Source organism: Streptomyces sp. NPDC006435 (assembly GCF_040612315.1).
GTDB lineage: Bacteria > Actinomycetota > Actinomycetes > Streptomycetales > Streptomycetaceae > Streptomyces.
In genome coordinates this window covers 1-56,907 of sequence record NZ_JBEXPY010000004.1, presented here as the reverse complement: position 1 = coordinate 56,907, position 56,907 = coordinate 1, and the positions used below count along the sequence as shown (strand labels likewise).

The 56,907-nt window shown below is 71.4% G+C and carries 49 protein-coding genes and 1 pseudogene (1 of these 50 only partly in view); 28 read left to right on the top strand and 22 right to left on the bottom strand.

Annotation, left to right across the window (positions count from 1 at the left end; genetic code table 11):
- The 3 genes in view from ABZZ04_RS06270 to ABZZ04_RS06260 are tightly spaced (at most 56 nt apart) and all read left to right on the top strand, a layout consistent with a single transcriptional unit that may run on beyond the window.
- Positions 1 to 878: the 3' portion of a hypothetical protein gene (locus tag ABZZ04_RS06270; protein ID WP_356931016.1), read on the top strand. 166 nt of this gene lie to the left of the window's left edge; only the last 878 of its 1,044 coding nucleotides appear in the window; the start codon falls outside the window, past its left edge; its stop codon occupies positions 876 to 878.
- 56 nt (positions 879 to 934) lie between these two features.
- On the top strand, positions 935 to 2,047 hold the full coding sequence (locus ABZZ04_RS06265) for a hypothetical protein (RefSeq protein ID WP_356931265.1): 1,113 nt from the start codon (positions 935 to 937) through the stop codon (positions 2,045 to 2,047).
- Positions 2,048 to 2,082: 35 nt separating this feature from the next.
- Positions 2,083 to 3,480 (top strand): hypothetical protein, encoded by a 1,398-nt coding sequence (locus tag ABZZ04_RS06260; RefSeq protein ID WP_356931264.1) that lies wholly within the window; start codon positions 2,083 to 2,085, stop codon positions 3,478 to 3,480.
- Between the two features lie 150 nt (positions 3,481 to 3,630).
- Here ABZZ04_RS06260 and ABZZ04_RS06255 read toward each other — a convergent pair whose 3' ends face one another.
- Positions 3,631 to 5,121 carry an oligopeptide:H+ symporter gene (locus ABZZ04_RS06255; protein WP_356931015.1) on the bottom strand — a complete coding sequence of 497 codons (1,491 nt, stop codon included), beginning with the start codon at positions 5,119 to 5,121 and terminating at the stop codon, positions 3,631 to 3,633.
- Between the two features lie 493 nt (positions 5,122 to 5,614).
- Between ABZZ04_RS06255 and ABZZ04_RS06250 the strand changes: the two genes are divergently transcribed.
- Entirely contained in the window at positions 5,615 to 6,292 is a 678-nt protein-coding gene (locus ABZZ04_RS06250; RefSeq protein WP_148838303.1) for a response regulator transcription factor, read from the top strand.
- Positions 6,293 to 6,342: 50 nt separating this feature from the next.
- Positions 6,343 to 7,608 (top strand): ATP-binding protein, encoded by a 1,266-nt coding sequence (locus tag ABZZ04_RS06245; protein ID WP_356931014.1) that lies wholly within the window; start codon positions 6,343 to 6,345, stop codon positions 7,606 to 7,608.
- 355 nt (positions 7,609 to 7,963) lie between these two features.
- Here the strand turns inward: ABZZ04_RS06245 and ABZZ04_RS06240 are convergent.
- Positions 7,964 to 8,395 (bottom strand): annotated as a pseudogene (locus ABZZ04_RS06240) (GtrA family protein); the annotation flags it as partial.
- A gap of 73 nt (positions 8,396 to 8,468) precedes the next feature.
- Here ABZZ04_RS06240 and ABZZ04_RS06235 point away from each other — a divergent pair.
- The 3 genes from ABZZ04_RS06235 to ABZZ04_RS06225 are packed head-to-tail and all read left to right on the top strand — an operon-like array spanning position 8,469 to position 11,460.
- Entirely contained in the window at positions 8,469 to 9,725 is a 1,257-nt protein-coding gene (locus ABZZ04_RS06235) for a 5-(carboxyamino)imidazole ribonucleotide synthase (protein WP_356931013.1), read from the top strand.
- Positions 9,722 to 10,261: a 5-(carboxyamino)imidazole ribonucleotide mutase gene (gene purE, locus ABZZ04_RS06230; protein WP_356931012.1), complete on the top strand. Its 540-nt coding sequence runs from the start codon at positions 9,722 to 9,724 to the stop codon at positions 10,259 to 10,261. The genes ABZZ04_RS06235 and purE overlap by 4 nt, the downstream gene beginning before the upstream one ends.
- 5 nt (positions 10,262 to 10,266) lie before the next feature.
- On the top strand, positions 10,267 to 11,460 hold the full coding sequence (locus tag ABZZ04_RS06225) for a dipeptidase (RefSeq protein WP_356931011.1): 1,194 nt from the start codon (positions 10,267 to 10,269) through the stop codon (positions 11,458 to 11,460).
- Between the two features lie 93 nt (positions 11,461 to 11,553).
- Here the strand turns inward: ABZZ04_RS06225 and ABZZ04_RS06220 are convergent, their stop codons facing one another.
- Positions 11,554 to 11,916 (bottom strand): VOC family protein, encoded by a 363-nt coding sequence (locus ABZZ04_RS06220; RefSeq protein WP_356931010.1) that lies wholly within the window; start codon positions 11,914 to 11,916, stop codon positions 11,554 to 11,556.
- A gap of 95 nt (positions 11,917 to 12,011) precedes the next feature.
- On the opposite strand from ABZZ04_RS06220, the gene ABZZ04_RS06215 reads away from it, so the two are divergent.
- Together ABZZ04_RS06215 and ABZZ04_RS06210 are read left to right on the top strand one after the other, a co-directional pair.
- A complete protein-coding gene (locus ABZZ04_RS06215) occupies positions 12,012 to 12,521 on the top strand; it encodes a CGNR zinc finger domain-containing protein (RefSeq protein ID WP_356931009.1) in 510 nt (169 codons plus the stop codon).
- Between the two features lie 79 nt (positions 12,522 to 12,600).
- Positions 12,601 to 13,905, top strand: coding sequence for a Na/Pi symporter (locus ABZZ04_RS06210; RefSeq protein ID WP_356931008.1), 1,305 nt, complete (start codon positions 12,601 to 12,603; stop codon positions 13,903 to 13,905).
- A gap of 84 nt (positions 13,906 to 13,989) precedes the next feature.
- On the opposite strand, the gene ABZZ04_RS06205 is transcribed toward ABZZ04_RS06210, so the two are convergent.
- Positions 13,990 to 15,333: a UDP-glucose/GDP-mannose dehydrogenase family protein gene (locus ABZZ04_RS06205; RefSeq protein WP_356931007.1), complete on the bottom strand. Its 1,344-nt coding sequence runs from the start codon at positions 15,331 to 15,333 to the stop codon at positions 13,990 to 13,992.
- A 199-nt stretch (positions 15,334 to 15,532) separates the two neighbouring features.
- On the opposite strand from ABZZ04_RS06205, the gene ABZZ04_RS06200 reads away from it, so the two are divergent.
- A complete protein-coding gene (locus tag ABZZ04_RS06200) occupies positions 15,533 to 16,690 on the top strand; it encodes an acyl-CoA dehydrogenase (RefSeq protein ID WP_148838296.1) in 1,158 nt (385 codons plus the stop codon).
- 201 nt (positions 16,691 to 16,891) lie between these two features.
- Here the strand turns inward: ABZZ04_RS06200 and ABZZ04_RS06195 are convergent, their stop codons facing one another.
- The 8 genes from ABZZ04_RS06195 to ABZZ04_RS06160 form a co-directional block, all read right to left on the bottom strand.
- Positions 16,892 to 17,320 carry a hypothetical protein gene (locus tag ABZZ04_RS06195; RefSeq protein ID WP_356931006.1) on the bottom strand — a complete coding sequence of 143 codons (429 nt, stop codon included), beginning with the start codon at positions 17,318 to 17,320 and terminating at the stop codon, positions 16,892 to 16,894.
- Between the two features lie 111 nt (positions 17,321 to 17,431).
- Positions 17,432 to 17,872: a hypothetical protein gene (locus ABZZ04_RS06190; RefSeq protein ID WP_356931005.1), complete on the bottom strand. Its 441-nt coding sequence runs from the start codon at positions 17,870 to 17,872 to the stop codon at positions 17,432 to 17,434.
- 758 nt (positions 17,873 to 18,630) lie between these two features.
- Positions 18,631 to 19,461 carry a helix-turn-helix transcriptional regulator gene (locus ABZZ04_RS06185; protein ID WP_356931004.1) on the bottom strand — a complete coding sequence of 277 codons (831 nt, stop codon included), beginning with the start codon at positions 19,459 to 19,461 and terminating at the stop codon, positions 18,631 to 18,633.
- Entirely contained in the window at positions 19,458 to 19,979 is a 522-nt protein-coding gene (locus ABZZ04_RS06180; protein WP_356931003.1) for a DUF6879 family protein, read from the bottom strand. Before ABZZ04_RS06180 ends, ABZZ04_RS06185 begins: the two co-directional genes overlap by 4 nt.
- The gene (locus ABZZ04_RS06175) at positions 19,963 to 20,172 is read right to left on the bottom strand and encodes a hypothetical protein (protein WP_356931002.1); all 210 of its coding nucleotides are present in this window, start codon (positions 20,170 to 20,172) and stop codon (positions 19,963 to 19,965) included. The genes ABZZ04_RS06180 and ABZZ04_RS06175 overlap by 17 nt, the downstream gene beginning before the upstream one ends.
- Positions 20,173 to 20,595: 423 nt before the next feature.
- A complete protein-coding gene (locus ABZZ04_RS06170; protein ID WP_356931001.1) occupies positions 20,596 to 21,480 on the bottom strand; it encodes a hypothetical protein in 885 nt (294 codons plus the stop codon).
- A 33-nt stretch (positions 21,481 to 21,513) separates the two neighbouring features.
- Complete coding sequence (locus ABZZ04_RS06165; protein WP_356931000.1) at positions 21,514 to 22,419, bottom strand: helix-turn-helix domain-containing protein; 906 nt, start codon at positions 22,417 to 22,419, stop codon at positions 21,514 to 21,516.
- Positions 22,420 to 22,625: 206 nt separating this feature from the next.
- The gene (locus ABZZ04_RS06160; RefSeq protein ID WP_356930999.1) at positions 22,626 to 23,117 is read right to left on the bottom strand and encodes an ATP-binding protein; all 492 of its coding nucleotides are present in this window, start codon (positions 23,115 to 23,117) and stop codon (positions 22,626 to 22,628) included.
- Between the two features lie 165 nt (positions 23,118 to 23,282).
- Between ABZZ04_RS06160 and ABZZ04_RS06155 the strand changes: the two genes are divergently transcribed.
- The 3 genes from ABZZ04_RS06155 (at position 23,283) to ABZZ04_RS06145 (ending at position 25,534) form a co-directional block, all read left to right on the top strand.
- On the top strand, positions 23,283 to 24,161 hold the full coding sequence (locus tag ABZZ04_RS06155) for a helix-turn-helix transcriptional regulator (protein ID WP_356930998.1): 879 nt from the start codon (positions 23,283 to 23,285) through the stop codon (positions 24,159 to 24,161).
- Positions 24,158 to 24,370, top strand: a complete 213-nt coding sequence (locus tag ABZZ04_RS06150; RefSeq protein WP_356930997.1) for a DUF397 domain-containing protein — start codon at positions 24,158 to 24,160, stop codon at positions 24,368 to 24,370. Before ABZZ04_RS06155 ends, ABZZ04_RS06150 begins: the two co-directional genes overlap by 4 nt.
- Positions 24,371 to 24,523: 153 nt before the next feature.
- A complete protein-coding gene (locus ABZZ04_RS06145; RefSeq protein WP_356930996.1) occupies positions 24,524 to 25,534 on the top strand; it encodes a DUF5954 family protein in 1,011 nt (336 codons plus the stop codon).
- 116 nt (positions 25,535 to 25,650) lie between these two features.
- Here the strand turns inward: ABZZ04_RS06145 and ABZZ04_RS06140 are convergent, their stop codons facing one another.
- A complete protein-coding gene (locus tag ABZZ04_RS06140; protein ID WP_356930995.1) occupies positions 25,651 to 26,961 on the bottom strand; it encodes an LCP family protein in 1,311 nt (436 codons plus the stop codon).
- 119 nt (positions 26,962 to 27,080) lie between these two features.
- Between ABZZ04_RS06140 and ABZZ04_RS06135 the strand changes: the two genes are divergently transcribed.
- A complete protein-coding gene (locus tag ABZZ04_RS06135; RefSeq protein ID WP_356930994.1) occupies positions 27,081 to 27,629 on the top strand; it encodes an acyl-CoA thioesterase in 549 nt (182 codons plus the stop codon).
- Between the two features lie 60 nt (positions 27,630 to 27,689).
- Here the strand turns inward: ABZZ04_RS06135 and ABZZ04_RS06130 are convergent, their stop codons facing one another.
- The 5 genes from ABZZ04_RS06130 to ABZZ04_RS06110 all read right to left on the bottom strand — a co-directional run bounded on the left by ABZZ04_RS06130 (position 27,690) and on the right by ABZZ04_RS06110 (position 35,431).
- On the bottom strand, positions 27,690 to 29,117 hold the full coding sequence (locus tag ABZZ04_RS06130; protein ID WP_356930993.1) for an LCP family protein: 1,428 nt from the start codon (positions 29,115 to 29,117) through the stop codon (positions 27,690 to 27,692).
- Between the two features lie 323 nt (positions 29,118 to 29,440).
- Positions 29,441 to 31,111 carry an LCP family protein gene (locus ABZZ04_RS06125; protein ID WP_356930992.1) on the bottom strand — a complete coding sequence of 557 codons (1,671 nt, stop codon included), beginning with the start codon at positions 31,109 to 31,111 and terminating at the stop codon, positions 29,441 to 29,443.
- A gap of 49 nt (positions 31,112 to 31,160) precedes the next feature.
- Complete coding sequence (locus tag ABZZ04_RS06120; protein WP_356930991.1) at positions 31,161 to 32,996, bottom strand: LCP family protein; 1,836 nt, start codon at positions 32,994 to 32,996, stop codon at positions 31,161 to 31,163.
- A gap of 223 nt (positions 32,997 to 33,219) precedes the next feature.
- Entirely contained in the window at positions 33,220 to 34,497 is a 1,278-nt protein-coding gene (locus ABZZ04_RS06115; protein ID WP_356930990.1) for an LCP family protein, read from the bottom strand.
- A gap of 181 nt (positions 34,498 to 34,678) precedes the next feature.
- Positions 34,679 to 35,431: a TIGR03089 family protein gene (locus ABZZ04_RS06110; protein WP_356930989.1), complete on the bottom strand. Its 753-nt coding sequence runs from the start codon at positions 35,429 to 35,431 to the stop codon at positions 34,679 to 34,681.
- Positions 35,432 to 35,568: 137 nt separating this feature from the next.
- Between ABZZ04_RS06110 and ABZZ04_RS06105 the strand changes: the two genes are divergently transcribed.
- From ABZZ04_RS06105 to ABZZ04_RS06095, 3 genes are all read left to right on the top strand, one after another.
- Positions 35,569 to 37,221, top strand: coding sequence for a peptidoglycan recognition protein (locus ABZZ04_RS06105; RefSeq protein WP_356930988.1), 1,653 nt, complete (start codon positions 35,569 to 35,571; stop codon positions 37,219 to 37,221).
- Positions 37,222 to 37,340: 119 nt separating this feature from the next.
- Entirely contained in the window at positions 37,341 to 38,432 is a 1,092-nt protein-coding gene (locus tag ABZZ04_RS06100) for an NDP-sugar synthase (RefSeq protein WP_356930987.1), read from the top strand.
- A gap of 140 nt (positions 38,433 to 38,572) precedes the next feature.
- Entirely contained in the window at positions 38,573 to 39,637 is a 1,065-nt protein-coding gene (locus ABZZ04_RS06095) for a DNA-3-methyladenine glycosylase 2 family protein (protein ID WP_356930986.1), read from the top strand.
- Between the two features lie 93 nt (positions 39,638 to 39,730).
- Here the strand turns inward: ABZZ04_RS06095 and ABZZ04_RS06090 are convergent, their stop codons facing one another.
- The 3 genes from ABZZ04_RS06090 to ABZZ04_RS06080 form a co-directional block, all read right to left on the bottom strand.
- Positions 39,731 to 41,095 carry a coenzyme F420-0:L-glutamate ligase gene (locus tag ABZZ04_RS06090; RefSeq protein WP_356930985.1) on the bottom strand — a complete coding sequence of 455 codons (1,365 nt, stop codon included), beginning with the start codon at positions 41,093 to 41,095 and terminating at the stop codon, positions 39,731 to 39,733.
- Complete coding sequence (cofD, locus tag ABZZ04_RS06085) at positions 41,092 to 42,048, bottom strand: 2-phospho-L-lactate transferase (RefSeq protein WP_356930984.1); 957 nt, start codon at positions 42,046 to 42,048, stop codon at positions 41,092 to 41,094. Before cofD ends, ABZZ04_RS06090 begins: the two co-directional genes overlap by 4 nt.
- A 130-nt stretch (positions 42,049 to 42,178) precedes the next feature.
- The gene (locus ABZZ04_RS06080; protein WP_356930983.1) at positions 42,179 to 42,679 is read right to left on the bottom strand and encodes a cupin domain-containing protein; all 501 of its coding nucleotides are present in this window, start codon (positions 42,677 to 42,679) and stop codon (positions 42,179 to 42,181) included.
- Between the two features lie 726 nt (positions 42,680 to 43,405).
- Here ABZZ04_RS06080 and ABZZ04_RS06075 point away from each other — a divergent pair.
- The 3 genes from ABZZ04_RS06075 (at position 43,406) to ABZZ04_RS06065 (ending at position 49,687) form a co-directional block, all read left to right on the top strand.
- Positions 43,406 to 43,669, top strand: coding sequence for a WhiB family transcriptional regulator (locus ABZZ04_RS06075; RefSeq protein ID WP_030927001.1), 264 nt, complete (start codon positions 43,406 to 43,408; stop codon positions 43,667 to 43,669).
- A gap of 610 nt (positions 43,670 to 44,279) precedes the next feature.
- Entirely contained in the window at positions 44,280 to 48,131 is a 3,852-nt protein-coding gene (locus ABZZ04_RS06070) for a glycosyltransferase (RefSeq protein WP_356930982.1), read from the top strand.
- The gene (locus ABZZ04_RS06065; protein ID WP_356930981.1) at positions 48,128 to 49,687 is read left to right on the top strand and encodes a DUF5719 family protein; all 1,560 of its coding nucleotides are present in this window, start codon (positions 48,128 to 48,130) and stop codon (positions 49,685 to 49,687) included. Before ABZZ04_RS06070 ends, ABZZ04_RS06065 begins: the two co-directional genes overlap by 4 nt.
- A gap of 97 nt (positions 49,688 to 49,784) precedes the next feature.
- Here ABZZ04_RS06065 and ABZZ04_RS06060 read toward each other — a convergent pair whose 3' ends face one another.
- Complete coding sequence (locus ABZZ04_RS06060; protein WP_356930980.1) at positions 49,785 to 50,231, bottom strand: metallopeptidase family protein; 447 nt, start codon at positions 50,229 to 50,231, stop codon at positions 49,785 to 49,787.
- 322 nt (positions 50,232 to 50,553) lie between these two features.
- On the opposite strand from ABZZ04_RS06060, the gene ABZZ04_RS06055 reads away from it, so the two are divergent.
- The 7 genes from ABZZ04_RS06055 to ABZZ04_RS06025 all read left to right on the top strand — a co-directional run.
- Positions 50,554 to 50,931, top strand: a complete 378-nt coding sequence (locus ABZZ04_RS06055) for a DUF3499 domain-containing protein (RefSeq protein WP_356930979.1) — start codon at positions 50,554 to 50,556, stop codon at positions 50,929 to 50,931.
- 141 nt (positions 50,932 to 51,072) lie between these two features.
- A complete protein-coding gene (locus ABZZ04_RS06050; protein WP_356930978.1) occupies positions 51,073 to 52,455 on the top strand; it encodes a phosphomannomutase/phosphoglucomutase in 1,383 nt (460 codons plus the stop codon).
- A 125-nt stretch (positions 52,456 to 52,580) separates the two neighbouring features.
- On the top strand, positions 52,581 to 52,763 hold the full coding sequence (locus ABZZ04_RS06045; protein WP_283851902.1) for a Trm112 family protein: 183 nt from the start codon (positions 52,581 to 52,583) through the stop codon (positions 52,761 to 52,763).
- Positions 52,764 to 52,886: 123 nt separating this feature from the next.
- Positions 52,887 to 54,023, top strand: coding sequence for an SIS domain-containing protein (locus tag ABZZ04_RS06040; protein WP_356930977.1), 1,137 nt, complete (start codon positions 52,887 to 52,889; stop codon positions 54,021 to 54,023).
- A 119-nt stretch (positions 54,024 to 54,142) separates the two neighbouring features.
- Complete coding sequence (gene manA, locus ABZZ04_RS06035) at positions 54,143 to 55,324, top strand: mannose-6-phosphate isomerase, class I (protein ID WP_356930976.1); 1,182 nt, start codon at positions 54,143 to 54,145, stop codon at positions 55,322 to 55,324.
- Between the two features lie 91 nt (positions 55,325 to 55,415).
- Positions 55,416 to 56,402 carry a cation diffusion facilitator family transporter gene (locus tag ABZZ04_RS06030; RefSeq protein WP_356930975.1) on the top strand — a complete coding sequence of 329 codons (987 nt, stop codon included), beginning with the start codon at positions 55,416 to 55,418 and terminating at the stop codon, positions 56,400 to 56,402.
- Between the two features lie 354 nt (positions 56,403 to 56,756).
- The coding region (locus ABZZ04_RS06025; protein WP_356931263.1) for an adenosylhomocysteinase at positions 56,757 to 56,907 on the top strand (151 nt) is incomplete at its 3' end.

Here is a 56,907-nt window from a genome sequence, read left to right as displayed (position 1 = left end):
GCAGACCGTACTTCTACCTGGAGGGGGCGCCCGGCAGCGTTCTGCAGGACCGGCTCTCCGTCACCAACCCCGGCCGGTCCCCGATCACCGTGCGTCTGCGCGGCACGGACGGGCCCGGGGCGGGGACCGCGCCGCGGCCGGGCACGGAGGGCGCGCCCGGCACCGGCCCCGGGGCCTGGCTGCGGGCCGCCGCCACCGAGGTGACCGTGCCCGCCCGCACCCGCGCCGACGTGCCGTTCACCGTCACGGTCCCGGCCGGGGCGGTGCCCGGCGACCGCTCCGGCGCGATCGTCGTACGAGGCGGCGCCCGCTCGGTCGAGGTGGACCTCCGGCTGCGGATCGGCGGACCGGCCGTGTCCGCGCTCACCGTCGAGGACGTCACCGTGTCCGGCCGGACCATCCGCTACACGCTGGTCAACCGGGGCAACACGGTCCTCGCCCCGGAAGTCGCCGTCCGGGCCGACGGGCTGTTCGGGACGCTGCTGCGGCGCGAGGCCCGCGCCCTGCCGGTGCGCCTGCTGCCCGGACAGCGCCTCGGGCTCACCGAGCCGTGGCGGGACACCCCCGCGCTGGACTCGACGACCGTACGGCTGCGCGTCACCGCGGCGGGCGACGCGCACGGCGAGGCGACCGCCCACGCGGTCTTCGTCCCGTGGGCGCCGCTGACCGGCGGCGCGCTGTTCCTCCTGGCCGCCGTCGCCACCGGCGCGTACGCGTACCGGCGCCGGCGCCCGCGCGGCCGGCCGGTGGACGACGGGCGACCGGCGGGCGAGGACCGGCCGGTGGACGGCGGACGGCTGCCGGGCGGCGACCGGTCCGAGCGGGACCAGCGGCACTCCGGGACGAGGCATTCGGTGCAGGCGGGAGCGGAATCGTGACTGGACAGGCCGGACCGGCGGCACTCCGGAGAGGCGGCCGGCGACGGACCGCGGCGCTGCTCGTCGCACTGCTGCCCGTGCTTCTGCCCGCCCTCCTGCTGCTCCCCGCGACCGGGGCCGGAGCGGGCACCAGGGCGGCAGCGGACACCGGGGCGGGGGCGAAGGCGGCGACGGCGGCGGACGCGAAGCCCGTGGTTACGCTCTCCGCACGGCAGGCGGGCAAGGGTGGCGGGATCACCGTGAAGGGCCGCGGCTGGCGCCCGAACGCGTTGCTGATGATGCTGATCTGCGGCCGGTCCACCCCGGACCGCGGCGTGATCGGCGGCACCAACTCCTGCGCCAACGCCGACGGCCGGGCCGTCACCACCGACGCGAAGGGCGGCTTCCGCAAGAAGCTGCCGGTCGCCGAACCGCCCGTGCCCTGCCCCTGCGTGGTGCACGTCGCCACCGTCACCGGCGAACGGGCCGACGCCGACGCCGTGTTCGTCGTCGCGGGCCACCCGACCGCCCCGCTGCCGAAGGAGGGCACGGGCGGCAGGCTCGCGGTGCTCGCCACCGCGCGGCTGGAGGGCGACAGCGGAATCCTCACCTGGTTCGGGGCCCCGCCCGCCCGGCGCCTCGTCCTCACCGTGGGCAACCTCGGTTCCGCCCCGGTCGAGGACCCGGTCTTCGAGATCGGCACCGCGCACGGCGTCTTCGCACCGCAGTGGGAGGAACGGCCCTGGCGCGGCACCATCGCCTCCGGCCGCAAGGCCCGGATCGAGCTGCCGGTCGAGCTGGCCGCGGGCGCCCACGGCGACTACCAGATCTCGCTCAGGTACGGCGGCAAGGTGCTGGTCGAGCAGCCGTGGGGGGTCGGCCGCCCCTGGGGGGTCACGCTCTTCTGGGTGCTGCTGTGCCTGGTGGTGCCGGCCGCCGTGTTCCGGATCGGCATGGCGGTCGTCGACAAGGTGCGCCCCCGCTCCGCGCGCGCTCCGGCCCGTTCCCCGGCCCGCTCCCCGCGCGCTCCGGCCCGCGCCGGACGCCGCCGTCCGCGTCCGGCCGCCGCGACCACGAACCCCCCGGCCGGGTCCGCCGACGACCCGGCCGCCACCACGGCCGCGCTGCCGTGGTTCACCCCCGATTCCGCACCGTCAGGGAACAGACCGACGACGAAGGGACAGTCGTGAGTACGCAACGGAGGACGGTCGCGGCGGGAGTCGCGATGATGCTCGGCGGGGCGGGCCTGCTGCTGGCCGCCACCCCGGCCCAGGCCGCCGACATCTCGTACAGCACCGAGTGCATACCCCCGCCCATCTCCGGGCTGCCGCCCGTGCAGGGCACCACCGTGGTGCAGCTGACCGCACCGGCGGAGGCCGAGGTCGGGGACACCGTGGAGGTGGTGTGGAAGACGGTCCAGGCCGCTTCCAAGAACCCCGACATGCTCGACCTGGGCAAGGACACGGTCAAGCCGACCGGCACGATCAAGCTGGGCGGCGCGGCCACGGGCACCCTGCGGATGGAAGGACCGCGGCAGAACCCGCCGATCCCGAAGAACAGCGACATGCTGCTGTCCGACATGAAGGGCACGCTGAAGCTGGAGAAGGCCGGTGAGATCACGCTGACGCCGGACGCGTACGACATCAATGTCTCCAAGCCGATCTCCACGGACACCAAGTGCAGCCCGAAGGCGGCCGTGCAGCCGGGGGCGACCATCAAGGTCACCGACGGCGGCTCGACGACCACGGGCGGCACCAGCTCCGGCACGACCAGCGGCACGACGAGTGGCACGAGCGGTGGCACCAGCTCCGGTTCCACCGCCGCGGGCGGTACGACCTCCGGCACCACCTCGGGCTCCGGCGGCAGCACGTCGGCCTCCGGAGGGACCACGTCCGGAACGACGTCCGGAACCACGTCGGGCACCACGTCAGGTTCCACGTCCGGTTCCGGCGGGGGCGACGGGCAGACCGACTTCCCGGGCAAGGAGGTCTCCGCCAACTTCACCTGCACGTCCCCCGGCCCGGCCGACATCGCCTCCAAGGTGACGATCAATGCCAAGAAGAGCGGCGGCAGCTACGCGCTCACGGTCAAGACGGCCAAGGGCGTGATGGACAGCCCGGCCGCCCTGCCCGCCGGTGCGCTCAAGCCGTCCATGGACATCACCCTGGGCGGCGCCGACAAGGGATCGGTGAAGGTCACCGGACCGGCCAACACCGAACCGCTGGAGCAGGGCAAGCCGGTCGACCTGTCCGACATGACCGGCACCTACAAGCCGGGCGCGTCCGGCAAGTCCACGCTCAGCCCCGGCACCCTGACGATCGACGTCACCCTGGGCGCCTCGAAGATCAGCATCCCCTGCAAGATCAAGGGCACGGTGAGCCCGTCGCTGGAGCTCGACACCACCGCCCAGGAGGGCGGCGCGTCCGGCTCCGCCACCTCGGGCTCGGCCGGGGCCACCGGCTCCGCGTCCGGCTCCGCGGCCTCCGGCGGCGGACTGGCCGACACCGGGGCCGGGGACCACGGCACCCTGCGCGCCCTCGGCCTGGTCGCGGGCACGGCGATCCTGCTCGGCGGCGCCGTGTTCACCTTCACCCCCTGGCGCAGGCTGCGCGGCACCGCCTGAGCCGTACCCGTGGCCGTGCGGGAAGCACCCGTACGGGAGCACCCGGGGCCGTCGCACCGCCGGCGCGGCGGCCCCGGAACGCACCGTGCCCGCGCCGTCCGGATCCTCCGGACGGCGCGGGCACGGTGCGTGCGACGCGGGGGAGGTGCGTCAGCGCACGTCACCCATGAGCTGGGTGACCTTCTTGCGGTACATCCAGATCGCGAACGCCGCGACGACCGCGAGCGCCGCCTCCATGGCCACGATCCCCGTCCTGTTCAGGTCGACACCCGCCAGCGACAGCAGGCTGGTGGTGCAGTCGCCCGCGGTGACCGCGAGGAACCAGACACCCATCATCTGGCTGCCGTACTTCGCCGGAGCCATCTTCGTGGTGACCGACAGGCCGACCGGGGAGAGGCAGAGCTCACCGACGGTCTGCAGGAAGTAGATCGACACCAGCCACATCGGGCTGACCTTGTCGCCGTCCGACGCCATGGTCAGCGGCATCATGAAGACGAAGAAGGAGACACCGACGAGGAAGAGGCCCGAGCCGAACTTGACGACCGTGCTCGGCTCCTTGCCGCGCCGGTTCAGCGCCAGCCAGATCCAGGCGACGACCGGGGCCAGCGCCATGATGAAGACCGGGTTGATCGTCTGGTACCAGGAGGTCGGGAAGTCCAGGCCCAGCACGCTGTTGGTGGTGGAGGACTCACCGAAGAGCGACAGCGTGGAGCCGCCCTGGTCGTAGATCATCCAGAACACGGCGGCGGCCACGAAGAACCAGATGTAGCCGGACATCTTCGACTGCTCGGCCTTCGACAGGTCCCGGTCCCGCTTGATCCGGGTCAGCACCGCGATCGGGATGATCAGACCGGCGACGGTGATCGGGACGAGCGCCCAGTTCAGGGTGTAGACGTCGGTGGCGACGAGCACGCCGTAGAAGACGACGGCGACGATCAGCCAGATCAGACCCTTGCGCAGGGTGGAGCGGCGCTCCTCGGCCGACAGCGGCTTCGGGACGACGCTGCTGCGCGCGCTGAGGTGGCGGGTGCCGATGAGGAACTGGGCCAGACCCAGCGCCATGCCGACCGCCGCGAGGGCGAAGCCGAGGTGCCAGTTCACCTTCTCGCCGACGGTGCCGATGATCAGCGGCGCGGCGAAGGCACCGAGGTTGATGCCCATGTAGAAGACGGTGAAGCCACCGTCGCGGCGCGGGTCCTCCGGACCGTCGTAGAGGTGGCCGACCATCGTCGAGATGTTGGCCTTCAGCAGCCCCGAGCCGAGCGCGACGAGCGCCAGACCGGCGAAGAAGGTGCCGGAACCGGGCAGCGCGAGCGTCAGGTGGCCCAGCATGATGACCGAGGCCGAGACGGTGACCGTCTTGCGCGGCCCCCACACCCGGTCGCCGAACCATCCGCCGGGCATGGCGAGCAGGTACACCATCGCCAGGTAGATGGAGTAGATCGAGGTGGCCGTGGCCGCGTTCATGTCCAGGCCGGAGCCGGACACCAGGTAGAGCGGAAGCAGGGCCCGCATGCCGTAGAAGCTGAAGCGCTCCCACATCTCGGTCATGAAGAGAGTGGCCAGGCCGCGGGGGTGGCCGAAGAAGGTCTTCTCGGATCCAGAAGTACTGGCCGGGTCCTTCGTCAGGCTGGACGCCATGGTCGATCCTTGTGTGCTCGGGACGCGACGCCTTGTGAGCGTGGTGCGCCCGGTGGGGGGAGGCCGGCACCGGCACGGACACGTCCCGCTCCCCGACGCCCCGGAGGAGATTTCGTCCCGACCGCCGTACTCGTCGAGGAGCCGGCGGAGCGACGGGGACCGACCGTGCAGGGATCCACGCCCGGTGCGCATCCTCGCGCTCCGGGCCCGGCCGCAGGTCATTCACTGACATTCACGACTGGCGGGTACCAGCCGGCAAAACAAAAGAGACCCTCGGCGCTAAAAGCTGCCCAAGGGTCCTTGAGTGGTGCAACAGGCGTCGAGCAACCATACGACATGACAGAGCCCGAAATGAACGGACTTGAGAGATGGATCACAGGTCCCGGTGGAGTCGTGTCCACGCATTCGAAGGTTTCCCTCCCCTTATTTCGCAGACCCGCAGGGCTTTTGGATCACCTCCCGGCATCCGCCCCGCGCGGACTACCATCACTGCATGACCCGTGTACTGCTCGCCGAGGACGACGCGTCCATCTCGGAGCCGCTGGCCCGCGCACTGCGTCGGGAGGGTTACGAGGTCGAGGTCCGCGAGGACGGTCCGACCGCGCTCGACGCCGGCCTCCAGGGATCGATCGACCTGGTCGTGCTCGACCTGGGCCTGCCCGGGATGGACGGGCTCGAAGTGGCCCGCAGACTCCGCGCCGAGGGCCACACCGTCCCGATCCTGGTGCTGACCGCCCGCGCCGACGAGGTGGACACCGTCGTCGGCCTGGACGCGGGCGCCGACGACTACGTCACCAAGCCCTTCCGGCTGGCCGAACTCCTGGCCCGGGTCCGGGCCCTGCTGCGCCGCGGCGCCACCGAGCCCGCCCCGCAGCCCGCGACGCACGGCGTCAGGATCGACGTCGAGTCGCACCGGGCCTGGATGGGCGACGAGGAACTCCAGCTCACCGCGAAGGAGTTCGACCTGCTCCGGGTCCTGGTGCGCGACGCCGGCCGGGTCGTCACCCGCGACCAGCTGATGCGCGAGGTCTGGGACACCACCTGGTGGTCGTCGACCAAGACCCTCGACATGCACATCTCCTGGCTCCGCAAGAAGCTCGGCGACGACGCAGCCAACCCGCGGTACATCGCGACCGTGCGGGGCGTCGGCTTCCGCTTCGAGAAGAGCTGACGTCCCGGGCAGCACCGGAGCCCGGGAAGGACCGACGAGCAGAAGCAACCATGCGCCGCAGACTGATCAACTCCACGCTCGCCGTGGTGCTCGTGGTGATCGCCGTCTTCGGCGTCTCCCTCGTCATCGTCGAGACCCGCACCATCAGCAACAGCGCCCAGGAGAGCGTCGACTCCGAGGCGCTGCGGCTCATCAGCGTCGTCGAGAGCCGGCTCGTGGAGGACGAGCGGCTCACCCCCGGCCTGCTCTCCCAGCAGATCGACAGCAAGCGCTACGCGCTGGTCAAGGTGCCCGGCCGGCCCGCGATCGAGGTCGGCGAGCGCCCCACCGGCAGTGTGATCCGCGGCACGGCCGAGGGGGAGCACGGCGAGCGGGTCACCGTCGAGGAGTCCAGTTCCGCGGTCACCCGCGAGGTCGGCCGCACCCTGATGATCATCGGCGCGGTGGCCCTGCTGGCCATCGTCTCCGCCGTGCTCCTGGCGGTGCGCCAGGCCAACAGGCTGACCCTGCCGCTGACCGACCTCGCCGAGACCGCCGAGCGCCTGGGCTCGGGCGACCCGAGGCCCCGCCACAAGCGGTACGGGGTGCCGGAGCTGGACCGGGTCGCCGACGTCCTGGACGCCTCCGCCGAACGGATCGCCCGGATGCTGACCGCGGAACGCCGACTGGCGGCCGACGCCTCGCACCAGCTCCGCACGCCGCTGACCGCGCTCTCCATGCGGATCGAGGAGATCTCCGTCACCGACGACCCGGACACGGTGAAGGAGGAGGCGAACATCGCGCTCACCCAGGTCGAGCGGCTCACCGACGTGGTGGAGCGGCTGCTGACCAACGCCCGCGACCCGCGCACCGGCTCCGCCGTCGTCTTCGACCTCGGCGAGGTGGTCAAGCAGCAGATCGAGGAGTGGCGTCCGGCCTACCGGAGCGCGGGCCGCGCCATCGTCTGCTCCGGCAAGCAGGGGCTGCGGGCCGTCGGCACCCCGGGCGCGGTCGCCCAGGTGTTGGCCGCACTGATCGAGAACTCGCTGATGCACGGCGGCGGCACGGTCGCGCTGCGCACCCGGGTCACCGGCAACCAGGCGGTCATCGAGGTCACGGACGAGGGCCCCGGCGTTCCCGCCGATCTCGGCGCCCGGATCTTCGAGCGGACGATCAGCGGCCGCAACTCCACGGGCATCGGCCTCGCCGTCGCCCGGGACCTCGCGGAGGCGGACGGCGGCCGTCTCGAACTGCTCCAGCAGCAGCCGCCGGTCTTCGCCCTGTTCCTCAGCCGGGTGGCCCGGGAGCGGGAGGAACCGGAACGCCCGGTGCGCTGACCGGCGGCCGGGGCGTACTGACAGCCGGGGGCGTGCGTACCGGCTGCCGGCGTACCGGGCACCACCGCCCCGTACCGGGCACCGGCTACCGGCGTGCCGAATCCGCCCCGACCCGCGGCAGCCGCTCAGTGCGGCGCTGCTTCAGGAGCCCCTCGGCGACCCTGACGGGCGGCCCGTCCGGGGAGTCCGCGGCGGCATCGGCCACGGTATCGGTCACGGTGTCGGCCGGGGCATCGGTCGCGGCATCGGCCACGGCGTCGGTCGCGGTGTCGGCCGGGGCATCGGTCGCGGCATCGGCCACGGCGTCGGTCGCGGTGTCGGCCGGGGTCGCCTCGTCGGGCCGGGGCCTCGTCTCGGGCAGTGCCTTGAAGACCCACGTCCGGTAGGACCAGAAGCGGAACATCGTCGCGATGCCGATCCCGAGGATCTTGAAGACATTGCTCTGGACCGGGCTGTTCCAGCCGAAGCCGTACGTCGCCGCGTACAGCACACCGGACTCGATCACCGCGCCCACCGCGCTGAACAGCAGGAACAGCGTCAGCTCCCGGGTGCGCCCGCTCTTGTCGCGGTCCCGGTACGTCCAGTAGCGGAAGCCGAGGTAGTTGCCGAAGACGGCGATCAGGGTCGCCAGCAGACCGGCCCGGACCGTCGGGATGTCCGTGTACCGCCAGAGCAGGTTGGACGCCCCGATGTTGACCACCAGGCCGACCCCGCCGACCACGCCGAACTTGGCGATCTCCCGGGCCAGCAGATCCAGCCTGGCCCGCAGTGCGCCCCGTTCGCCCATGGTGATCGCTCAGCCCGTCCGTCGATTACGTCAACCCGGTCATGCTAACCAGCCCGTCCGCGCCCCGCCCCGGATGCGGGGTCCGGTGTGGCGATGCTGTGACGTGACCGGGCGGCGGACGGACCGGGGCGGAGAGCGTCGTCCGAGGGCGTCGTCGGAGGGTCTCCGGGGCGGCGGATACCCTGGAGGAGTGACGTTTCCGGTAGTCGGCATGGTCGGTGGCGGTCAGCTCGCCCGTATGACCCACGAGGCGGGCATCCCCCTCGGCATCAAGTTCAAGCTCCTCAGCGACACCCCCCAGGACTCGGCGGCCCAGGTGGTGAGCGAAGTCGTCGTCGGCGACTATCGCGACCTGGACACGCTGCGCGCCTTCGCGCACGGTTGTGACGTGATCACCTTCGATCACGAACACGTACCGACCGAGCACCTGCGGGCCCTGGAGGCGGACGGCATCCCCGTGCGCCCGGGACCCGACGCGCTGGTGCACGCCCAGGACAAGGGGGTGATGCGCGCGAAGCTCACCGAGATCGGCGCGCCCTGCCCCCGCCACCGCATCGTGGCGGACCCGGCCGACGTGGCCGCCTTCGCCGAGGAGACCGGCGGTTTCCCCGTCGTCCTCAAGACGGTCCGCGGCGGCTACGACGGCAAGGGCGTCTGGGTGGTCCGCTCCGAGGCGGACGCGGCCGACCCCTTCCGGGCCGGTGTCGCGGTCCTCGCCGAGGAGAAGGTCGACTTCGTACGGGAGCTGGCGGCCAACATCGTCCGCTCGCCGCACGGCCAGGCCGTCGCCTACCCGGTCGTCGAGTCGATCCAGGTCGACGGCGTCTGCGACACGGTCATCGCCCCCGCCCCCGAGCTGGACGAGAGCCTCGCCGGCGAGGCCCAGCAGCTCGCCCTGCGGATCGCCTCCGAACTGGGCGTCGTCGGCCACCTCGCCGTCGAGCTCTTCGAGACCCGTGACGGCCGCATCCTGGTCAACGAACTCGCGATGCGCCCGCACAACTCCGGGCACTGGACCCAGGACGGCGCGATCACCTCCCAGTTCGCCAACCACGTCCGGGCCGTGCTCGACCTGCCGCTCGGCGACCCCCGCCCGCGCGCCACCTGGACGGTCATGTCCAACGTCCTCGGCGGCGACTACCCGGACATGTACCAGGCGTACCTGCACTGCATGGCCCGCGACCCGCAGCTCAAGATCCACATGTACGGCAAGGACGTGAAGCCCGGCCGCAAGGTCGGACACGTCAACACCTACGGCGACGACCTGGCGGACGTGCGGGAGCGCGCCCGGCACGCGGCCGACTACCTGCGAGGAACGATCACCGAATGACCTCCCCCGCCACCGCCGCACCCCTCGTCGGCATCGTCATGGGCTCGGACTCCGACTGGCCCGTCATGGAGGCCGCGGCCAAGGCCCTCGACGAGTTCGAGATCCCCTACGAGGTCGACGTCGTCTCCGCCCACCGCATGCCGCACGAGATGATCGCGTACGGCGAGCAGGCGGCGGAGCGCGGTCTGAAGGCGATCATCGCGGGCGCGGGCGGTGCCGCCCACCTCCCCGGCATGCTCGCCTCCGTGACCCCGCTGCCGGTCATCGGCGTGCCGGTCCCGCTGAAGTACCTGGACGGCATGGACAGCCTGCTGTCCATCGTGCAGATGCCCGCCGGGGTGCCGGTCGCGACCGTCTCGGTCGGCGGCGCGCGCAACGCGGGCCTGCTCGCCGCCCGCATCCTCGCCGCCCACGACGGCGAGCTGCTGGCCCGGATGCGGGAGTTCCAGCAGGAGCTGAACGACCAGGCGACGGAGAAGGGCAAGCGGCTCCGCAGCAAGGTCCAGGGTTCCGACTCCTTCGGCTTCGGGAAGTAGGGGCCGTGGAGCGGTTGGAGCGGGCGAGGGAACTCCTCGCCGAGTACCCGGTCGTCGACGGGCACAACGACCTGCCGTGGGCGCTGCGCGAGCAGGTCGGCTACGACCTCGACGCCCGCGACATAGCCGGCGACCAGTCGGCCCACCTGCACACCGACATACCCAGGCTGCGCGCGGGCGGTGTCGGCGCGCAGTTCTGGTCCGTCTACGTGCGGTCCGACATGGCGGGCGACGAAGCGGTCAGCGCCACCCTGGAGCAGATCGACGTCGTCACCGAGCTCCTCGCCCGGTACCCCGCCGACCTGCGGCGCGCACTCACCGCCGACGACATGGAGGCGGCCCGCGCCGAGGGCCGCATCGCCTCCCTGATGGGCGCCGAGGGCGGCCACTCCATCGACAACTCGCTGGGCACCCTGCGCGCCCTGCACGCACTGGGCGTCCGGTACATGACGCTCACCCACAACGACAACATCGCGTGGGCGGACTCGGCGACCGACGAACCGGGCGTCGGCGGCCTCTCGCCCTTCGGCCACGAGGTCGTACGGGAGATGAACCGCACCGGCATGCTGGTCGACCTCTCCCACGTGGCGGCCACCACGATGCGCGACGCGCTGGACACCTCCACCGCGCCGGTGATCTTCTCGCACTCCTCCTCGCGCGCGATCTGCGACCACCCGCGCAACGTCCCCGACGACGTCCTCGGCCGGCTGCCCGCCAACGGGGGCATCGCCATGGCGACCTTCGTGCCGAAGTTCGTCCTCCCGGAGGCCGTCGCCTGGACCCTGGCCGCAGACGAGAACATGCGCGCCCACGGCCTGCACCACCTGGACACCACCGAGCGGGCCATGCGGATCCACGCCGACTTCGAGGCGGCCCACCCGCGCCCGGTCGCCACCGTGGCGACGATCGCCGACCACCTCGACCACATGCGCGAGGTCGCCGGCATCGACCACATCGGCATCGGCGGCGACTACGACGGCACGGCCTTCCTCCCGGACGGCCTCCAGGACGTCTCCGGCTACCCGAACCTGATCGCGGAGCTCCTCGGCCGCGGCTGGTCCGCCGCCGACCTCGCCAAGCTCACCTGGCGCAACGCGGTACGGGTGCTGCGCGACGCCGAGGACGTGGCGCGCGAGCTGAGTACCCGCCGCGGACCGTCGCACGCCACGATCGAGCAGTTGGACGGCCCGGCCGCCTGACCGGCCCCGGCCACGACGGACGTGTGGGGTGCCCCTCCCGGAGGGGCACCCCACACGTGTTTTCCGGGCCGGGCCCGTACCTGAGCCGGGTCCTCAGTTCAGACACAGACAGAACGGGTGCCCGGCCGGGTCCGCGTACACCCGGAAGCTCCGCTCCCGGTCCGCCGCGTCCAGCACGGTGGCGCCCAGCGCGAGCACCTCCTTCTCCGCAGCGTCCAGATCCGGCACGACCAGGTCCAGATGGAGCTGCTGCGAACCGTCCGGGGCCGGCCACTGCGGCGGTACGTGACCGGGCGCGGCCTGGAACGCGACGACAGTGCCCCCGACCCCGGTCAGCTGCACCCAGTCGTCACCGCCGCGCTCGATCTCCCCGCCGAGCAGTCCGGCGTAGAAATCGGCGAGTGCGGCGGGGGCGGGGCAGTCCAGGACGACGGCACCCAGTGTGGCCAGAGCCATGACGTGTTCCTCCTCGGGACGACATGGTTACCGCTACATCGGTTCAACCGGTAACCGTTACTGCATGCTGCCCTATGACGGGTAACGTCGCAACCATGAGCGAGAAGGAATCCGCGCCCGGTGGACTCGCGCTGATCGAGGCGCTGGTCAACACGCTGGACATCGAGACCGGCGCGGACCGCCTCGACACGGAGGACGGGCGCGCCGCGTTCGGCATCGCCGAGCAGGACGCCGGTGACGCCCGGGAACTGCGCGAGGCGCTGCGCACCGTCTGCCTCGCCCACGCCGGCCACCGCCCGCCGGACGCCGCCGCGCCCCTGCTGGACCGGCTGCTCGCCGGTGCGCCGCTGCGCGTCACCGTGGACGCGGCGGGCGCCGCGGCCCTGCGCCCCGCCACCGAACCCGCCGGGCTGACGGTGCGGGTCGCGGCGGCCATCGCCACCGCTGCGGCCGACGGCACCTGGGCCCGGCTCAAGGCGTGCGAGGCGGAGGACTGCCGGTGGGCGTACTACGACCGCAGCCCGGCGGGGCGCCGCCGCTGGTGCTCCATGTCGGTGTGCGGCGCCCGCGCCAAGATGCGCACCTATCGCGCGAGGCGCGCCTAGGGCTTCTCGCCGCCGCCCGGTGCACACGTACGGTGCCCGGCCCCGCGCGCCCCAGGCCGGGAGCTCGTAGCCTTGATCCATGGCGAAAGCCGCATCCGACAGCGGGCCGGACAGCAGTGGTGAACCGGATGGAAGCCGCGAGAAGGGCGACGTCCCCGGGAGCACCCCTTCCGACGGCCCGGCGCCCACGGCCCCCGCGGCCGGGAGCGGCTCCGGCTCCGGAGCCGCATCCGACACCAGAGCCGGAGCCGTCGAGCTCCCCGTATGGACCAAGACCCTCGGCTGGTGCGGTGTCGCCGGCCTGATCTACCTGCTGATCTGCGCAGTGAGCATCATCAGCCGCGGCTTCGCGGGGCTGGGCGGCGACGCGGCGCACACCATGTTCGCCTTCGCCGAGCACCCGTGGGTCGGGCTGAGCGTCGGCGTTCTCGGCACGGTCCTGATCCAGTCGTCGACCACGACGACGGCCATCGCCGTCACCGCCGTGGGGTCGGGCGCGTTGCCCATCCAGGGCGCGATCCCCATCATCCTGGGCGCGAACGTCGGCACCACCGTGACGACGAGCCTGGTCGCACTGACCTTCATCGGCGACCGCACGGAGTTCCGCAGGGCGCTGGGCGCCTCGACCGTCCATGACTTCTACAACTGGCTCGCGCTGCTGATCTTCTTCCCGATCGAACTGATCTGGCATCCGCTGGAGCACATCAGCGGGGCGCTGACCAACGCGCTGTACGGCACGGACTGGCTGCCGAACCCGGCCCACTTCAACTTCATCCGGGCGGCCACCGGACCGGTGGAACACGGAGTGGTCCACGCGACCTCACAGGTCAGCAGCGCACTCGGTCCGCTGTTCACCATCGTGATCGGCGCCGTGCTGATCCTGGTGGCCGTCCGCTACCTGGGAAAGCTGCTCAAGATGCTCATGGTCGGCAGGGCCCGCGACACCCTGGTCAAGGCCGTCGGCCGCAATCCCTACCTCGCCATGGCGTCGGGCATGGGGGTGACCGTCATCACCCAGTCCTCGACCATCACCACGTCCGTGCTGGTCCCCTTCGCCGGAGCGGGCGTCCTGACACCGGCGCAGGTGTATCCCGTCGTGGTCGGCTCCAACCTCGGCACGACGTTCACGGTGGTCTTCGCGGCGTTCGCGGGGGTCGGACAGGACGCGAGGATCGGCCTGCAGGCGGCCTTCGTGCACCTGATCTACAACCTCTTCGCGATCGTCGCGATCTACGTGATCCCGCTCCTGCGCCCCGTGCCGCTGTTCTGCGCCGAGAGCCTCGCCCGCGTCGCCTCCGAGCACCGGTGGGTACTCGCCGTCTACCTCGGCACCGTCTTCATCGCGCTGCCCGCCCTGGTCATCGTGCTGGTGGGCGTGGTCTGACGCGCGACGCGCGACACCCGGGCCCCGACGGCGGAACCCGCCGGAGCCCGAGGCCACCCGGACCCGGCCGATCCGCCCGGATGCTCAGGCCTTCGGGCGCCCCATGGCCCGGTACGTCCAGCCGGCCCCGCGCCACAGCTCGCCGTCGAGCGCGTTGCGGCCGTCCAGGACGATCCGCCGGGACGCGATCGCGCCGAGCTCCGCCGGGTCCAGCTCGCGGAACTCGCGCCACTCGGTCAGGTGCAGCACCACGTCCGCGCCGCGCACCGCCTCCAGCGCCGACTCCGCGTAACCGAGGGTCGGGAAGAGCCGCCGGGCGTTGTCCATGCCCTTCGGGTCGAAGACGGTGACCTGACCGCCCTGGAGGTGGATCTGCCCGGCCACGTTCAGCGCGGGCGAGTCCCGTACGTCGTCCGAGTCCGGCTTGAACGTCGCGCCCAGCACCGCCACCCGCTTGCCCAGGAAGGAGCCGCCGCCCACGGCCTCACGGGCCAGCTCCACCATGTGGCCGCGGCGCCGCATGTTGATCGAGTCGACCTCGCGGAGGAAGGTCAGCGCCTGGTCCGCGCCGAGCTCACCGGCGCGCGCCATGAAGGCCCGGATGTCCTTGGGCAGGCAGCCGCCGCCGAACCCGATCCCGGCCCGCAGGAACTTCGACCCGATCCGCTCGTCGTGCCCGATCGCCTCGGCCAGCTTCATCACGTCGCCGTCGGAGGCCTCGCAGACCTCGGCCATGGCGTTGATGAACGAGATCTTCGTGGCCAGGAACGAATTGGCCGCGGTCTTCACCAGCTCGGCGGTCGGGAAGTCCGTCACCACGAGCGGCGACCCCTCGGAGATCGGCGTCGCGTACACCTCGCGCAGCAGCTTCTCGGCCCGCTCGCTCGCCACGCCGACGACGATCCGGTCCGGGTGCAGGGTGTCGTTCACGGCGAAGCCCTCGCGCAGGAACTCCGGGTTCCAGGCCAGCTCCGCGTCGGCGCCCACCGGTGCCAGCTCCGTCAGCCGCGCCGAGAGCCGGGCCGCCGAGCCCACCGGGACGGTCGACTTCCCGACGACCAGCGCGGGCCGGGTCAGGTGCGGGGCCAGCGACTCGAACGCGCTGTCCACGTAGCTCATGTCGCAGGCGTACTCGCCGTGCTTCTGCGGAGTGTTCACACAGACGAAGTGGACGTCGCCGAAGGCCGCGACCTCTTCCCACGAGGAGGTGAACCGCAGGCGCCCCGTGGACCCCTCGATGCCCTCGACGTGCCTGGGCAGCAGCTCCTCCAGGCCGGGCTCGTACATCGGTACCCGACCGGCGCCCAGCATCTCGATCTTCTCGGGCACGACGTCGAGGCCGAGCACTTCGAAGCCCAGTTCCGCCATGGCCGCGGCGTGGGTGGCGCCGAGGTAGCCGGTGCCGATCACAGTGATCCTGAGGGCCATGGAACGCTCCTGGGAGATGCGGACAGACGTGCGGTGAACGAGCATAGTCGTGCTCCTGGAGGCCCGGTTTCCGACCGGCTGCGAGGCTTCTGCCACCCCTGTCGTGAAGCTCACGCACGCTCGGCATAGGCCATCGTGGGAGCCTGGATCTAAAATTGGGTTACTTAACGGTAGTTAGCGTCTTTGGGGAGTGAGCGTCTTGGCGGGTTCGACCGATTTCGACCTGTACCGTCCGGCCGAGGAGCACGAGATGCTCCGGGAGACGGTGCGCGCGCTCGCCGAGGCGAAGATCGCCCCGCACGCGGCCGCGGTCGACGAGGAGGCGCGCTTCCCGCAGGAGGCGCTCGACGCCCTGACCGCCGCCGACCTGCACGCGGTGCACGTGCCCGAGCAGTACGGCGGCGCGGGCGCCGACGCCCTCGCCACGGTCATCGTGATCGAGGAGGTGGCGCGGGTCTGCGCGTCCTCCTCCCTGATCCCGGCCGTGAACAAGCTCGGCTCGCTCCCGGTGATCCTCTCCGGCTCCGAGGACCTGAAGAAGAAGTACCTGGGCCCGCTCGCCAAGGGCGACGGCATGTTCTCGTACTGCCTCTCCGAGCCCGACGCGGGCTCCGACGCGGCCGGCATGAAGACCCGCGCCGTGCGCGACGGCGACTTCTGGGTGCTCAACGGCGTGAAGCGCTGGATCACCAACGCGGGCGTCTCCGAGTACTACACGGTCATGGCCGTCACCGACCCGACCAAGCGCTCCAAGGGCATCTCGGCGTTCGTCGTCGAGAAGTCGGACGAGGGCGTCTCCTTCGGCGCCCCGGAGAAGAAGCTCGGCATCAAGGGCTCGCCGACCCGCGAGGTCTACTTCGACAACGTCCGCATCCCCGCCGACCGCATGATCGGCGAGGAGGGCACCGGCTTCGCCACCGCGATGAAGACCCTGGACCACACCCGCATCACCATCGCGGCCCAGGCCCTCGGCATCGCCCAGGGCGCCCTGGACTACGCCAAGGGCTACGTCCAGGAGCGCAAGCAGTTCGGCAAGCCGATCGCCGACTTCCAGGGCATCCAGTTCATGCTCGCCGACATGGCCATGAAGCTGGAGGCGGCCCGCCAGCTCACCTACTCGGCCGCCGCCAAGTCCGAGCGCGTCGACGGCGACCTCACCTTCTTCGGCGCCGCGGCCAAGTGCTTCGCCTCCGACGTCGCGATGGAGATCACCACGGACGCGGTCCAGCTGCTCGGCGGCTACGGCTACACGCGGGACTACCCGGTGGAGCGGATGATGCGCGACGCCAAGATCACCCAGATCTACGAGGGCACGAACCAGGTCCAGCGCATCGTCATGGCGCGGAACCTGCCGTAACAGTTTTGGCAGGTTGATATCCGTCCCTGGTGTTCTGGGAACGGTGATCGGCTTCCGGCCCCGTTTCAGGTCTGTTCTGGCGTCATGCCGAGGAACCCCTGGGCGGAGACTGGGCCAGGAAGCGCCGCTGACCTGCATAAGTGACAAGGCCCCTGGTGCCCCCAGGGGCCTTGTTCAGTTCGGCGGGGCCCTGGGCGGTGGTCAGGAGGTGTAGATCGTGGGGCGCTGCGCCACCTGGTCGGAGGTGAGTCCTTCCACTGTCAGGTTGCCCGTCCAGAGCCAGTCACGGTTGGCGTAGGTCGCATCGAATCGGACGCGCTTGCCGCCGGGTTCGAGTCTCCACCCTCGTTGCTGGAACTGCGCGATGCGGTCGCTGCCGCAGACGAATGCCCGGGTGGCCTGCGTGAGTACCCATTGGGCCAGTTCCTTCTCCCCGGCCGTGGCCCGTTCGCAGGTGCGGGCCATCTGCCACAGCCGCCCCCACTCGATTCCTGGAGTCAGCGGGCCGACGACGGCCACCTCTCCCAGCCGCCGCTGGTCGAGGTGATGCGTCGCGTATCCGAGGACCACGCCGAACACGGCGAACACGGTGACCCTGCTGCTCCCGGTCACATCCTTGTCGGATGCCATGGGCAGTACCTTTGCTCGGGGTGGGCCCCGGGCGCCTGTGACGTGCCCGGGTCCCACTTCGTACGAGATACGAGAGGGGATCACGCCGCGATCCCCGTGCCTGTCAGCGGTTCAGCAGCACGGGCCGTCGCCGCAGCACGCGGGCTGGTTGCACTCGGCCGCGGTGCCCCACAGCCGGGCATCGACGTCGAACCCGGCGGCCTCGATCCGGCCGGTCACCGACACCATCAGTCCGCGCGTGCGCACCTTGGACTTCGGGGCGTGGTGAACGAAGAAGCCGAACTGTTCGTGGCACCAGTCGGCGTACTCCTGGGTGTGGAGCATGAACGTGTGCCAGCCGGGGTCCACCTGCCGGCTGGGCGCCATGTCGTACGCCTTCCGGCTGCCCAGGACGTACACGAACGCGATGGCCTGGTCCATCACACGGTCGGCCACGCACCGCTCAAGGCCGTACTCGTCCGCACAGAACGCGGCGAGCCGGTCGAACAGCCCGGGATCGACGAGGTCCCGCCCGCGCCGCAGGACGGCAGGCGTTTCCAGCACGGTCGTCATCGGGTGACTCCTTCTGTCGATGGGGAGAGACCAGGCAGGGGACGAAGTGGGAAGCGGTGCCCGCCAGTGCCGCCGGACTCGCCGCGAAGGCCGGTCTTCTCCGGCTGCGGCATGTCTTGCTGCTCGCTGTTGCTGCTCACTCGTCCACCCGCAGGACGAGTGCCACGTCCGTGAATCTCCGGGTGAATGTGTCGTGCCCGGTCAGACCGGTGTGGGCCATGCACTGACGGTCCACCTCGGCCACATCGGAACCTTCGGACGCTTTCCAGTCGCATTCGTTCTGTCGGCAGAACGCGGCCACGTTCGCTTGGCCTTCGGGGTGCCTGATGATCCGGTGCTTCACATACCGCAGGACTGTTCTGACGCTCACAGCCCACCCCTACGGCTACGCCTGTTGGCCTCGGCAACCCTGGTGCTCAGTTCCTCTCGCACCGCTTGTGGACGGGCTTGGCGGTCCGGGCACTTCGGGCTGCCGCATTCGCACTTCGGCCAGCGAAAGGGCGAACCGGGGCCAAGGTCCGCTCCCTCCGGCCCGGGGTCGGACTTGCTTACCAGGAGCACACCGTCGACACCGCGCGCTCCGGAGAGACGGGAGAGGAACTGCCGGGCCTCGTTACTGCCCATGTGATTAGCTGCTCGGGTTTCGAACGTCCTGCCGTCTCCCACAATGACCCGCCTTCTTCCGTGAATTCTGGATTCAGCAATGATTCATCGAAGTGCGGGAGTTGCCCACCATTATTCTCGTTCTGGACTAAAAATCACCGGTAAGCTTCTGCCCATTCTTGAAGCAGAACCCTTGCGTCTTGATCGAACTGGGCGCACTCTTCGAAGAGTGAGAACACTGCCCGGTATTCAGAGATGTCGCGGACGTCTCGAAATACCATTCGACCCGTGAAGTTCTCCACCGTGGCCAGTCGGTCGTCATAGATTGTGAAAGTGTTCATGGGGCCGCGAGGTGCGACGGTTCCTGTTGGTATGACGCCGATGTGAACATTTGGCAGGCGGGATAGTGATGCGAGGCGGTCAATCTGCATAGCCATGGCCAGAGCCGGCACGATCGCCCACCTTGCAGCCTGCTCGGTGAGCAGGAAAGTGAAAGACTTCGACGTGTCATAAAGGACCGCTTGACGGTCCAGTTTTCGGGTCACCGTCTTGAAAGGGTCGCCCGGGGTGTGTCCAAGGCTGGCACGAATGAACTCGGGTGTGGCTAGCAGGCCGGTGATCATGGAAGGCAGGAAGTACCTAAGTTCCGTGGCCTCGGCCTCCAGTGAAGCCAGCTCCGACTGCCGCCTCTCCATGCCGCTACGCCAGGAGGATCTCTTGTCCTGCCATTCGGTATTCGCGATGCGCGCTAGAGCTGTGACTTCGGATATCGCTTCAGGCGAGGCATCAAGCGCTCGAAGGATGCGCTCAACATCCACGAGCTTCGGAGTCTTCTTTCCGGTCTCAAACTTACTAATCTGGCTCTGCGACATGTTGCAACGCCGAGCGAGCCGGTCCCCTGTGAGGCCGGCCCGCTTGCGCAGCGCGCGGAGTTTTTCTGCCAGATCAGTCCTGGACTGACCTAGTTGTTCAGGCTCGAATGTCACTCAGATTCTTTCACGTACTCGGCGAACGGAACGGAGCGGGCCAGGGCAACACGCTTCCATTCCAGATATGGGCTGACGTCGCCATCGAACAGTTCGCGGTTAATCTGAGTCCCATCCGATCGGAAGTTGAGGTGGACGATCTTTGATTCATCGAACATCCACCAGTCGGTCTCCGAGAGAGGGAGTCCGTAGTCGCTTTGAGTAACATCCAGAACTCGAATGTTCTCTCCAGCCTCGATGTTTCCAGGGATTCCCCAGGCGAATTGGTACCGCTGGTAGGCCGTCAATGGCTGACGCACGATCCGCACTCGCCCGATGGTGCGCCCCGACGCTATGAAGCCTCGCACGCGCTCATGCCACCGCGCATTGTGGTCAACTGGCTTCGGCTCTCCACGAAGGAAGCGGGCGACGTTTTCGGACTCCTTGGGCATGGTGTAGGCGGGTTGCGCCTCGAACCGCCATGCCTCGCGTTCGTACGCGTCGAACGTCCTCCGCCACTCGTCACCATCCAAGAGCACGTACAGCCTCCCTCAGCACTGCTTCCGGGATCTCCACCAGAGCCTCGCCCTTCGGGGTCTGGAAGGCGTCAGACAGGTCCCCTTGGACAACGAACGAGCCGGACGTCGTCCGGTATACGTTCGGGCAATCGTCGTCGTCACAGTTGGGCCCGTTCAGGCTGCCCGTAAGCCGCGTCAGTTCACTGCGCGCCATGGCGCCCCCTCTCGTCCGGCCCTGGTAGGGCCCCTGCCCGACGACGCTACGGAGAGCGTTGCCCCTCGTCCATGCCGACTCTGGAATATTCCCGATCCGGCATAAACGATCTTGTGAGAAGGTGCAGCCGCCCGCTCCCTCATTGCGGACGCGGTGGCATCCCTGAGCTGACCAGTGGAGGCGACACCTCGCGTACGGATGAGCATGGGGAAATGCTGGGGAGGCACCCCATGAAGAGGGTATCCATGCAGGTCAGGGCGATACATGCGGTAAAGCACCCAGATCTACGAGGGTGCGAACCAGGTCCAGCGCATTGTCATGGCGCGGAACCTGCCGTAACGGTTGCTGTCCCGAACATCCGGCCCCCGATGGCGACCGCCATCGGGGGCCGGATGCGTGTATGGGGCCGCAGGGCCGGGTGGGTCACTCCTCGGCGAAGACTTCGTCGGCGGTGGTGGCCGTGGCGGCGCGGTTGAGCCACTGACGGAGGAGCTGAGGGTCGGTGCAGCTGGTGATCTTCTCGTGGAACTCGTCGGCGGTGGGGATTCCGCGCACCTTGAGAATGAGCAGGATTCCTTCGGCCAGTCCTTCGGCCCGGCCCTCGGCTCGGCCTTCGTCCCGGATTTCTTCCGACATGAAGGACTTGTAGAAAGAGAGGTCCACGGCCACCAGGTTCCTCCACTGTTGTGCGGCCGAGCGGTTGCCCAGGCCCTGTGCGGTGAGTTCGACGATGGGATTGGCGATGGTTTCCGGTGCGTCCCGCAGTGCGGCGGACAGGGTTTTCAGTATGGCACCGACGTCCGGATTGTCGGCGTGTGTGATGGCGGCCAGGGTGGCGAGCGCGAGGTCCTTGCGGGCCTCGGCCACGTCGGTGATGACGGGCATGTTGTGCGGCCCGGCGACGAGGGGGCTCAGGGTGAGTGTCTGCCACCGACGGACCCCGATGGAGACGGGGCGCGCGGCCCATTCGGCGGTGGCGTGGTCCTGGCAGACGACCAGCAGCAGGACGGGCAGGGCATATCTGTTGTGGAGATAGCTGACGTAGTACGGCCAGCTGGCGGTCTTGCGCGGGTCCTTCTTGCCCTGGGCCTCGATGGCGAGGAGAAAGGGCCCCTCGTGCTCCGTCTCGATGCGCAGGAGGGTGTCCACCCGGCGTTCGACGGGACGGGCCTCGGTGAGGTCGGTGGGCAGGGCGACGGCCGAGGTCGGTGGCGGGATGTCGACGCCGAGCACTTCGGAGACGCGGGAGAAGAGGCCGGGGTACTCCTGGAAGATGCGGTGCATTGCCTCGTGGGGCGAGCTGACCATGCAGGTCCGTTCGGGTCGTGGGCGGGGTTCCGGTCAGGCGGCCGTGAGTTGTTCGGTGCGGCAGTCGCGGCAGTGGCTGGGGTGGGGGGAGCGGAAGGCGCGTTCGCAGCCGTCGCAGTTCTGGAGTGGGGGGACGGTGGCCTCGGGGCGGTCGGTGGGGGAGCTGTTCCGGGTTGCCGGGAGTGGTGGTGGGAGGAGCGTCGTGATCCGGTGGCGCAGGAGTCCGGCCGGGTGCTTGAGGGGGCTCGGGAGGTCGGTGGTGAGGGCCTGACGGATGGTTTCGGGGTGGGTCTCGCGTTCGAGCCAGGTGGCCATGCCGGGGGCGAGGGCGCCGATGTCGTGCTCGGAGAGGACGAGCCGGGGCGCGTGGCGGCGCAGGTCGGCCAGGAGCGTGGTGGCCGTGTGCAGCAGTTCCGGGGTGAGGTGTTGTGGCTGGGGGAGCGGGGGTGGCGGGGGCGTCGTGCGTGTGGTGGGGGTGGGGGCAGGGGCGGCAACGGGAGGGGGAGCAGGGGTGGTTGTGCGTGGTGGTGTGGGGGCGGCCGTGGGGCGTCGGCGGGGAGCCGGGGTGGTGGTGGCGGGCTGGTTGTACGAGACGGTGCGGGTGACGATGCGGCCGTCGGCGAGGCGTGAGCGGCTGCGGTGGAGGTAGCCGTGGGCTTCGAGTTCGCGCAGGGCGGCGGCGATGCGGGTCTCGCTCTCGGGGAAGCGTTCGGCGAGGCGCTTGATGCCGATCCTCGCTCCGGCGGGGAGCGACTGGATGTGGGCGGCGAGCCCGATCGCGGTCAGGGAGAGGCCGCGGTGCTGGGCGAGGTGGTTGCCGATGACGGTGAAGCCCGCGGCATGCCGGGAGTTGACGTGGATGACACCGGACGACGGCGTGGCGTCTCCGGGTACGGGGGACGGGGCGCACGGGGGCGCGGTAATCTGCGGGGTATCCATCGGGAAGGGCCTAACTTCCTCGGTGGTCAGGCCCCCGGTTGAGACGGCGAATCTCGGTCGGGGGCCGACGCATGTCTGGAGTTGTCGCGGCGAGCATATGCCGATCAACCCACCCGAAATCCAGCTGAGTTGCCTCATGTCACCTGAGTGGGTGACGGGGGTCGGGTTTGGTTGGGGAGGGTAATTTCCCCAGGTTCTTAAAAGCTTTATGCGTCGTGAGAAACGGGGACGCGGCTCACCGGGTCGTGGATTTCCGCGACCCGGTGGAGCGGTCGCGGTACCAGGTCGAGTTCGGCCCAGACCGTCTTGCGCGGCACGGGTCCGGTGACGGTTCCCCAGCGGTCGGCGAGCGCCGCGACGATCAGCAGCCCGCGCCCGGATTCCGCGTCGGCGTCGGGGGCGGAAGCGGCGGGCAGTTGCTCGCCCCGGGTGTCGGTCACCTCGATCCGCAGGAGCTCGTCGCGGTGGACGGCCAGACCGAGCCGGAAGTCCCGGCCCGGTACGCGGCCGTGGACGGCAGCGTTGGCGGCCAGCTCGGCGACGATGTGCGCGGCCGACTCCACGGGCAGCCCCCAGTCGCTCAGGTGCGCCGTGGTCAGGAGGCGGGCGAGCCTGGCGCCCCGGCGGGTGGGGGAGAGCAGCACCGTGAACTGCCGGGTGGGAGCGGAACGTTCGGTTCGGGTGATGTGTTGGTTCACATCGCTCAGCGTGGCCGGGGCATGCGTAGCGTGAACAGCGACAAGGCCCCTACGTACGGTGATTGTCCCGTGCTTGTCCAGTGCTGTCCCGGCTGTCCGGGGTGACGCGTGGGGGACACCAGGGGTTGGGCCAGGAACGGCAGGCGCGTCGGAAGTGGGGCACGGATGAGCGTGGATGAAGTGGGTGCGGAACGCGGCGACTACGGGGTGGACGAGCCGGGCTGGGACGTCGACCCGGACGACGAGTCGGGAGCGGCCGTGGTCGCGACGGTGGGCCGTCAGATCAAGGCGTGGCGGGAGGCCGCGGGGCTGCGGGCCGGCGAGTTCGGGATCGCGATCGGGTACGGCGAGGACATGGTCTACAAGGTGGAGGGCGGCCGCCGTATCCCCCGGCCGGAACTCCTGGACAAGGCGGACGAGGTGCTCTGCGCGGGCGGGAGGATCGCCGCGATGAAGCAGGACGTGGCGGAGGTCCGGTACCCGAAGAAGATCCGGGACCTGGCGGGGGTGGAGGCGAAAGCGGTCGAGATCGCGGCCTATGTGGGACACGGCCTGCATGGGCTGTTGCAGACTCCGGGGCACGCTCGGGCGTTGTTCGAGGCCCGACAGCCCCCGTACTCGCAGGACGAGGTGGAGCGGATGGTAGCCGGGCGTATGGCACGGCAGTCGATCTTCGAGCGGTCGCCCGCGCCCGCTCTGAGTTTCGTCCAGGAGGAGTCGTCGCTCTGGCGGCCCATCGGGGGCACAATGGAATGGCGGCGGCAGCTCGAACGTCTGTTGGAGATCGGCCAGTTGCGCAACGTCACCCTTCAGGTGATGCCTACACGCCGTGAGGCGCATCCCGGCATGGATGGGGACATCAGTGTGCTGAAGTTCAGGGATGGTTCGGCGGTTGGGTGTTCACACGGGGCGTTCAACGGGCGTCGGGTGACCGACCCGAAGCAGCTACGTATTCTCGAACTGCGGTATGGCACCATCCGGGCCGAGGCTCTCACGCCCCGAGAGACCCTGGCCCTCATCGAGCGAATGCTGGGAGAGACATGATCCGCAGGACTTCCGCACAGGACGTTTCCGAGTCGGCCTGGTTCAAGAGCAGCTACAGCAGCAACGGCAACGAAGGCGACTGCATCGAAGTCGCCGCTTCCCCCGGTGCGGTGCACGTCCGGGACTCCAAGGACGTCCAGGGCCCTCGCCTGGCCTTTGGTCCCGATGCCTGGGCGGGCTTCGTCTCCTACGCCGTCGCCGAGCGCTGATCCCGTACGAGGCCGGGCGTTGACGTCGTACGCGGCCGGGCGCTGATACCGCTCGGCCGTGTGTGCGACTGCGGGCGTCGCCGTCGGCAAGGTTCCGTACCTCCTTCCCGTATTCCCCGTACCCGCCGTCCATGACCTCGGCACACTGGGTGCATGAGCGATCACCCACAGGCACCGCCGGACCACCTCGTCATCAACGTGCGGCGCAGGGACGACCCGGTGTCCCTGGTCACCGAGGCGGACGCGCTCGCCGCGTCCCGGACGTACGCGAAGATCGTGGTCCGGGGGCCGCTCTTCGGCATCGCCGAGCAGTGCCGCGGCGAGCGGCCGCGGTGGCGGATGCTGACCGGTCTGGACACCGGCTATCCGCAGGACGCCCGCGACGAGCTGAACTCCCACCTCTGGTTCAGGGCCAGGGACGAGGCGAAGGATTCCCGCGAGCGGCGCTCCCTGCTGGACGCGGTGGCCCGGCTGGAGACCGAGCCGGTGAACGAGCTGACCGCCGGTGACACGCGCTACCGCGTCGTGCGCGCCGACGAGTTCGCCCGGATCGGCGAGCGGCGCATGGAGCCGCCCAGGCCCACGGACGTCGACTCGGAGGGCTGGGAGGGCCCGGCGAGTACGCCCTCGACGACCGAGGGCTTCGTCATCGACCACGCGGCGGCGGTGGGACTGACGGAGGGGCTGGACCGGATGGGGATGGTGCCGGTCGCGTACACCTCGGAACGCTTCCCGCCCGACGTGCTGGCGGACTCGCAGCGGGCGTTGCGGACCCACCCGGGCCTGGTGCTGTTCCCGGTCGTCTTCCGGGTGATGGAGCGCAATGAGCAGTCCTGGTCGATGGTGTCGGGGCAGCTCTCCACCCCGCAGGAGGCGCGGCGCGCACTGGTCGACCATCTGAGGACGATGCTGCCGCTGACCGAGCGGCTCGACGAGCGGGAGGCCGCCGTGTACGCGCGGGCGGCGGACGCGTTCATGCGGCGGACGCGGCCCAACGAGCTGAGCGTGCGGGGGCGTTGCTTCGAGATCGCCCGGATCGAGCGGATGATGCGCATCGGCCCCGCCGGGCCGGAGACACCGCGGCGCTCGGACGTCGACGACCAGGAACCCTCGAAGATCCATCCCACGATGGACGAGTGGGGCAACATCACCCGCGGTTCGTAGCGGACGAGCCGCGACGGGCGGAGACGGACGGAAGGGCCCGGACGGAGACGGGCGGAGACGGACGGAAGGGCCCGGACGGATTCGTTCGTCCGGGCCCTTCCGCGCGTCAGGTGTCGTCACTTCCCGGTGACGGTGACCTTCTCGTCGTTCTTCAGCTGCTCCACCAACTGCCCGACCTTGGTCTTGTCCCAGACCACGTAGCCGCCGACGATGCCCGACATCGGCATGTTCATCGACTTGCCGTCGCCGCCCGTGACGTCCTTCATGGCGAAGAACATCTGGCTCAGGGACCAGAGCGACATGTCCTTGTCGACGATCAGGGTGTCCAGGCCTGCGCCCATCGTCGGGTAGAGCTTGAACGGGTTGAGGATCGTGGACGGCGTCGCCGTCTGGCTCGCCAGCGCCGCCAGGAACTTCTGCTGGTTCTTCGTGCGGGCCAGGTCCGCCTCGGCGAAGGCGTACCGGGTGCGGACGAAGGCCAGCGACTCCTCGCCGTTCAGCGTCTGCTTGCCCGCCTGGAAGTCGGCGCCGGACTTCTTGTCCTTGAACGCCTTCGGGATGTCCAGCTCCACGCCGCCGATCGCGTCCACGATCTTGGCGAAGCCACCGAAGCCGATCTCGACGTAGTGGTCGATGCGCAGCCCGGTGTTGAACTCGATGGTACGGACGAGGAGTTCGGGGCCGTCCATGGCGTACGCGGCGTTCAGCTTGGTGACCTGGCCGCGACCCGGGTAGAGCTTGCCGGACTCGGATCCCTTGAACGAGGGGATCTCGACCTTCGAGTCACGGGGCAGGGAAATCAGCGTCGGCCCGTTCGATCCGTCGTGCAGGATCATCATCGAGTCGGTGCGGCCGTTGTCTTTCGGGCCGCCCGTGTGGAGCTTCTTCTTGTCCTCGGAGGTCATGCCCTCGCGGCTGTCGGAACCGACGATCAGGTAGTTGGTGCCGTCGCCTTCCTCGGGCCGCTCGATGACCTTGGAGAGGTCCACCTCGCGCTTGAGCTTGGAGTCGGCCCAGAAGTACGTGCCGATGGAGACCACGAGCACCACGACCACCAGGGCCAGCGAGCCTATCTTGATCCGACGGCGCCAGTCGGGCGGCGGGCCCTGGACGCGACCGCCGTCGTTCCGGCCGCCCCCGCCCCCGCCCCCGCCGTTGCCGCCGGCCCGTCGGCCGTCGCCGTAGACCTGTCCCGTGTTGTAACCGCTGTCGTACGCCGCGTTGTCACCGGGGGCGTACTGCGGCGGCTCCGGCCGGCGCTGCCGGGGCGCCGAGCCGCGCGGCGCGTTGCGCGGCTGCGGCGGCACGGAGGGCCGCTGGACATGCCGCATCACGCGGGCGCTCTCGGGTCGGTCGTTGTCGCTGCCCTGTCCGTAGCGATTTCCGCTGCGGTTGTCGTCGGTCCGCCCGTCGGGCCAGTCGCTCATACGGACCAGTGTGCAGGCCGGTGCCGTCCGCCTCACAGGGGGTACGGGAAATCGGGGCGGGCCTGTTGCCAAGCTGATGCATTGCCGCAGGACGCGGGACCCCGCATAAGGTGGACGGTATGACAGATCAGGCCACGCGCCCGGAGGGCGACATACAGGGCAAGCCGACCGCGGCTTCCCGGACCACCCTCAGCCACATCATGACCGGCAACGACACCAACCTGCTGGGCACGGTGCACGGTGGCGTGATCATGAAACTGGTCGACGACGCGGCCGGTGCCGTGGCCGGCCGGCACTCCGGCGGTCCCGCCGTCACCGCCTCGATGGACGAGATGGTCTTCCTGGAGCCGGTCCGCGTGGGTGATCTCGTTCACGTCCGTGCCCAGGTGAACTGGACCGGTCGCTCCTCCATGGAGGTCGGCGTCCGGGTCATGGCCGAGCGGTGGAACGAATCCACCCCCGCCCAGCAGGTCGGCAGCGCCTACCTGGTGTTCGCGGCGGTCGACGCGGACGGCAAGCCGCGCCCCGTACCGCCGGTGATACCGGAGACCGAGCGTGACAAGCGGCGCTACCAGGAGGCGCAGATCCGCCGCACCCACCGCCTCGCCCGGCGCCGCGCGATCAAGGAACTGCGGGAGAAGCGCGCGGCGGACGGCATCGACGACTGAGAGCCGTCGAGGGGCCTCGGGCCGGACGGCGTCGACGACCGGACCCCCGAGGGGGCGCGGTCACGGGCAGGCGACCTCGTCGCCCGTGACCGTGTCGAACTCGCCCCGGTCCGTCTCCTCGGCCCGCACCTTCCGGACCTTCTCGAAGTCCGCGCCCGCCGTCACCCGCAGCGTGGCGCCCTGGCCCGCCACCGCCCGCAGCTCGGCCCCGGGCAGGGCCTCGGCCAGGGACTTCGCGGACCGGTCCCAGCGCGGGTCGTAGGTGATCAGGGTGCGCTTCAGGTCACCCGGGGCTGCATTCGGGGTGTCCGGGGCCGTGCCCTGGGCGGTCGGGGGCGTGCCGGGGGCGGTCGGGGGCGCGTTCAGCGGGGTCCGTGTGGTGTCGAAGCCGGTGGCGTGCAGCGCGTCGTCGACCTTCCGGCCCAGGCCCTCCCTCGCGGTCCCGTTGTAGACCTGGACCCGGATCCGCTGCGGGTCGACGTCGACCTCCACGGCCTTCGGCCGCGCGGGGCGCTTCGGGGCGAGCGGCTCGTCCTCGCGCAGCGCCCGGAAGAGCTTCTCCGACTTCTGCTCGTCCCACTTGACCGTCGAGCCGATGCCCTTGACCGGGTAGGAGACGTTCCCCATCGGGACGGAGGCGAACTCGGACGAGGCGGGGGAGAAGCCGCGCATGGCCTGGCCCAGCTCCAGCATCTGCTCCGTGCCGAAGTCCTTGTCGGCCCGTACCGAGCTCAGCATCGTCGAGGCGACGTCCCGGAACTTCACCGGGTTCAGCAGCACCCCGCTGCCGGTCGCCCGCTCGATCAGCGAGGCGAGGAACTTCTGCTGGCGCTGCATCCGGCCCAGGTCGGCGGCCCCGTCGATGTGCCGGGAGCGCACGTACTGCAGGGCCTGTCCGCCGTTCAGCTCATGGGTGCCCGCGGCCAGGTCGAGACCGGTGTACGGGTCCTTCATCGGCCGGGTGGTGCAGATCTTCACCCCGCCCAGGGTGTCCACCGTCTTCATGAAGCTGGTGAAGTCGACCTCCAGGTAGTGGTCGATCTTGACGCCCGTCATGTGCTCGACGGTCCGCACGGTCAGGCCCGGTCCGCCCTCGGCGTAGGCCGCGTTCAGCTTCACCGGGTGGGCGGTGTGCTGCTCGCCGGTGGTCCGGTCCCGGTGCGCGGGGATCTCGGCGTAGCTGTCGCGGGGCAGCGAGACGACGCTCGCCCGCTCCTTGTCCGCCGACAGGTGCACCAGCATGATCGTGTCGGTGCAGTGGCAGGGCGCGCCGCCCAGCCGGTACAGCTTCCGCTCCTCCGGGGTGATCCGGTCGCGGCCGTCGGTGCCCACGAGCAGCAGGTTCGTGCCGTTGCCCGCGCGGGGCCGGTTCTTCATGTCCTTGAACGGGTCGACCCGGTCGATCCCGGTCTCCAGGTCGGTCACCACCGCGTGGCCGATGCCACCGGCCCCCAGCACCAGCACGGAGAGGCCGGTCACCATCCGCATGCCCCAGCGCGGACGCTCGTCCTGTCTTCTGGAGCGGTGCCGCGGCGGAAGCGCGCGGGAACGCGGCGGACGGGGGGAGCGGGGGGAGCGGTGCGGCGTGGGCACGGGGGGACACCTCCGCGGTGCGAGGGAAACCATTCGCACAGTAGGTCCATATGATCGGATGCCCGGTGCGTGACCCGGCGGGGCGCGTCCGTGTCCCCCATTCGCGGTAACGCGGCGGCCGGATGGTGACGCCCGGCGGGTGAGGTGAGGACCCCGGGTACCCCGAAGGGGCCCTCCGAAGCTTCGGAGGGCCCCTTCGGCGCGTCGTCGTGCGCCCGTTACCAGGTGAAGCCCGGCTGGATGTCCATGCAGGCGCCCTCGTTGTCGCCGTTGAGCGCGCGTGCGCTGTCCGGGGTCTTCTCGTCGGCCTCGTCCGCCTTGTAGTCCCCGTTCTCGCGCCAGTCGGCCCCCACGGTCAGGGTGATGCCCGAGACGTCGGTCGACTTCTTCACCGCCGACATCGGGATGCCGAGCGCCTTGGCCACGGCCTGGGCGTTGCCCTCCATGTCCACGCTGGGGAAGAGGATCTTGGTGCGGGCCGCCGCCTCGGTGTTCTGGGCGTCGACCGTGGCCCGGTCGAAGCCCTTGTCGGCCAGCTGCTGCTTGACCGTCGTGGCCCGGCCCTTGACCGGGTAGTCGAGTCCCACGCGCGTGCCGTTGCGGATGCTGACCGGGATCTCGGCAATCGGTGACGTGGGCTCCTTGACGGTCGGCTTCTTGCGCTTGGAAGCCTTGCCGTCGAGCGGGATGTCGTCGCGGACCATCTGGAAGAGCTGGTCGGCGTCGCCGGCCTTGGGGAGCACCCGCCCGTCGAGCGCGCCCGTGCCGTAGACGTTCGGCATCGTCGTCATGGTGATGCGCTTGGTGGGGGCCTTCTTGAGCTCCTCCGCCAGGTCGTACAGCTTCTTGACGGTGTCGAGGCCCTTGTCGACCGTCAGCGCGTCGGTCGCCGCCTCGGCCAGGTTCATCAGCTTGCCGGGGTCGGTGAGCTTGGTGCCCTTGCGCAGCTCACGGACCATCGAGTTCATGTACATGTGCTGGGCGTGCGTGCGGCCGAGGTCGGTGCCGTCCTCGAAGCCGTAGCGGGTGCGCAGCCACTGGAGGGCCTGCTCGCCCTTGATCTTGGTGGTGCCCTTCTCCAGCTTCAGCCCGGAGCCCTTGCCGTCCCTGGTGCGGGAGTGGACGTTCTCCTTGACGCAGACCGGGACGCCGCCGATCGCGTCGGCCATCGAGACCACACCGGCGAAGTCGATCATCATGAAGTGGTCGATGGTGATGCCGGTCAACTCGTACCAGGTGGCCACGCTGCATCCCGGACCGCCGCGGCCGAGCGTCTCGTTGGTCATCGAGAGACCGGTGGAGGCGGGGTAGACGCGCTTCGTCTCCGGGTCGGTGCACTTGGGGATCTTCAGCATCGTGTCGCGCGGCATGCTGATCACCGACATGTTGCTGCGGTCGGCGGACAGGTGCAGCAGCATCTGCACGTCGGCCAGCGGCGGCGCGTCGAAGGTGTCCTTGGCCCCGCCGAGCTTCTGGTTCTCCTTGGAGTCCCGCGCGTCCGAACCGATGAGCAGGATGTTCAGCGGGGTCTGACCGGCGGCGTTGGCCTTGTGGTCGGCCATCTTCCGGTCGCCGAGTGTCAGATCGGCCTTCTTGATGTTGCTGTTGAGGTGCTCGTAGTAGAGGTATCCGGCCCCCGCGCCGCCGATTATCAGCAGCGCGAGAACGGACGCGCTCCAGCGCAGCACCCGGCGTTTGCCCTTCTTGCCGTGGCGCTTCGGCCCCCCGCGCCGATGACCGCCCGACGAGGACGCCGACCGTCGGCCGCCGCCTTCCGGATTCGCGTCCTGTTCCGACGCGCCCTCGCTCAGCCCGTCCTCCGGGTCGAGTTGACCGGTGTGGCGGACGCGTGATCGTGTCCCCTCCCCGGGCGTGCTGCTCCGTCCCACCGGGACCCCCCTGTTGCTCGGACTCGTGATGTGGCGCGGTGACCCGGTGTCACTTGGCGCACTCTGCCTTGTCGGCGTTTGCCTGCTGGACGTCCGCCGGAACCTTGGTGGGTCCGACGATGGGTGTGCCCGCGCTCTCGAAGTCGTCGCCGAGCGTCAGGACCATCGCCTGAAGCCCCTCGGCGTCCTCGGTGCCCTGCTTCATGGCCGAGCCGGGCAGGCCCATCATGGCGGCCAGGGCGCGTGCCTGGTCCGCCTGGTTCGGTGCGTACTCCAGCGTCGTCTTCGCGGTCTTCGCCGGGGCGTTGGCCTTGTTCGACGACTTGAGCACGCCCTTCTCGTTCTGCAGCCAGACGACCGTCGTCTGCGCGGCCCCGGGGACCTTGCCGCCGTTGTACACGTCCACGCGCACGTCGCCCGCCGCGGCCTTGGGGCCCTTGAGGAGCGCGTCCTGCTTGCTCTTCGCGGCCTTCTTCTGCGACTTCACCTCGGTCAGCGAGGTGTCGTTGCGCATCATGGCGAACAGCGGCTCGGCCTTCGCCTCGTTCAGTACGACGGTGGCCTTGACCTTCTCGGCCGGGTTGTCGAGCACCGGCACCGTGGTGAAGGTGATGTTCTTGGTGTTGACCTTGCTGAGCTCCTGGGCCAGCGAGGCCAGCTTCTTCCCCGTGCCGATGCCGGTGTCGACGGTGAGCGCCTTGGTCGCGGCGTCCGCCAGCTTGTACAGCTTGGTCGGGCTGGTCAGGGTGTCGTCCGACTGCATCTGCCGCATCATCGAGGCGATGAACTGCTGCTGGATCTTGATCCGGTCCAGGTCGCCGCGGTTGCCGAAGCTGTGCCGGGTCCGTACGAACGCCAGGGCGTCCTCGCCCTGGATGCGGTGCTCACCGGCCGGCAGGTTCAGGTGCGAGTCCGGGTCCTTGACCGGCTTGGCCAGGCAGACCTCGACGCCGCCGACCGCCGTGGACAGCTCCTTCACCGCGTTGAAGTCGACCATCATGAAGTGGTCGACCTTCAGACCGGTGATCTGCTTGACCGTGTCCATGGTGCAGCCCGGGTCGCGGCCCTCCTGGCCGAGGCTGTTGTTGAACCGGACGTTCGGGGTGCCCGGGATGGTCTTCTCCGAGCCGTCCTCCTGCTTGCTCCTGCACTCCGGGATGTCGGTGATCAGGTCGCGAGGGATGCTCAGCGCCGTCGCGTTGGTGCGGTCCTCGGAGACGTGGAAGAGGATGTTGGTGTCGGCGTGGCCCACACTGTTCTTGTCGCCGTAGCCCTCGTTGCCCTTGCCGGTGCGTTTGTCGGTCCCGATGATCAGGATGTTGACCGGGGCGTCGTTGTCGAAGACGTTCTTGTTGCCGGACCCGCCCACGTCGACCGTGCTCAGGTTGCCGTTGAAGTGCTGGTACAGCGCGTACCCGGCCGCCGACAGGCCGACGAGCACGAAGGCCATCGCGCCGCCCGTCCACAGCAGCGCCTTCTTGCGGCGGCTCTTGGCGGCCTTGGGCGCCTTGCGGCTGCGGCGGCCCGCGGGCTCCGACCCCGTCGCCGTACCGCCGGACCCGGAACCGTCCTGGCCGCGTCGGCCGTTGGCCGAACGGCGGCTGCGCTGGCCCGGCACCTCGTGGCGCGCGTCCGGCCCGTTGCCGTCCCGGGCCGCGGCGCGGCGCCCGGCCCGGCCGTCCCGGGGGGCGTCGCCGTGCTCCGAATCCCCGTCCCGGACCGGGCCCCTGCTATTGGGGACACGCGGCGCGGAAGTCCGGGAAGAGCTTGCCGAATCCCCTCCGGAATGATTCAGTCGCAGTTCGTAATCACCGGTCTGCGGGTTGAGTACCCACTGGTCCGCGGGATCGATTTCGTCCGCCCGCCCACGACTTTGCGCATCCACGGTCGCTTGAGTCCTCCGTCGGTGCCACGCCAGGCGCCTCCCCCGATCAGGCGCTCGTTCTTTCGCTCCAGAAGTGCGCGGCCTGGCGGCCGGAAGCACCGGATCGCGTCACACTATCGGCCCCGTTCGGCATCGAGCGACGAGCGTGACAAATTCCACGGTCCTTACAACTGGTCATACTGCCCATTACACGCCGATCACCGGCCTCTGCTTGGGAATTGCTTTACTGCTCGCACAGGTCCGCCGCCGCGTTGTTGCCCGAATAGGTCGGTGTGGGGCTCGGTCCGGAAGCCTCCGGAGAACCGGTCGCGGCATTCTTTTTCCGGTTGTTCTTCTCGCCGTCATCCCCGGAGCGGTCCGCGCCGTCCCCGGACGGGTCCGCGCCGTCCTTGAGCTGGTCCGCCGGGACGACGACGACCGGGTCGTCCTCGCGCAGCCGCTTGAAGAGCCGGTCCGCGTCGGGTTGGACGAGTTCGTCCCGGTTCCGGTTGGCGGCGTAAGGCTGCCGGGGCACGGTCAGGAACTGAACCTTGTCGGTCGGTACGTCGCGCATGCCGCGCACCAGCTCGTACAGGTCCTTGAGGCTGTCCAGGCCCGGGTCCGTGGTCAGCGCCTTGGTGGCCGCGTCCAGGACCGGGTAGAGCCGGGTCGGGTTGAGCAGGACGCCGTTGCTCTGCACCTTGTTCACCAGCGCGCCCAGGAACTGCTGCTGGCGGTCCATCCGTTCGGTGTCGCTGCCGTTGCCGATCGACTTGCGGGCCCGTACGTAGCCCAGCGCCTGCTCGCCGTCGAGCGTCTGGCGCCCGGCGGGGAGCTTCAGGTGGGCGTCGGCGTCGTCGACCGGCTTCTTGAGGCAGACCTCCACCCCGTCCACGGCGTCGACCATGTCCTTGAAGCCGTTGAAGTCGACGACCATGTGGTGGTCGATCCTGACCCCGGTCAGCTTCTCGACGGTGCGGACCGTGCAGGCGGTGCCGCCGAGCTCGAAGGCCCAGTTGAACTGCGCGAATTGTTTCTTCGTCGCTTTGCCGTCCGCAGTGTGACAGACCGGGACGTCCACCATCAGATCGCGCGGCAGGGACATCGCGGTGGCGCTCTTCCGGTCCGCCGCCAGGTGCAGCAGGATCGTGGTGTCCGAGCGCTGGCTGCCGCCGTCGTCGCGGCCGTACTCGCGGTTCTCGCCGGCCCGGCTGTCGGAGCCGATGAGCAGGATGTTCTCCGCGTCGTGCACCACGGAGACGGGCCGCTCCCGCTCGTACGCCTTCAGTTCGGCCGCCGCGGAGACGTCCGTCCTGATGTTGCCGTCCAGCTTCCGGTACAGCCACCAGCCGACGCCCGCCGCGACCAGGACGACGAACGAGGCGCCGAGCGCGGTCCAGCGCAGCCAGCGGCGTCGATGTCCGTCGGCGGGCGCCGGGGCGGTGCCGGAGCCGGCCCCCGGCCCGCTGTCGCCCGGGGCCGAGTCGTCGGAGTCGTCCGGCGGTCCGGCGCTTTCGCTCACGTCTGCGTCCATCCTTCACGTTCGGCGGCGCGCTGGGCCGCCGGTCGCAGGAGTAGACGGCTGAACCTCACGCTTGGTTGTGTCCCGGGTGGGCCGTAACGCCGATCATGTACCGGAGTTGGGGTGCGACCCCGGGGACTCGGCCCGGTGTGGGCCGGACGGGTGGCACTCAGGGCACCTGTCATGCCGTCCTGTTGGTGACCCGCTCGCTCTCGACGCGCTTCGCCAGGGCGTCGGCGTCCAGCCGGTCCAGGTTCCGGCACAGGACCACGGAGCCCCCGACGGCCAGCGGTGCGAACAGCCCCGCGCTCAGTCCCTCCCAGCTGTCGTACGCACCCCCGGTGAGCAGCCGCGACCCTGCGGTCAGGCCGAGCCCGGCGGCGTCCTCGCGGGCCCGTGCCACCAGTTGCGCCGACGTCAGCCCGACACCGTCCACCGCCAGTGCGGGGGCGTCCGGGTCCACGGGGGCGAACGGGGCGAACCGGTCGCCCTGTCCCGGCACCTCGACCGCGTAGTCCGCGAAACCCTCCGGCGGCTGCGGGAACCTGCCGCCCAGCGGGCGCAGCGCCAGGGCGATCCGCTCGCCGGAGCAGGCGCGCGCGGCCTCCAGCGTGTCCGGGCCGCTGACGACGAGGCCGGCGGCGGCCGGGTCGCCCTGCACGTCGGCGACCACGCCGACCGAGGAACAGGCGAGCAGCCAGACCGCGGACTGCCAGTGCGCGGGCAGCAGGAGCGCGAGCCGGTCGCCCGGCTCGGCGGCGAGGTCGCCCTGGAGGAGATTGGCGGTCTTGGCCACCCAATTGGCGAAGGTGGCCACCGACAGTTCGACGCGTTCTCCGGTGGCGTCGTCGTAGAAAGTGACCAAGGGGCGGGCCGGGTCCGCGGCGAGCGCGGAACGCAGCAGGTCGGCAGGGGTGCGGTCGGTGGCGTTCATCCGCGCAAGAGTACGCGGCGGAGGTGGGCCGGGCGGGGTGGAAGGGCGCCGGGGACACCGGTTCGGCAGACGGTCCGTCAATTGCGGAGGTATGTCCGGGTAGCCGGAGTTGCAGAATTATGTCCAATATCATTTTTATGCGTGCCTTCCTAGCATCTTCGATCGGTGTCACCTGCGCGGCCGTCCTCGCACTGCCGTCGGCCGCGCCGGCGGGCGCCGCCCCCGACACCCGCACCGTTCCCGCCGCTCCCGCCGGGTCCGCGGCCTCCACCGACCTGCCGGGCTCGACGCAGTCCCTGCCGATGCGGCCCCTGCCGACCGCGTCCGGCCGGGCCGCCGAGAGCTCCGGCCAGGGGCTGACCGAACGTGAGGTCCGGCCCTTCTCCCTGGTCGGCGTCGTCTGGGACGACGTCGACACCGAACTCCACGGCACGGTCCAGGTCCGCACCCGGGCCGCCGGCACCGACCGCTGGTCGGACTGGCAGGACCTGGAGACGCACAACGCGGAGCACGCCGCGGACCCCGGCTCCGCCGAGCGCGATTCGGGCACGGTCCGGGGCGCCACCGCCCCGCTCTGGGTCGGCGACTCCGACGGCGTCGCGGTCCGCGTGGTCCCCGACCCTCCGGACCCGCAGGACCGGACCGGGCACGTGGTGTCGCTGCCCGGCGGGCTGCGGCTCGAACTCGTCGACCCGGGCGAGGACCCGCGACCGCTTTCCACGACGGACGGGGAGACGGGGGACGCGACGGAGCCGGGTGCCGGGGAGGCGGAGGGCGTCGGGAACGTGACCGGGGCCCAGGCCGCGCCGGACGGCCAGGCCATGACGGGGGCCCAGCTCCTGGCGGACATCCGGGCCGAGGCGGACGCCCAGGTCCTGGCGGGCATGCAGGCCGCGACCGGCGCGACCGCCACCCTGCCCGCAGCGGAAACCGGGACCGGGACGGAGACCGGGACCGGGACGGAGACCGGGACCGGGACGGAAGCCGGGACCGGGACGACGGGTGCGGAGACTGCGACGGAAGCCGGGACCGGGACGGAAGCCGGAGCCACGGCGGAAACCGGGGCGGCCGGGACGGACGGCCGCACCACGGCCCTCGAACCGAACGTGCTCCCCGCCCTGAGCCGGGCGGAGACCGAGGCCCAGGCCGGGACGGAGGGCAAGGCGGCGGCCGGTGCCCGCCCGTACATCGGACCCCGGCCGCGCATCGTCACCCGCAAGGGCTGGGGCGCGGACGAGAAGCTCAGGGAACGCGCCTTCGCGTACACCAAGACCGTCAAGGCCGCGTTCGTCCACCACAGCGCCACGGGCAACAACTACAAGTGCTCCCAGGCGCCCTCGGTGCTGCGCGGCATCTACCGCTACCACGTGAAGAGCAGCGGCTGGCGCGACTTCGGCTACAACTTCGCCGTCGACAAGTGCGGAAACATCTACGAGGGACGCGCGGGCGGCGTGACGAAGCCGGTCCTGGGCGCGCACACGCTCGGCTTCAACTCCAACAGCATGGGCATCGCGGTGCTCGGCACCTTCACCAAGTCGAACCCGCCCGCCGCGGCCGTCACCGCCGTCTCGAAGCTCACCGCCTGGAAGCTCGGCCTGTTCGGCGCCAACCCGAAGGGCAAGGTGACCCTGGTCTCGGGCGGCGGCAACAAGTACAAGAAGGGCAGGAAGGTCCAGCTCAACGTCATCTCCGGTCACCGGGACGGCTTCGCAACCGAATGTCCCGGAGCGCGTCTCTACAAGAAGCTCGGCTCGGCCAGGACCAGCTCCGCCCGCCTGCAGGGCCGCTGACCGGAAGCCTGCGGGACCGGCGCGGATCGCTGCGCCTGCCGATCGGGCCGGTTGGACCGGTCTGCATACACTGGCCAGCCGAAACAGGCCAGGTCCCAGCAGGAAGCAGAGTCAGTGCCGTGACAGAGGCAAAAGAAGCGATCCTCCTGGTCGGTGGCAAGGGGACCCGGCTGCGCCCGCTCACGGTGCACACGCCCAAGCCGATGGTTCCGGCGGCGGGCGTCCCGTTCCTCACGCACCAGCTGGCACGGGCCCGCGCCGCCGGTGTCGAGCACATCGTGCTCGCGACGTCGTACCTGGCGGAGGTCTTCGAGCCGTACTTCGGCGACGGCTCGTCGCTCGGCCTGCACATCGAGTACGTCACCGAACGCGAACCGCTCGGCACCGGCGGCGCGATACGCAACGTCGCGTCCCGGCTCGCGGCGGGGCCGGACGAACCGGTCCTCGTCTTCAACGGCGACATCCTCACCGGCCTCGACATCCGGGCGCTGGTCGCCACGCACGCGGACTCCGGCGCGGACGTCTCCCTGCACCTCACCCGGGTCGAGGACCCGCGCGCCTTCGGCCTCGTGCCGACGGACGGGAACGGCAGGGTCACCGCGTTCCTGGAGAAGCCGCAGACGCCCGAGGAGATCGTCACCGACCAGATCAACGCGGGGGCGTACATCTTCCGCAGATCGGTCATCGACACCATCCCGGCCGGCCGCCCCGTCTCCGTCGAGCGCGAGACCTTCCCCGGACTCCTCGCCTCCGGCGCCCACCTCCAGGGCATGGTCGACTCCACGTACTGGCTGGACCTCGGCACCCCGCAGGCATTCGTGCGCGGCTCCGCCGATCTGGTCCTGGGCCGCGCCCCGTCACCGGCGGTGCCCGGCCGGTGCGGCGACCGGCTCGTGCTGCCGACGGCCTCCGTCGCCGACGACGCCAAGCTCGGCGGCGGCACGGTGGTCGGCGAGCGCGCCCGGATCGGCGACGGGGCCCGCATCGACGGCTCCGCGATCCTGGCCGACGCGGTCGTCGAGCCGGGGGCGGTGATCACCGACTCGCTGGTCGGGGCCGGTGCCCGGATCGGCAGCCGTACGGTGCTGGCGGGCGCGGTCGTCGGGGACGGTGCCCGGGTCGGCGCCGACAACGAACTGCGCGACGGCGTACGCGTCTGGTGCGGGGCGGTCCTCCCGGACGCGTCGGTGCGCTTCTCGTCCGACGAGTAGGCGGACCGAGCGCTTCACGGACGGCGCGCTTCACGGACGGCGCGCTTCACTGGCGGAGAGCTTTATGGGCGGCGCGCGGGCCGCGGGTCCGGTGCGGCGCTTACCCTCGACAGGCAGCCCCGACGACCGAGGACCCCATCGTGGCCGGACGATTCGCCCCCCGCAACGCTCCCCGCACGGCCCTCCCGCACCCGGCATCGGTACCGGCTCCGGCATCGGCTTCTGAACCGGCTTCCGCCCCGGCCCCGGCTCCGGATTCCGCTTCGGCTCCTGGAACCGGTGCGCTGACCCGGGAGTGGACCCCGACCGGCCCGCTCGACCTGCGGCTCGTCATCGGCCCACTGCGCAGGGGGCCCGCCGATCCCACGTTCCGGATGACCCGGGACGGCACGGTCTGGCGGGCGAGCCGTACGCCCGCGGGGCCCGGCACCCTCCGCCTCGCCGCCCGGGGCGGCCGGATCGAGGCGGCGGCCTGGGGCCCCGGCGCGCCCTGGCTGCTGGACCGGCTCCCGACGCTGCTGGGCGCGACGGACGACCCGGACGCCTTCCGCCCCCGCCACCGCCTGCTCGCCCTGACCCGGCACAGCCGGCCGGGTCTGCGCCTGGTGCGCACCGGCCTGGTCATGGAGTCGCTGATCCCGTCGATCCTGGAACAGAAGGTCACCACGGACGAGGCCTACCGCGCCTGGCGCCTGCTGGTCCGGGGGCACGGCGCCCCGGCGCCCGGCCCCGCGGACCACGCCCCCTTCGCCGCACTCGGGCTGCACGTCATGCCGGACGCCCGCACCTGGTCCCTGATCCCCTCCTGGGAATGGCACCGGGCGGGTGTCGACGCCAAACGCTCGGCCACGATCCTGCGCGCGGTACGGGTGGCCCGCCGTCTGGAGGAGGCGTCGGCCATGGAACTCCCCGAGGCCACGGCCCGCCTGGAACTGATCCCCGGCATCGGCCCCTGGACCTCGGCCGAGACCCTCCAGCGCTCGAACGGCGCGGCGGACGCGGTCACGGTCGGCGACCTCCACCTCCCCGGCATCGTCGGTCACGCCCTGGCGGGCAACCGGGACGCCGACGACGAGGAGATGCTGAGGCTCCTGGCCCCGTACGAGGGGCAGCGCCACCGCGCCACCCGGCTCGTCCTGCTGTCGGGCCGCACCCCGCCCCGCCGCGCCCCGCGCAGGACCCGCGGCGACATCGCCCGCCTGTAGCGCCGGTGCGACGAGGCGTCCGCCGTACCGGCCGGGAACCGCTCGTCGTACCGATGCGATGTCCGCCGTACCGGCCGGGAGCCCCGTCCCGCCTCACCGCACCGTGACGAAGTCCTCCGCGTCCCGGCCCGCACGGGCCACCGGCGCGACCAGCGGGCGGCCCACCGCGACCGCCCCCAGCGGGTCCCACGACTCCGGCAGGTCCAGCACCTTGCGCACCACGTCCCGGCAGAACATCGTCGAGGACACCCACGCCGACCCCAGCCGCTCACCGGCCAGCGCCACCAGGAAGTTCTGGATGCCGGCCCCCGCGGCGACCACGAACATCTCGCGCTCCGCGCCGTCCCGCCGCTCGTCCCCGTACGTGTGGGAGCCGTCCATCACCAGGCACGGCACCACCAGGTACGGCGCCCGGCGCAGCACGTCACCGCGCCGCACCCGCTTCGCGATCGACTCCTCGCTCTTCCCGTCGCGCCGCAGATCCGCGATCCACGCGTCCCGCATCGCGTCGAGCAGCCGGGTCCGGGACTCCTCTGACTCCAGCAGGACGAACCGCCACGGCGTCGTGTGGTGCGGCGCGGGCGCCGTCACGGCGGCGGCCACGGCCCGCCGCACCGCCCCCGGGTCCACCGGGTCGTCGGCGAACTCGCGCACCGTGCGCCGCAGGGTCACCGCCTCCCGCACCGCCTCCGACGTACCGAGCCGGAACATGTCGTCGGCCGCGCCCCGCACCATCGCCCGGGCGCCGCCCGCCTCGTCCGTCGGGTCCACCACGTGGCCGAGCCCCCGGACCACCGCGACCGGCAGCCCCGCGGCCTTGCCCTTGACCAGGTCGCCGGCCGAGGCCAGTTCGTCGGCGGTGGCCACCACGGTCGCGCTCAGCGGATTGCCGTACGCGTCCGTGCCGCCGCGCAGGTCGTCCAGCACCCGGACCCCGGCCGCCCCGATCGCCACATCGGTCAACCCGCTGCGCCAGGGGCGCCCGAAGGTGTCCGTGACGACGACGCCGACCTCGACGCCGAGGCCGTCCCGCAGCCCGTCCCGGATCGCCCGCGCCGAGGCGTCGGGGTCCTCGGGCAGCAGCAGCACCGTCCCGGCGGGGGTGTTCGAGGCGTCGACCCCGGCCGCGGCCATGACCAGGCCCTGCCGGTTCTCGACGATGCGCAGCGTGCCGCGCCGCGCCACCACCCGTACCGTCTCGGCGTCGATCGCCGCCTCCCGGTCGGTGGCCTCGACGATCCGGCCCTCCGCCTTGGAGACGATCTTCGAGGTGACCAGCAGCACGTCGCCGTCGACCAGCCCCGGCTCGGCCGCGGCGATCAGCTTCGCCAGGTCGTCCCCGGCCCGCACCTCGGGCATCCCGGGCAGCGCCCAGACCCGGTAGGCCGGCGGGGAAGAAGGAGCGGGGGAAGCAGAGGGGGCGAGGACGTCCGCGGGCCCGGGGGAGTCGGCGCTCACGCCCGTACCTCCTCGGCCAGCGCCAGTGCCTGCCGCGCCATCTCCGCCGTCGCGTCGACATCGGTCATCATCAGCGGCACGGCGCGGCACCGGATGCCCGCGGCCTCCACCTCGTCGACCGCCCCGGCGTCCACGGTGTCGACGAGCCAACCGTCGAGCAGCCCGGAGCCGTAGTGCCGGGCCACGGCCGAAGCCGTCGACTCCACGCCCACCGCGGCGAGCACCTTGTCCGCCATGCCGCGCACGGGCGCGTCCCCGACGATGGGGGAGAGGCCGACGACCGGCACCCCGGCCTCCGCGACGGCCTCCCGGATGCCGGGCACGGCGAGGATCGTCCCCACCGACACGACGGGGTTGGACGGCGGGAAGAGGATCACGTCGGCCTCGGCGACGGCCTCCAGCACGCCCGGCGCGGGCTTGGCCTGCTCGGCGCCGACCGGCACGATCGCCTGCGCCTCGACCGAGGCGCGCAGCTTCACCCAGTACTCCTGGAAGTGGATCGCCCGGCGCTCGCCGTCGAGGTCGACCGCGACGTGCGTCTCGACCCGGTCGTCGGACATCGGCAGCAGCCGGACACCGGGCTTCCAGCGCGCGCAGAGCGCCTCGGTGACGGCGCTCAGCGGGTAGCCCGCGCCCAGCATCTGCGTGCGGACGATGTGCGTCGCGAAGTCGCGGTCGCCGAGCCCGAACCACTCGGGCCCCACGCCGTACGCCGCGAGCTCCTCCTTGACGTGGAAGCTCTCGTCCGTACGCCCCCAGCCCTGCTCCTCGTTGATGCCACCGCCGAGGGTGTACATCACGGTGTCGAGGTCGGGGCAGACCTTCAGCCCGAACAGATGGATGTCGTCACCGGTGTTGCCGATCACCGTGATGTCCGCCCCGGGCGCGGCCTGCTTGAGGCCACGCAGGAAACGAGCACCGCCGATACCGCCGGCCAGAACCACAATGCGCATGCGGACAGTCTGTCAGGCGGAGCCTGATCCTTGTGGGGGTGGTGGCGGGCGACGGGTGGGACTGTCGGGCGGAGCCTGATCCTTGTGGGGTGGTGGTGGTGGTGGTGCGTGGTGCATGGGGCGTGGGGCGTCAGGCGGGTACGACGTCCGCGGTCGCCGGGGAGCACTGCGCCGCGTGCATCGGCATCTCGGTCAGCCCGGGGTAGTAGACGTGCAGGCTGACGGCCGGTTCGAGCGAGTCGTTGACCACCTCGTGCACGTAGCCGGGGGCGAAGACCCGCTGCGCGCCGGGTTCCAGGGTCCGGTCGCCGCGGTCGGTGCGCTCGGTCAGCCGGCCCTCCAGGAGGGTCAGCACGCCGGAGGACGGGCCGTGGTCGTGGCGTCCGCTGCCCTGGCCGGGCACCCAGCTGAGCAGCCAGACCTCGTAGCCGGGTCCTGCGTGCAGCCGGTGGTACCAGCGGGTGGTGGCGTCGTACCGGACGAGCGGTTCCCACCGCGCGCGGTCGGCGGCGATGCGGCGGGCGAGCCCGACGAACTCGGCCACGGTGGCGGGGTGCTCGCGGGGCGGCTGGAGGAGGTGCTGGACTTCGAGGATGTCGCCGGCGATCTGCAGGTCGCTGTTGCTGTTCATGGATGAGGTGGTTCCTCGGCATGGGGGGGTGCGTGTGCGGGGTGTCGCGGAGACCGGAGAGCCGCGGCCGTACGGGACGGACGTCCCGCGGAACGCTCTGCGGATCTGCGGAGGAGCTCCGCGCGGAAGAGCTGGATCGAAGAAGCCGGATCAGAGCCGGTGCCCGGGGGGCATCAACAGCTGCGACAGCTGGAACAGCAACAGCGGGCCTGGACAGCGGTGCGGAACCCACGGACGTGGGTGGCGTACATCGCTGCGGTCGCTGGCATGCAGTCAAGGAGACCGGCTCGATGTCGCCGCTGTCAACCCGGTGCCCGGTTTGGCGGCAATGTTTCACCCCATCCGGTCGGACGGTCAGCAGAAAGGTTTATTCAGCCATGGTGGCGGAGATGTGGCGCACCAACCGCTCCCGTAAACGCCGTTGAAGGTCCGTGACCCGGCTGTGATCTTGGTCGCTTCGGTGATCGAATCCGAAACACGGAGATGGCTCCACTCGTCTCACCCAGTGAGAGGCGGGGGCGTGATGAGACCCACGGCATATGTCAGTTTTTTGCTGATTTGCACACTTTCCGCATACGTTTGGTTCCGCAGAGTGAATACCGAGGCCAATAGCAGATCCTCGCTTGACTGGCCTGGAGATACACACTTGTAATTTCACTCGTGTCGTTCGGCCGCGATCAGTAACGGCTGCATCACGGGGACGCAAGAGACAGACGAGGGGCGCACATGACCGAGCTGTTCCAGCAACTGCTGGTCGAGGACGCGGACGAGGAACTCGGCTGGCAGGAGCGCGCACTGTGCGCCCAGACCGATCCCGAGTCCTTCTTCCCCGAGAAGGGCGGATCCACCCGCGAGGCCAAGAAGGTCTGCCTCGCCTGTGAAGTCCGGTCCGAATGCCTTGAGTACGCCCTTTCCAACGACGAACGCTTCGGAATCTGGGGCGGTCTTTCGGAACGTGAGCGACGCCGCCTGAAAAAGGCCGCAGTCTGACCGCGGAACCCCGCGACAGGACGAGACGGAGCCCGCACCGCGACGAGCGGAACGGCGGGACGAGCGGAACGACGGGGCGGGTGGCCCGCCGTCCACCGCACACGGCCCGCCACAGCGGGCGGACCACCCCGCGGACGCGTCGTTCGCGACAATGATCCCCGCGGCCGGTCGGACGCCCGAAACCCGGGCTCCGTGATTCCGCCGAACCCCGAACCCCGGACCGCGAACCCCGAACCGCGAACAGCGACCGGCCATGGCCCGTCGTCTGCACCTTGCCCGCAGGCGACGGGCCGTCGCCGTGCCCGGCTGTCCCCGACCGTCCCGCCCGGCCCGTGCCCGGCCGCTCCCGCCCGGCCTGTCCCCGGCAGCCCCGCCCGGCCGCCGTCCCGCCGTCGGCGCGGGCCGGTAACCGGTGTCGTCGCCGGTGCCGCCACCGGCTCCGCGGCCCTCGGACCGGGCCCCGTTCGAGCGCTCGGCATCGCCGTGGTTATCCGTACCGTTAGTGTGGGGCCCCGTCCGAGACGCGCCAACGCCCTGACGGAGCGCGCGTGTACACCGATGCAGCCCCCGGGGGATTTCCCCCGGATCCGGCCGGAGGGCCCGTACCTCGATGTCCGTGCACAGCCAATCGGCGGCGCCGTACGCGGCCGCCGCCGCCCCCGAGTTCCCCCGGCACGTCGTCACCGCCGTGCTCGTCTCCCACGACGGAGCGCGCTGGCTGCCCGACGCGCTCGCCGGACTGCTCGGGCAGGAACGTCCCGTGCAGAACGTCGTCGCCGCCGACACCGGCAGCGCCGACGACTCCGCGCAACTGGTCACCGAGGCGCTCGGCGCCGAACGCGTCCTGCACCTCGCGCGCCGTACGAGCTTCGGCACCGCCGTCGACGAGGCGGTCCGCACGGCCGGTGCCCTCTCCCCGGACGAGCTGCCGTACCTGAAGCGCCCCAGCGGCTGGGACCCCGTCAGCAGGACCTGGCGCGACGACGCGTACGAGATGCCGGAGCTGCCGCACGGCGAACCGGTGCAGTGGCTCTGGCTGCTCCACGACGACTGCGCCCCCGCCCCCGACGCCCTCGCCGAGATGCTGCGCGTCGTGGACACCGACCCGCACGCCGCGATCGTCGGCCCCAAGCTCCGCGGCTGGTACGACCGCAGGCAGCTGCTGGAGGTCGGCGTCTCCATCGCCAACAGCGGGCGCCGCTGGACCGGGCTCGACCGGCGCGAACAGGACCAGGGCCAGCACGACCAGGTCCGCACCGTGCTCTCCGTCTCCACCGCGGGCATGCTGATCCGCCGTGACGTCTGGGAGGAGCTCGGCGGGTTCGACCGCAGCCTCCCCCTGATGCGCGACGACGTCGACCTGTGCTGGCGCGCGCACGTCGCGGGGCACCGGGTGCTCGTCGCCCCCGACGCCGTCCTCCGGCACGCCGAGGCGTCCGCCCGCGAACGCCGCCCCATCGACTGCGCGGGACGCTCCGTCGCCTCCCCGCACCGCGTCGACAAGGCCGGCGCCGTCTACACGATGCTGGTCAACGCACGCTCCAAGGTCCTGCCCTGGGTGCTGCTCCGGCTCGTCGTCGGCACCCTGCTGCGCACCCTCGCCTACCTCGTCGGCAAGGTGCCCGGCCAGGCCCTCGACGAGGTCGCCGGGCTCTTCGGCACCCTGCTGCGGCCGGGCAGGATCCTCGCGGCCCGGCGCGCCCGCGGCAAGGGCGCCGTCGACCAGGCCGAACTGCGCGGCCTCTTCCCGCCGCCCGGCGCCACCGTCCGGGCCACCGTCGAGCAGGTCGCCGGCAACTTCGGCAGCGGCTCCGACACCGACTCCGGCGGCTCCCGGCACGGCGCCGTGGAGTCCGGCCCCGGCGGCGACGACGCCGACTTCCTGGAGATCGAGCAGTTCGCGCGGCTGAAGCGGATCGGCCGCAAGCCGGGCCCGGTGCTCTTCGCCGTCCTGCTGCTCGTCTCGCTCGTCGCCTGCCGCGGCCTCCTCGGCGGCGGCTCGCTGACCGGCGGCGCGCTGCTGCCCGCCCCCGGCGACGTCTCCGACCTGTGGAGCAAGTACGCGGACGGCTGGCACACGGTCGGCACCGGCGGCACCCAGACCGCACCGCCCTACCTCGCCGTGCTCTCCGCGCTGTCCGCCCTGTTCCTCGGCTCGACCGGCCTCGCGCTCACGCTCCTGCTGGTCTGCTCCGTCCCGCTCGCCGGACTCACCGCGTACTTCGCCTCCCGGCCGCTGCTCGAATCCAGGCTGCTGAGGGCCTGGGCGAGCGTCGCGTACGCCTTCCTGCCCGCCGCGACCGGCGCCCTGGCGACCGGCCGCCTCGGCACCGCCGTACTGGCCGTGTTCCTCCCGCCGATCGCCCGCGCCGCCGTCTCCGCGCACGGCATGCGAGCCTCCGGCAGCGCCCGGGGCAGCTGGCGCGCGACCTGGGCGTACACCCTGCTCATCACCTTCGTGATGGCGTTCACGCCCATCGTCTGGCCGCTCGCCGTCGTCCTCGGCATCGGCGTGCTCGTGCTGCGCCGCGACGACATCACCGCGTACGGCCTGCGCTTCCTCGCCACGATCGGCACCCCGCTGCTCGTGCTCGCGCCCTGGTCGCTCTCGCTGCTCACCAGCCCGTCCCGCTTCTTCGACGAGGCGGGCCTGGACATCGGAGCGGGCTCGGCCTCCGCGCTCGACCTGCTCGCCATCAGCCCCGGCGGTCCCAAGGCCGCGGGCAGCGTGCTGCTGTTCGGCATCGTGCTCGCCGCCCTTGCCGCGCTGCTGCGCGGGGAGCGGCAGTTCGCGGTGCGCACCGCCTGGACGGTCGCGCTCGTCGCGATGGTCTTCGCCGCCCTGGCCAACGGCTCGGGCTGGGCGGGCCCCGCCACCCTCGTGTACGGCATCGCGCTGATCGCCGCCGCGCTGGTCGGCGCGGACGGCGCCCGGGTGCGCGTCGCCGAGCTCAGCTTCGGCTGGCGGCAGCCCGTCGCCGCGCTGATCGCCCTCGCCGCGGGCCTCGCCCCGGCCGTGGCCGCCGTGAGCTGGATGCTCGGCGGCGCCGGGGGCCCGCTGGAGCGCCGCGACCCGGTGCAGGTGCCCGCGTTCGTGGCGGAGGAGAGCACCACCCGCGACCAGCCGCGCACCCTGGTGCTCGGCGGCTCCTCGCCCTCCACCGTCTCGTACACCCTGGTACGCGGCTCCGGGGCGCGCCTCGGGGACGCCGAACTGACCGCGGCGGGTGGCAGCAACAGCCACCTCGACAAGGTCGTCGCCAACCTGGTCGCGGGCTCCGGCGCCGACCAGGGCAGCCAGCTCAGCGGCTTCGCGATCCGGTACGTACTGGTCCGCGACGGCGCCCCGAAGGAGATGAGCCGGGTCCTCGACGCGACCCCGGGCCTCAGCCGGCTGAGCCAGCTGGACGGCAGCGCACTGTGGCGGGTGGAGCGCCAGGTCGCCCGGATCATGATCGTCCCGCCCGGTGCGGGCGGCGAGCAGCTGCCCGTGGGCTCCCTCCCCGTCGAGGCGCACAGCAGGATCCCGGCGGGCGAGTCCGGCCGGGTGCTGCGGATCGCGGACGCCGCCGACTCCGGCTGGCAGGCCACGCTCGACGGCCGGCCGCTGACCCGCAAGACCGTCGACGGCTGGGCCCAGGGCTTCGAGCTGCCCGCCGAGGGCGGCACGCTGGACCTCACGTACGACACCCCGTTCACCCACACCGCCTGGATCTGGGCCCAGTGCACGCTGGCGCTCGTCCTGCTGGTCCTCGCCCTGCCGGGCCGTCGCCGCGAGATCGACGACGACCTGCCCGAGGAGGCCGTGGCGGCCCCGGTGGAACCGGTCACGGGCGAGGGGCGCCGGGCCCGCAGGCTGCGCGCGGCCGCCCAGGCGGAGGCCGAGGCCGGGCCGGACCCGGACGCCGCCCTCGGGCAGGCGCCGGGCGAGCACGTCCCGGCCCAGCGGGCGGAGGAGTACGACCACGCCCCCGACCAGGTCCCCGCCCCCGTTCCCGCACAGCCGCAGCCGCAGCCGCAGCCGCAGCCGGAGCAGGACGGCGACGGCCAGTACGCGGCGGTGCCGCAGCAGCAGTACGGCGAATGGGACGGGCAGCAGTACCAGGACACCGGCTACCAGCAGTACCCGGGCAACGGGTACGACGGGGGCCAGTACCAGAGCGGTCAGTACCAGGAGGGCCAGTACCAGGAAGGCCAGTACCAGGACGGCGGATACGGCACGCACCAGGAGCCCGCCCCCGCCGACCCGTACGGGCAGAACTCCTACGACCCGTACGGCTACGCCCAGCAGCAACAGCAGCAGTACGACCCGCAGACCGGTACGTACGCGCCCCCGGCCCACTACGACCAGGGCGGCGGTGGCCACCCGGCCCCGTACGCCCCGCAGAACCCCGACGAGAACCCCGCCCCGGGCCAGAACCCGTGGCCGACCGGCAACGCATCGCGAGGCGAGTCCGAGTGAAGTCCACCAGCAGCCTGTCCCTCATCGCGGGCACCGTCGCCCTCGCCGCCGTCACCGGGTTCGCCGTGCTCACCGCGCCCGGCGACGGGGACACCGCCGAGGCGGCGACCGCCGCGCGACTGCCGGTGGAACGGTCCACCCTGCTCTGCCCGGCCCCCGGCCTGTCGGAGCTCTCGGAGACCACCTACACCTCCTTCACCCCGGCGGGCGACGGCGCGGGCGAGGCCGGCGCGGCCGAACTGACACCGACCACGACGTCCGAGATCACGGACGACGGAGACGGCGAGGGCGACAAGAAGGACGAGAAGGACAAGAAGAAGGACGACAAGAAGAAGGACGACAAGAAGGCGGATGCGGGGAAGCCGGTCGTCGCCCTCAAGGAGCCCGGCAAACCGGCCGTCGCCGAGGAGTCCGGTGCCGACACCCCGGCCCTGGTCGGCACCGCCACCGGCCGCCTGGCCCCCGGCTGGACCGCCCAGCAGACCACCATGGTCGAGGCGGGCGAGGGCCGCGGCCTGCTCGGCGTCAGCTGCACCGTCCCCGACACGGACTTCTGGTTCCCGGCCGCGAGCACCGCGAAGTCCCGCCAGGACTACGTCCACCTGACCAACCCGGACGACACCGCGGCCGTGGCCGACATCGAGCTCTACGGACCCGAGGGCTCCCTCAAGTCCGAGGTCGGCGAGGGCATCACGGTGCCCGCCCGGTCCAGCGTCCCGGTTCTCATCTCCACGCTCACCAGCGAGGCCGTCGACGACGTGACCGTCCACGTCACCACCCGCACCGGACGCGTCGGGGCCGTCGTCAGGGCCGCGGACGACAAGACCGGCAGCGACTGGCTGGCCGCCTCCACCGCCCCGACGGGCACCCTGGTGATGCCCGGCATCCCCGACGACGCCACCTCGGTGCGCCTCGTGGCCTTCGCGCCCGGCGACGACGACGCCGACCTGAAGGTGAAACTGCTCGGCAAGACCGGCGCGATCACCCCGGCCGGGAACGACGGACTGCACGTCAAGTCGCAGATGACCGCGAGCCTCGACCTGAAGGACCTCACCAAGGGCGAGCCCGGCTCCCTGCTGCTCACCCCGGAGAAGGGCGGGAAGGGCACCCCGATCGTCGCCGCGCTGCGCGTGGTCCGCGGCTCCGGCGACAAGCAGGAGGTCGCCTACATCCCGGCGACGGGCCCGGTGGGCGCGCGGGGCACCGTGGCCGACAACCGCTCCGAGGGCTCGGTGCTCTCGCTGACCGCCCCGGGAGCCGCCGCAACGGTGAAGGTCACCGCGTCGGCGGGCAGCGGGGGCGGCGAAAAGGTCGTCAAGAAGTACACGGTCAAGGGCAGCACGACGCTCGCGGTCGTCCCGTCCGCGCCGTCCGGCCTCAAGGGCGGCTACGCCCTGACGGTGGAGACGGAGTCGGGCGGCCCGGTCCACGCCGCGCGCACCCTCACCGTCACGCAGGGCGGCATCAAGATGTTCACCGTGCAGACCCTGCCGGACGACGGCGGAACGGTCGAGGTGCCCGAGGCCGTCCAGGACCTCTCGGTCCTGCGGGACTAGGGTCCTTCGTCCGGATCGGGCCGGAACGCCGGGTGGGAACGGTGGTGTGCGGACGGGCCGGGAACGGCCGCCCGCACACCACCGTTCCCGTTCCCGCCTACTCCTGCCCGTACCGCGGATCCACGGACTCCGGCGAGAGCCCGAGCAGGTCCGCGACCTGCTCCACCACGACCTCGTGCACCAGCAGGGCGCGCTCGTCGCGGTTCTTGGTGCGGATCTCCACCGGCCGCCGGTAGATGACGATCTGCGCGGGCCGGCCCTTCTCGGCGGACACCGCGTGCCCCAGCGGAACGGTCTCCTCCTGGGCCCCCGGCACGTCGAGCACCATGAAGTCGACGTCCGCCAGCTGGGGCCAGCGCCGCTCCAGCCGCTCCACCGAGTCCTGCACGAGATCGCGGAAGTTCTCCGCCCTGCTGACCGAGAGCGGCACCTGGGGCGGGGCGACGGGCCCGCGCATGCCGCGGCCGTGCCGGTCCCGGCGGCGCGGACGCGGCTCGGACGGGGGAGACGGCGGGGACGGGCGGGGCGGTACAGGACTGTCCATCACTGACGCAGGGTAACGCTCCGGAGGGCGGGTCGGCCGCCGCTCCCTGACGGGTCATCGGCATGTCCAATCCTGAACAATCCGGCCAACCGGGGGCTTGTTTCAGGCCCTGCTGCTGATCGCCGGACTCCTGTCGAATGACAACTTTTGTGCCGAATGGTGACCGGAACCATTGCCGATACGGGCCGTTCCCGGCCACTCCCACGCAGGTCAGAAAGGTCGCCCGGAAGGCGGTTGTGCCGGACGTCACAGCGCGACACGGAGGGGTGACCCGGGGGCGGGTCGTCGCAGCCCGCTCAAGAGTGCGGTACCGTCCAACATCGTGAGCCCTGTACGTCGCTGTTCGCGCACCGCGTGCGGCCGCCCTGCCGTCGCGACACTGACGTACGTCTATGCCGACTCGACTGCGGTCCTCGGCCCGCTCGCCACCTACGCCGAGCCCCACTGCTACGACCTCTGTGCCGAGCACAGCGAGCGGCTGACGGCACCACGCGGCTGGGAAGTCGTCCGGCTCGCCGACCCCTCCGCGCCCTCCCGCCCCAGCGGCGACGACCTCGAAGCGCTCGCCAACGCCGTACGGGAAGCGGCCCGGCCGCAGGACCGCGGGGCCGACGACGGCCGGGGCGGTTCGCAGACGGCCGACCCGATGGAGGTCGCGCGCCGCGGCCACCTGCGGGTGCTGCGCTCCCCGGACTCCTGACCCGGCCGCTGCCGGACCGTTGCCCCCGCCGGACTTCCCGGCCTCTTCGGCTGCGCGCACGCGGTCGGAAGGCCCGACGGCCCGCCCGAGTCGCTGCCGGGTAGTTTGGGCGGTCCGCAGGAATCTCAGGAGGACCGGCCCGTGGCTGCTGATCTGTCGCAGATCGTGAAGGCGTACGACGTGCGCGGAGTGGTGCCCGACCAGTGGGACGAATCGCTCGCCGAACAGTTCGGGGCGGCCTTCGTCGAGGTGACGGACGCGGACGCGATCGTGGTCGGACACGACATGCGGCCCTCCTCGCCCGGCCTCTCGGGAGCCTTCGCACGCGGGGCCGCGGCACGTGGCGCGGACGTCACGCTGATCGGCCTCTGCTCGACCGACCAGCTCTACTTCGCCTCGGGCAGCCTGGGCCTCCCCGGCGCGATGTTCACCGCCTCGCACAACCCGGCGCAGTACAACGGCATCAAGCTCTGCCGGGCGGGCGCCGCACCCGTGGGCCAGGACACCGGCCTCTCGGAGATCCGCGCCCTCGTCGAGAAGTGGGCCGAAACCGGCGCCCCGCGGCCGGCCGGGACCCCCGGCACCGTCACCGGGCGCGAGACGCTCACCGACTACGCCGCCCACCTGCTGTCCCTGGTGGACCTCGGGTCGATCCGCCCGCTGAAGGTCGTCGTCGACGCGGGCAACGGGATGGGCGGCCACACCGTCCCCACCGTCTTCGCGGACCTGCCCGTCGATCTCGTACCGATGTACTTCGAACTCGACGGCACGTTCCCCAACCACGAGGCCAACCCCCTCGACCCGAAGAACCTCGTCGACCTCCGGGCCCGTGTCGTGGCCGAGGGCGCCGACCTCGGCCTCGCCTTCGACGGCGACGCCGACCGCTGCTTCGTCGTCGACGAGCGGGGCGAGGGCGTCTCCCCGTCCGCGATCACGGCCCTGGTGGCGGCCCGGGAACTCGCCCGCAACGGCGGCCGGGGCACCGTCATCCACAACCTGATCACGTCGCTCTCGGTCCCCGAGGTCGTCCGCGAGAACGGCGGCACCCCGGTCCGCACCCGAGTGGGCCACTCCTTCATCAAGGCGGAGATGGCCGAGCACGGCGCGATCTTCGGCGGCGAGCACTCCGCGCACTACTACTTCCGCGACTTCTGGAACGCCGACACGGGCATGCTCGCCGCGCTCCACGTGCTGGCCGCGCTGGGCGGACAGCCGGGCCCCCTGTCGGAACTGGTCGCCCGGTACGACCGCTACGCCGGCTCCGGCGAGATCAACTCCACGGTCGCCGACCAGCAGGCCCGCACGGCAGCGGTACGCGCCTCCTTCGCGGGCCGCGACGGGGTCACCACCGACGACCTGGACGGCCTGACCGTCACCGCACCGGACTGGTGGTTCAACCTCCGCGCCTCCAACACCGAACCCCTGCTCCGCCTGAACGTGGAGGCCCGCGACGAACGGACGATGGCAGCGGTACGGGACGAGGTGCTGGCCCTGGTCCGCTCCCCGAAGACCCCCGCCGTTTAGCGCCGCTCCCTCCGGCGTACACCCCGGCTCCATCCCCGCGCGCCCCGCCCCGCCCCACCCCGCGCACCCCGCCCTCCGGCGGTAGGCTGACGTGGCCCGATCCGTTGTCTGAAGGGACCCGCCCCATGCCGCTCGAAGCCGGCCTCCTGGAGATCCTCGCCTGCCCGGCCTGCCACTCTCCGCTCGACGACCGGTCGGCGTCCGACACCCCCGAGCTGGTCTGCACCGGCGACGACTGCGGGCTGGCCTACCCGGTACGGGACGGCATCCCCGTCCTCCTCGTCGACGAGGCCCGCCACCCCGCGTGAAGCCGGAGCCCCGGGCGCACGACCCCGCCCGCGGCCCCGAGCGACCGGCGTCCGGGCGCACGACCCCGTCGCCCGCCGCTCCGACCCGCACGGTGATCAGCATGTGATCGGAGGACCGTCCCCATGCTCGACGAGTCGCTGCTCGACGCCCCGGAATCCCTGGCCCGAGCCGACCGCCGCGGCCTGCTCCGCGGCGCCGCCGAGGCCGGGGCCCGGGTCCGCACCGCCGCCCGGCACGCCACCGAGGCCGGGATCGCCGAACTGAACCCGGAGGGCCGACCCCGCGCCGTACTGGTCGCGGGCTTCGGCACCGCCGCGTCCGGCGTCGCCGACCTCGTCACCGCCCTGGTCGGCGCGTCCGCACCCGTCACGTCCATCCGCCCCACCGGGGTGGCCCCCGCCTCGGGCGCGCTGCGCTGGACGCTGCCCGGCTGGGCCGGCCCCGTGGACCTGCTGCTCATCGTCACGGCCGACGGCGCCGAGCCGGGCCTCGCCCTCCTCGCCGAACAGGCGTACCGCCGCGGCTGCAGCGTCGTCGCGGTCGCCCCCCACCGGTCACCGCTGCGCGAGGCCGTCGACGGCGTGCGCGGCCTCCTCGTACCGATGGCCTCCGCCCCGCACGGCGAGTACGACGCCGAGACCTCGGCCGCCGGCCCCGGCACGCTCTGGGCGCTGTTCACCCCGCTGCTCGCACTGCTGGACCGGGTCGGCCTGGTCAACGCCCCCGCCGACGCGCTGCAGGGCGTCGCGGACCGGCTGGACCGCACCGCGGAACGCTGCGGCCCGGCCATCGCCACGTACAGCAACCCGGCCAAGACCCTCGCCGCCGAGCTCGCCGACAGTCTGCCCCTGATCTGGACCGAGGGCGACGCGGCCGGACCGGTCGGCCGCAGGTTCGCCGCCGTCCTGGCCGAGCTGTCCGGACGCCCCGCCCTCGCCGCGGAACTGCCCGAGGCGCTTCCCGCGCACGGCGGACTGCTGGCGGGCGCGTTCGCCGCGGGCGCCGACCCCGACGACTTCTTCCGTGACCGGGTCGAGGAGCCGGAGCCGCTGCACGCCCGCGTCGTACTGCTCCGGGACCGTCCCGCGGGCGGCCTGAGCGCGGCCCCCGCCGCTCGCGAACTGGCCCTCGGCCACGACACCGCGATCAGCGAACTCGAACCGGACGAGGGCACCGACCTCGAATCACTCGCCGAACTGCTCGCGGTCACCGACTTCGCCGCCGTGTACCTGGCGCTCGCGTCGGAGGCCCGCGTCTGACCGGGCCCGCACCCGTACCCCGTACGGCGGCGGGCCCCGCGCCCGGTCCCGCGACACCCCGCAGCACACACCGCACCCCGATCCACCCGATCCACGCACCTCACAAGGACACGAATCCCATGGACCGGCTCTCCAACACCGTGCGCCCTTACGCCTGGGGCTCCACCACCGCCATACCCGAACTGCTCGGCGTCGCCCCCACCGGCGAACCCCAGGCCGAGATGTGGATGGGAGCCCACCCCGGCGCCCCCTCCCGCCTCACCCGGCCCACCGGCACCGGGGAGGCCGGCCCCGAGCAGTCCCTCGCCGACGTCATCGCCGCCGACCCCGAGCGCGAACTGGGCCGGGCCGCCGTCGAGAAGTTCGGCCCCCGCCTGCCCTTCCTCCTCAAACTGCTCGCGGCGGGCGCCCCGCTCTCCCTCCAGGTCCACCCCGACCTCGAACAGGCCCGAAGGGGCTACGAGGACGAGGAGCGCCGGTCCGTCCCGATCGACGCCCCCCACCGCACCTACAAGGACGCCAACCACAAGCCCGAGCTGATCTGCGCGCTCACCCCCTTCACCGGCCTGTGCGGCTTCCGCGACCCCGCCGAGGCGGCCCGGACGATCGCGGCCCTCGACGTCGACGAGCTCAAGCCGTACGTCGACCTCCTCGGCGCCCATCCCGAGGAGGCAGCCCTGCGCGAGGTCCTCACCGCGATCCTCGGCGCCGAGCCGACGGAGATGGCCGAGACGGTGCACCGCGCGGCCGCCGCAGCCGAACGCCTCGGCGGCGCCCACGCCCCGTACGCCCGGATCGCCCACCACTTCCCCGGCGACCCCGGTGTCATCGCGGCGATGCTGCTGAACCACGTGGAACTCAAGCCCGGCGAGGCCCTGTTCCTCGGCGCGGGCGTCCCGCACGCCTACCTCGACGGCCTCGGCGTCGAGATCATGGCCAACTCGGACAATGTGCTGCGCTGCGGCCTCACGCCCAAGCACATCGACGTACCCGAACTCCTGCGCATCGTCCGCTTCGAGGCGGCCGACCCCGGCATCCTGCGCCCCGAGGCCGCACCGTCCGGCGAGGAACCGTACGAGACGCCCGTGGACGAGTTCCGGCTCTCCCGCTTCGACCTCTCGCCCGGCGCCGCTCCCGTGGACCTGACCCGGGACGCCCCGCAGATCCTGCTCTGCACCCAGGGCGCCACGAAGGCGGGCGCACTGGACCTCGCCCCCGGCGAATCCGTCTTCGTACCCGCCGGGGAAGAGGTCGAAGTGTCCGGTACGGGAACCTTGTTCCGTGCCACAGTGGTGGTCTGACGCACCACCCGCACCGGCGACTGCAACAATGTCCGGCCGTACGGCGGCGGCGCCAGGGCCGCGGCAGCGAATGAAGGGACACCAGGCACCCATGAGTGCGTCAGGCGGAACCAAGGCGATCGTGGCGGCACTCGGCGCCAACCTGGCCATCGCGGTGGCCAAATTCGTGGCGTTCCTGTTCAGTGGCTCGTCCTCGATGCTCGCGGAGAGCGTCCACTCGGTCGCCGACTCGGGCAACCAGGGACTGCTGCTGCTCGGCGGCAAGAAGGCCCGGCGCGAGGCCACCCCCCAGCACCCCTTCGGCTACGGCCGTGAGCGGTACATCTACGCCTTCCTCGTCTCCATCGTGCTGTTCTCCGTCGGTGGCATGTTCGCCCTGTACGAGGGCTACGAGAAGATCAAGGAACCGCACGAGATCGAGGCCTGGTACTGGCCGGTCGGGGTGCTGGTCTTCGCGATCATCGCCGAGGGCTTCTCCTTCCGCACGGCCATCAAGGAGTCCAACGAGACCCGCGGATCGCTCTCCTGGAAGGAGTTCGTCCGCCGGGCCAAGGCCCCCGAGCTGCCCGTCGTCCTCCTGGAGGACCTCGGCGCGCTGGTCGGTCTGGTCCTCGCCCTCGGAGGCGTCGGCCTGTCCCTGGCGACCGGCGACGGTGTCTGGGACGGCATCGGCACCCTCTGCATCGGCGCCCTGCTGATCATCATCGCGATCGTGCTCGCCGCCGAGACGAAGTCGCTCCTGCTCGGTGAGGCCGCCGGGGCCGAGGAGGTCGAGAAGATCAAGAACGCGGTCGTCGACGGCGACACGGTCACCCGCGTCATCCACATGCGCACGCTCCACCTCGGCCCCGAGGAACTGCTCGTCGCGGCCAAGATCGCGGTGCAGCACGACGACACGGCCGTCGAGGTGGCCAACGCCATCAACGCCGCCGAGTCCCGCATCCGCGCCGCGGTCCCGATCGCCCGGGTCATCTACCTGGAGCCGGACATCTACAGCGAGGCCGCCGCCGCGGCCGGCATCAACCCCGCCAAGGCGCCCGGCGGCGCTCCGGACACCCCGACGGAATCCGGCCACTGACCGAACCCGCCGCGACGGACCGGCCCGCCCCGGTCGGCCGGCACCGCACCCGCCGCCCACCTGCCCATATGCCCTCCGGGCACCCTCTCGACCCGCTCTCCCGCAGGCTTCCGCAGCGCTCTCCCAGTCCCTCCCGGCTCCCGGGCGGGCTGGGAGGGACTGGGCCGATCGGTGTAGATTCGACGCCAGAGTCAGACGTCGCTGCTGATGGCGGTCGATCGGTCCCCGTGTGCGGACCGGCCGAGGGAGAGAGGGCCTCCGACGGACTGCGCTGCGAGCACCGGGCATTCGTGTGCCCGTCGCCGCAGAGCCATCCGTGCCCCACCTCGACCCATTCACGAGGAGCAGCCCGTTATGACGACGGTCGCCAACCGACAGGACTTCAAGGTCGCCGACCTCTCCCTCGCGGCGTTCGGCCGCAAGGAGATCACCCTGGCCGAGCACGAGATGCCCGGTCTGATGTCGATCCGCAAGGAGTACGCCGCCGCGCAGCCGCTGGCCGGTG

What these genes read in the sequence shown, in the direction of transcription:
- ABZZ04_RS06260 (WP_356931264.1), top strand. Translation starts at nt 2,083, where the DNA reads ATGATGCTCGGCGGGGCGGGCCTGCTGCTGGCCGCCACCCCGGCCCAG.
- ABZZ04_RS06255 (WP_356931015.1), bottom strand. Translation starts at nt 5,121, where the DNA reads ATGGCGTCCAGCCTGACGAAGGACCCGGCCAGTACTTCTGGATCCGAG.
- ABZZ04_RS06250 (WP_148838303.1), top strand. Translation starts at nt 5,615, where the DNA reads ATGACCCGTGTACTGCTCGCCGAGGACGACGCGTCCATCTCGGAGCCG.
- ABZZ04_RS06245 (WP_356931014.1), top strand. Translation starts at nt 6,343, where the DNA reads ATGCGCCGCAGACTGATCAACTCCACGCTCGCCGTGGTGCTCGTGGTG.
- ABZZ04_RS06235 (WP_356931013.1), top strand. Translation starts at nt 8,469, where the DNA reads ATGCGGGGTCCGGTGTGGCGATGCTGTGACGTGACCGGGCGGCGGACG.
- purE (WP_356931012.1), top strand. Translation starts at nt 9,722, where the DNA reads ATGACCTCCCCCGCCACCGCCGCACCCCTCGTCGGCATCGTCATGGGC.
- ABZZ04_RS06220 (WP_356931010.1), bottom strand. Translation starts at nt 11,916, where the DNA reads ATGGCTCTGGCCACACTGGGTGCCGTCGTCCTGGACTGCCCCGCCCCC.
- ABZZ04_RS06215 (WP_356931009.1), top strand. Translation starts at nt 12,012, where the DNA reads ATGAGCGAGAAGGAATCCGCGCCCGGTGGACTCGCGCTGATCGAGGCG.
- ABZZ04_RS06210 (WP_356931008.1), top strand. Translation starts at nt 12,601, where the DNA reads ATGGCGAAAGCCGCATCCGACAGCGGGCCGGACAGCAGTGGTGAACCG.
- ABZZ04_RS06205 (WP_356931007.1), bottom strand. Translation starts at nt 15,333, where the DNA reads ATGGCCCTCAGGATCACTGTGATCGGCACCGGCTACCTCGGCGCCACC.
- ABZZ04_RS06195 (WP_356931006.1), bottom strand. Translation starts at nt 17,320, where the DNA reads ATGGCATCCGACAAGGATGTGACCGGGAGCAGCAGGGTCACCGTGTTC.
- ABZZ04_RS06190 (WP_356931005.1), bottom strand. Translation starts at nt 17,872, where the DNA reads ATGACGACCGTGCTGGAAACGCCTGCCGTCCTGCGGCGCGGGCGGGAC.
- ABZZ04_RS06175 (WP_356931002.1), bottom strand. Translation starts at nt 20,172, where the DNA reads ATGGCGCGCAGTGAACTGACGCGGCTTACGGGCAGCCTGAACGGGCCC.
- ABZZ04_RS06170 (WP_356931001.1), bottom strand. Translation starts at nt 21,480, where the DNA reads ATGGTCAGCTCGCCCCACGAGGCAATGCACCGCATCTTCCAGGAGTAC.
- ABZZ04_RS06165 (WP_356931000.1), bottom strand. Translation starts at nt 22,419, where the DNA reads ATGGATACCCCGCAGATTACCGCGCCCCCGTGCGCCCCGTCCCCCGTA.
- ABZZ04_RS06155 (WP_356930998.1), top strand. Translation starts at nt 23,283, where the DNA reads ATGAGCGTGGATGAAGTGGGTGCGGAACGCGGCGACTACGGGGTGGAC.
- ABZZ04_RS06150 (WP_356930997.1), top strand. Translation starts at nt 24,158, where the DNA reads ATGATCCGCAGGACTTCCGCACAGGACGTTTCCGAGTCGGCCTGGTTC.
- ABZZ04_RS06145 (WP_356930996.1), top strand. Translation starts at nt 24,524, where the DNA reads ATGAGCGATCACCCACAGGCACCGCCGGACCACCTCGTCATCAACGTG.
- ABZZ04_RS06140 (WP_356930995.1), bottom strand. Translation starts at nt 26,961, where the DNA reads ATGAGCGACTGGCCCGACGGGCGGACCGACGACAACCGCAGCGGAAAT.
- ABZZ04_RS06135 (WP_356930994.1), top strand. Translation starts at nt 27,081, where the DNA reads ATGACAGATCAGGCCACGCGCCCGGAGGGCGACATACAGGGCAAGCCG.
- ABZZ04_RS06130 (WP_356930993.1), bottom strand. Translation starts at nt 29,117, where the DNA reads ATGCGGATGGTGACCGGCCTCTCCGTGCTGGTGCTGGGGGCCGGTGGC.
- ABZZ04_RS06110 (WP_356930989.1), bottom strand. Translation starts at nt 35,431, where the DNA reads ATGAACGCCACCGACCGCACCCCTGCCGACCTGCTGCGTTCCGCGCTC.
- ABZZ04_RS06105 (WP_356930988.1), top strand. Translation starts at nt 35,569, where the DNA reads ATGCGTGCCTTCCTAGCATCTTCGATCGGTGTCACCTGCGCGGCCGTC.
- cofD (WP_356930984.1), bottom strand. Translation starts at nt 42,048, where the DNA reads ATGCGCATTGTGGTTCTGGCCGGCGGTATCGGCGGTGCTCGTTTCCTG.
- ABZZ04_RS06080 (WP_356930983.1), bottom strand. Translation starts at nt 42,679, where the DNA reads ATGAACAGCAACAGCGACCTGCAGATCGCCGGCGACATCCTCGAAGTC.
- ABZZ04_RS06075 (WP_030927001.1), top strand. Translation starts at nt 43,406, where the DNA reads ATGACCGAGCTGTTCCAGCAACTGCTGGTCGAGGACGCGGACGAGGAA.
- ABZZ04_RS06070 (WP_356930982.1), top strand. Translation starts at nt 44,280, where the DNA reads ATGTCCGTGCACAGCCAATCGGCGGCGCCGTACGCGGCCGCCGCCGCC.
- ABZZ04_RS06060 (WP_356930980.1), bottom strand. Translation starts at nt 50,231, where the DNA reads ATGGACAGTCCTGTACCGCCCCGCCCGTCCCCGCCGTCTCCCCCGTCC.
- ABZZ04_RS06045 (WP_283851902.1), top strand. Translation starts at nt 52,581, where the DNA reads ATGCCGCTCGAAGCCGGCCTCCTGGAGATCCTCGCCTGCCCGGCCTGC.
- ABZZ04_RS06040 (WP_356930977.1), top strand. Translation starts at nt 52,887, where the DNA reads ATGCTCGACGAGTCGCTGCTCGACGCCCCGGAATCCCTGGCCCGAGCC.
- manA (WP_356930976.1), top strand. Translation starts at nt 54,143, where the DNA reads ATGGACCGGCTCTCCAACACCGTGCGCCCTTACGCCTGGGGCTCCACC.
- ABZZ04_RS06030 (WP_356930975.1), top strand. Translation starts at nt 55,416, where the DNA reads ATGAGTGCGTCAGGCGGAACCAAGGCGATCGTGGCGGCACTCGGCGCC.